Below are 57,671 nucleotides of genomic sequence, written 5' to 3'. Positions count from 1 at the left end.
GCCGACGCAAGGATCGTGACTCCGAGGAGAAGTAGCAGAACGAGAACGGGCTGCCAGATCGGCCCCTGCACCAGCCCACTCGGGTTGAACACGTACATCAGGCCAAACGCGGGTTGGCCGATCAGCGCCATGAGGATGGACTGCAGGAAGTAGAGCGCGACCGGAACGGTAAGTCCCAGGAGGATGCGGCCGGTCAGCAGGAGCGCGGCCTGGGCGAGCGCGCAGTAGAGCGCGCACTGCAGCGCCAGCAGCGCGCAGAAGAGCACACCAAACATCCCGGGCCCGAACACCATCATCTGCGAAAAGCTAAAACTTGTGCGTGCGTACCCGAGCACCTGATCCGCGCTCAGGCCGTAGCTTTCCGGGCTCAGCACTTCCGGCTGGATGTTCGGCCACAGGGCGAAGGCAAAAATGTAGAGCAGAAGGAAGGTCACAAAGAATACCGCCCAGACGCGTACCGCGGTGCCCAGCAGATGACGAACGAGCCAGGCCTTCATTGAGGTTCGCGTCCACAGCTGTGAGACGAAGCGTCGCGAGATGGCGGTGGCCGTGGGCAGCGCTCCGGCGAGCACCGGGACGAGGGGGAGGATCAGCATGAGGGGTGATCCCAGCGCCGAGGTGAAGAGGCCAAGCTCCGAATAGATCACGCTTCCCTGCCCCTGATCCAGGCCCCAGAAGATCATGATCGCCAGGCTCACCAGGGCAACGCCGATCGCGATCGGCCAGGAAAACCTCGTGGCGGTGATGGTGAAAACTGATCTCATGGGATTCCCCTCTCTACGCTCGTGCCTTCCTCTTCGGAGGAGCTGAGCCACATCCACCCAGTGAATACTGAGTATGCACTCACGTCGAGTGTAACGAATGAGGGGAGTGCCGAACGAACGTTTCCTCTCTGAGAGCGGTAACTCGCACCGAGATCCCCCGCCGAACCGCCGAATTTACAGGCATCAAGCACTCTCGTATCCCCCGCTCTGGGGGGGCACCCACCGCCGGAATGCACAAGACGGCACCACCCCGAGGGGTGATGCCGTCTTGTGTGTGCCGCTATCGGACCGCGGTGGTCACGCGGTCGCGCAGGGTGAAGTCCGGGAAGGTGGCCGGGGTGCGCCAGCCGTCGGAGGCGAGGATCGCGCGGATCGCCTCGCCCTGCAGCTCGCCGTGTTCGAGGATCAGCGTGCCACCGGAGCGCACGAGGTCGAGCCCGCGGCGGGAGATCACGCGCACGAGGTCGAGGCCGTCTTCCCCGCCAAAGAGCGCGGTGGGAGGGTCGTACTCGCGCACCTCGATATCGCGCGGAATGGCTCGGGCGGGAATGTACGGCGGGTTCGAGATGAGGACCGCGACGGTGCCGTGCAGCTCGGTGAAGGCCTCCGCCATGTCACCGTGCACGAGGGTCGCGTTGCTCGCCCCGATCTTTTCGAAGTTACGGGCGGCCCAGGCGTGCGCGGCGTCCATCTTTTCGAGGGCGAAGACGCGGGCGTTGGGCACCTCGGTGGCCATGGCCAGGGCGATTGCGCCAGACCCGGTGCCGAGATCGATCGCGATGGGTGCCTCATCGGGCAGTACCCGCAGCGCATCGATCGCGTACTGCACGACCTGCTCGGTCTCGGGCCGCGGCACAAAAACCCCGGGCCCAACAAACAGTTCCATCGCACGGAACGGTGCGGTGCCAAGAATGTGCTGCAGCGGCTCGCGTAACACTCGGCGCGCTACCAGGGGTTCGAGGGTGACGCGGTCATCCGCGCCGATCTCGCGATCCAGGATGATGGCGGTCTGTAGCTCGCCGCGGCCAAGACCCAGCACGTGGCCGATCAGCAGTTCCGCGTCAATCCGCGCATCGGCGATGCCCGCGGCGGCGAGGCGAGCCTCTACCCCATCACGGACGGCGCCCAGGGGCGCCGCCCCAGCACCCGAATCTGCGTCAATACTCTCGTGTGTCACGACGGCGTTTTCCCCTGCTCAGATCTGCGCTGCGCGAACACACAGCGTAATAAACCCTATCCGAATGACGGTGCCCTCGCGGTGGCCCGCTCCCCGCAATAGGCTAGAGCCGCATGCCTCCTCGCGCCCGCGGGCGCGAGGGTCACCGCACCGGCACGAGCCGCTGACCCCTAACGGTAAGGACACACACCCGTGAACGCATACATCCACGAGGACATCACCTCGACCTTTGGTAACACCCCCCTGGTTCGGATCAACCGCCTCGCCGCCGAGTCGGACGCCACGGTCCTCGCCAAGCTTGAGTTCTTCAACCCCGGTTCTTCGGTGAAGGACCGCCTCGCCATCGCCATCATCGACGCCGCCGAGGCCTCGGGTGCGCTGGAGCCCGGCGGTACCATCGTTGAGGGCACCTCCGGTAACACCGGCATCGGCCTGGCCCTCGTTGGTGCGGCCCGCGGCTACAAGGTCGTCCTCAGCATGCCCTCCTCGATGAGCGTCGAGCGCCGTGCCCTGCTGCGCGCCTTCGGTGCCGAGCTCGTCCTGACCGACCCGGCCGCCGGTATGCGCGGTGCCGTGGAGAAGGCCGCCGAGATCGTGGCTGAGACCCCGGGCGCAATCCTCGCCGAGCAGTTCGCCAACGCCGCCAACGTGCAGATCCACCGCGAGACCACCGCCGAGGAAATCTGGCGCGACACCGAGGGTGGCGTCGACATCTTCGTCGCCGGTGTCGGCACCGGTGGCACCGTGACCGGTGTGGGCCAGCGGCTCAAGGAGCTCAAGCCCGAGGTCAAGATCGTGGCCGTTGAGCCGATCGACTCCCCCATCCTGAACGGTGGCAAGCCGGGACCGCACAAGATCCAGGGCATCGGTGCCAACTTCGTCCCGCCGGTCCTCGACACCGAGGTGTACGACGAGGTCATCGATGTGTCCTTCGAGGACTCGCTGGAAACGGCTCGGGACCTCGCGGCGAAGGAGGGTATCCTGGCGGGTATCTCCTCGGGCGCGATCCTGTGGGCCGCTCTCGAGCTCGCTCGTCGCCCCGAGAACGCCGACAAGACCATCGTGGCCGTCGTTCCCGACACCGGTGAGCGCTACATCTCCACCGCGCTCTGGGCGGGCCTGGCCGAGTAAGGACCCATTATTCGCACCGTCTCCGGTCCCTTCGCGCGCCTGCGCGAGGACCTCCACACCGCGCGCACGCACGACCCTGCGGCCCGATCCTCGTTCGAGGTCGGTTTGCTGTACTCGGGCGTGCACGCGGTGTGGGGACACCGGGTCAGTAACGCCCTGTGGCGGCGCGGATTCAAGCTGCTCGCGCGGCTCAACTCGCAGATTGTGCGCTTCATGACCGGGATCGAAATCCACCCGGGTGCGCAGATCGGCCGCCGCTTCTTCATCGACCACGGCATGGGCGTCGTGATCGGTGAAACCGCCGTTGTCGGCGATGACGTCCTCATCTATCACGGCGTCACCCTCGGCGGGAAGTCTCTCGCGAAGGGCAAGCGCCACCCCACCATCGGCGACGGCGTGACCATCGGTGCAGGAGCCAAAATCCTCGGCCCCATTACCATCGGTCCGCGCAGCGCCGTCGGCGCCAATGCCGTGGTCACAAAGGACGCCCCCTCGGACTCCCTCCTCGTGGGTGTCCCCGCCAAGGTGCGCAAGATCGTCACCGATCCGGTGACCCCCGAATACTTCATCTAGCCCACGCACAAGCGGCCCCGGAATCGTGAGATTCCGGGGCCGCTATGCTGTGGGTGAGACTAGCCCTTGTCGCCGATCTCGGCCAGGCGAGCCTCCTCGTCAGCGGAGATCGCCGACTGAATGATGGGCTCCATGGCACCGTTCATGACGGCATCCAGGTTGTACGCCTTATAGCCGGTGCGGTGGTCAGCAACGCGGTTCTCCGGGAAGTTGTACGTACGGATGCGCTCCGAGCGGTCCATGGTGCGGATCTGGCTCTTACGGGCGTCCGAAGCCGCGGCGTCAAGCTGCTCCTGCTGGTGGGCCAGCAGGCGGGCACGCAGCACGCGCATACCGGCGTCACGGTTCTGCAGCTGCGACTTCTCGTTCTGCATGGCCACGGTGATACCGGTGGGCAGGTGGGTGATGCGCACGGCGGAGTCGGTGGTGTTCACCGACTGGCCGCCGGGGCCCGAGGAACGGTACACGTCGATCTTCAGGTCGTTCTGGTTGATCTCAACCTCTTCGGGCTCATCAACCTCGGGGAACACCAGCACACCGGTGGTCGAGGTGTGGATGCGGCCCTGCGACTCGGTGGCCGGCACGCGCTGAACGCGGTGCACGCCACCCTCGTACTTGAGGTGAGCCCACACGCCCTGCGAGGGGTCGGTGGCGTTCGACTTGATCGCCACCTGAACGTTCTTGTATCCGCCCAGGTCGCTGTGGTCGGCCTCGAGCATCTCGGTCTTCCAGCCCTTGGACTCCGCATAGTACGTGTACATGCGCAGCAGGTCGGCGGCGAACAGGGCCGATTCGGCCCCACCCTCGCCACCCTTGATCTCCATGATCACGTCGCGGGCGTCATCCGGGTCGCGCGGGATCAGCAGTCGACGCAGCTTCTCCTGGTTCTCGGCCAGACCCTCCTCGAGCGCGGGAACCTCGGCGGCGAACTCGTCGTCCTCCTTGGCCATCTCACGGGCGGCCTCCAGGTCTTCCTGAGACTGCAGCCAGCGGGTGTGCGCGGCAATGATCTTGCTCAGCTCGGCGTAGCGACGGTTGATCTTCTTCGAGCGAGCCGGGTCCTGATGGACGGCCGGATCCGCGAGCTGCTCCTGCAGATCGGCGTGCTCCTCGATCAGTGTCTGCACTGATTCAAACATGTGATTCCTTATCTCAAAACTGTTTTCGGGGAAAAAGCCCGAACCCGCTGCCCGCGGCAGTGACCTGCCGGCGAGAAACGGGTTCGAGGAAAACAGCTAGCGGTGGTCGTGACCGTTACCCGAGGTGGGTGCCGGCATCGACTTCTGCATCTGTACGAGGAACTCGACGTTGCTGGAGGTCTCCTTCAGCTTACCGAGTACAACCTCGAGGGCCTGCTGCGGGTCGAGGCCGGCGAGGGCACGACGCAGCTTCCAGGTGACCTTGACCTCGTCGTTTCCGAGCAGCATCTCCTCGCGGCGGGTCGAGGAGGCGTTGACGTCCACGGCCGGGAAGATGCGCTTATCGGCCAGCTGACGGCTGAGGCGTAGCTCGGAGTTTCCGGTGCCCTTGAACTCCTCGAAGATGACCTCATCGGCCTTCGAACCGGTCTCAACCAGCGCGGTGGCGAGAATGGTCAGCGAGCCACCGTTCTCGATGTTGCGGGCGGCACCGAAGAAGCGCTTCGGCGGGTACAGCGCCGCGGCGTCCACGCCACCGGAGAGCACGCGGCCCGAGGTGGGGGCGGCCAGGTTGTAGGCACGGCCGAGGCGGGTGATCGAGTCGAGCAGCACGACGACGTCGGTACCGAGCTCCACCAGACGCTTCGCGCGCTCGATGGCGAGCTCGGCAACGGTGATGTGGTCTTCCGCGGGGCGGTCGAACGTCGAGGCGATAACCTCGCCGCTCACCGTGCGCTGCATGTCGGTGACCTCCTCGGGACGCTCGTCCACGAGCACAACCATGAGGTGGGTCTCGGGGTTGTTGGTCGCGATGGCGTTGGCGATCTGCTGCAGCACGATGGTCTTACCGGCCTTCGGCGGGGCAACGATCAGGCCGCGCTGGCCCTTACCGATCGGGGCGACCAGGTCGATGATGCGCTGGGTCAGCTTGCCCTGCTCGGTCTCCATGCGCAGGCGCTCCTGCGGGTAGAGCGGGGTCAGCTCACCGAAGTCGACGCGGTTCGCGGCATCCTCAACGGACAGACCGTTGATCGAGTCAACCTTGACGATGGCGTTGTACTTCTGGCGGGCGTTCTGCTCGCCCTCGCGGGGCTGGCGGATGGAGCCGACCACGGCGTCACCCTTGCGCAGGTTGTACTTCTTTACCTGGCCGAGCGACACGTAGACGTCGTTGGTGCCGGGCAGGTAACCGGAGGTGCGCACGAAGGCGTAGTTGTCCAGGACATCGAGGATACCGGCGATGGGCAGCAGCACGTCGTCTTCGGCCAGCTCGATCTCGCCGTCCTCGCCCACGCCGCGACGCTTGCGGTCACGGTAGCGTCCGCGGCCGCGAGCGCCGTCGTCCTCGGTGTTCTGGGCGCGCTCGGCGGGGCCGTTGTTGCGATCGTTTCGAGCGCCATCGTTCTGTGCGCGATCGTTCTGTGCGCGATCGTTCTGACCGCGGGTGTTCTCGTTGCGGGCTCCGTCGTTCTGGCCGTTCTGGCCGTTCTGGCCGTTGTTACGGTCATTCTGACGAGCCTCGGGGGCGTCCTCGGTGCGGTTCTCGGCCTGCTCGGTACGCTCGGCGGCACCGCGTCCACGGCCGCGGCCACGGCCACGGGTGTTGGTGCGCGGCTGTTCAGCGGCGGGCTCGGCCGCCTCGGTGGTCTCGGCGGCGGGGGCCTCGGCGACCTGCTCGGCGGGTGCCTCGGTGGTCTCGGTGGCGTTTGTCTGACCGCGTCCACGGCCACGGCCACGGCCACGGCGGTTGCCGCGCGGAGCCTCGGTGCCGTCGATGTCGGCGGGTGCGTCGGCGGCGTTCTCGGCCTGCTCGGTCGGGGTGTTCGGGATCAGCGCGGCACCATCGTGGTTGACGTGTCCACGAGCGGATACCGGGGCAGCGGTTTCGGTGGCCTGGGCTTCGGCAGCGGGGGCTTCGGCAGCGGGCTGGGCGGTCACCGCGTCGGCGGTGACCGTGTTGGTGCTGACACGACGCGATCCACGCTTGCGGATTACGGGCTCGGCCGCGGCGGGCGCCACCGCTTCGGCCGGAACGGCCTCGGCGGCAGGGGCCTCTACTGCCGGTGCCTCTACTGCCGGTGCGTCGGCTGCCGGTGCCTCGACCGACGGCGACGTCGCCTCGGTCTCGGCGGGTGCCTCGACGGCGGATGCCACGGATCCGGCACCCGACTCGGCACGAGCGGCCACGATGGCTTCGACCAGGGCGCTCTTACGCAGCTTGGATGAACCCACGACGCCGTGCTCGGTGGCCAGGGCCTGCAGCTGGGCCACCTTCAGGGTGGACAGCGCGTCATTGGCGATTTCGTAGGTGGTTTCGGTGTTACTCACGGAGGGTTCCTTCCCCTATACCCGGGCATGTGGCACGGGCTGAATGCTCATCGCGGCATGGGAAACGCGGGATACGAGACCCGACCCGATCCGGAGACGTAATGCTCGGTACGGGGGCACAGAAGCGATGGCGTTGATGTGCAGAATTACCCGCCCGGCCAGATTTACCGCCGTGAAACTAACAGCGTTCGAGACGGTGTTGCCGTGTGGGATTATGCCCAGACTAGCACCTCGGCCGCCCCAAGCGCGAGAAAAACCCCGCACGCCACGCGGGCGTACGGGGTTGTTCACGGGTGTTTAGTCGCGGGAAGTCGCGGCGGATCTGCGCTTTGCGACCAGCGCACCGGATCCCAAGAGCAGAAGGATCAGCGCGAGGATGCCACCCGAAGTGGGTGGATTGTGGCCGGTCTCACCGAGGGTTCCTCCGGGCCCGATGGTTGGTCCCGGGGTTCCGGGCTCGGAGGGGTCCGGGGTAAGGGTGGCCGTCACCGTCGGGGTGGGCGAGATCGTTCCGGGATCGGTCGGCGACGGGGTCGACGTCGGCGAAACCGTCACGGTCGGCGCGGGGCTCGACGTCGGCGAAACGGTTACGGTGGGCGTGGGCGTCGGCGTGGGCGAAACCGTCACGCTGGGCGAGGGCGAGGGCGAAACCGTCGCATCCACCGACAGACGGTGGTCGGAGGGTTCAGCCTCGATCAGCTCGGTCGTGGCATTATCCGCCTCCGCGCGGGCGACGTTTTCCACCGCACCGTCCGCCGCCTCGGCCTCGGTAATGATCCACGGCTCGACGCTGACACACCGAATCGATTGCCCGACGTTCAGGGTGTTTGAGGGGCGGTCGATGGCGATGCCCGCCTCGGTCAGCTTGTCATCGATGACCCGAACCTCCTCCAGCCGGGTATCGCCGGTGTTGGTGACGGTGAAGGCGTACCAGACGCGATCGCCCGCGTCCACGCGCCCGTTGTCGTTTACGTCCTCGACGCCCGCGGGGATGTCTCCGCCGCCGGGGTGGGCCGCGTTGTCATCATCGAGGGACTTGACGATACTCAGCCCGGGCTCAACCCGTTCCACGTTCACGGTGGCGGCACTCTCGGCCGAGGTCAGACGGGCACCATTTGTGGGGATGCCACGCACGGTTGCGCTGTTGGTTACCGACCCGGCCTCCACATCCGCCGCCTGGATTTCATACCCGGCTTCGGTCACGCACGTGGTCGACTGTCCGGGGCGCAGACGCGTGGTTTCGCAGCGCACGCCCACCCCCTGCGCCTGGACGAGCGGATCAATCACCTGAATCTGTTCGATCGCGGTCGCACCACCGTTTGTGACGGTGAAGGCGAACGGCACGAGGTCACCCAGGCGGATGGAGCCGCTACCGTCGAGGTCTTCGTAGTCTCCGAGGAACGTCTTCTTGATCTCGAGGGAGGGCACAAAGTGCACGGTGCACCCCCGGTTTCCCTCGACGCAGACCGCGGGACGAGCCTCACCCGCACGCAGCAGGAAGTTCGCGATCACGCCGTCCCCGGTGCGGGCCCCCACGGTCACCGAGTAGGTCAGCTGAACGCTCTGGCCCGGTTCGAGCGTGCCAGTCAGTCCCATCCGATGGGTGTCGGCGTTCCAGGTTGGCACGAGGGTGGCATCCCCCGGAGTGATCGTCACCCGATCCACCGAAAAGTCATTGAGGTCCACGTCATCCGTGAGCCCATTCATATCGTCCACATGATTGATCGCTACGGGGTTTTGCCCGTTATTTGCAAACGAGAGCGTGTAGGTGATCTCCTCACCCGGCAGCACCGCCGTCTCCCGCAGCGGTGTACTCGACTTCTCGAACGAGAGGCCGTCCACGGGGTGCTCGGTCCATCCACAGGTTGCCAGGCTGCGGTTATCGAGCACCGGGCAGCCCTCGGGGAACGGTGGCGGGGTCTCCTCCAAATGGGCAAAGGCCACGTTGTACAGCGCACCATCGCCGCCCTGTTCGAGCGGCTTGACCACCGCGGAGTAGTTCACGGAGACGGCGGTTTCCACGGGGATGCCCGTGCCGGTCCACGTCCACTGCCTGTTGTCGTCGCGCGTCACGATTGTCGTCATCGCACCACCCAGCTCCTGTGCGGAGGGGGTCTGGGTGAGGGCGTCCAGATCGACGTCGGCGTCATCGGTCACGCCGGTGATGGTGTCGCTGAGGCGGCCGTTCCAAAAGTTCGCGGGCTGAGAGATCTGTTCCGGATGCGAATAGGGCACGGCACTCGCGGTGACCGTATAGTTGACGACCTCGCCCGGGGAGACCGAAACACCCGATGCCGGCACCGAGTCCTTCGTCACCGCAAACCCGGGGATATCCATGGTCACTACCGGGGCACCCGGCTCGTTGAGATCAAAGCGCTCATAGGCCCAGGTGTCGAGTGAGCGGTTGTTTCCCCAGGACCCACCGTTGGTGGTGCTGGATGCGCTCCCGTTCATGTCCTTACATCCGGTTGCGCTCCATCCACGCACTCCCCCGTTCGAGTCCACGCCCTCCTCCGGCGAGCGCAGCGGCGAGGGCAGGGTGCCACACTTGATGTTGGCCTGGCGATCCCATTCGCGCAGGGTCACCGGTTCATCGTTCCAGTGCACGATCGTGGATCCGCTGCTCTGCAGACCGTTCAGTCGGGTGACCTTCATACCTCCGGAGAGGATCTCCACGTCCCCCAGCAGGAAGTGGGTCTCACCGAGCTTTTCGATGCCCACGCGGAACGCAATCGGCGTACTGGTGGGAATCTCGGCCCCGGCGGCGTCGCGTCCATCAAAGCGGAACCGCCCCTGGCCACCGTAGATGGCCGACCGGGTCACGATGTCCTTCGGCCCGGCGAAGTCGCCATCCCCATCGGTATCAATTCGGATCTCGATGTTGCCCTCGAAGCCGCTCGCAACAAAGGTGAACAGCCCCGCTCGGGAACCCGGGAAATCGGGTGTGAACCGCTGTACCCTGAGTTCGGGTTTTTCGAGGGGAACGTTGAGCCAGGTGGTGGCACCGCCGGGCAGCGTGACAACGCGCGGGAGTCCGTCAAGGTTGGGTTTGCCGAAAAAGACCTTGTCCGGGGCGGCACCACACTGCGGCTTCCAGCTCACCGGACCAAAATCTGGCTTGGGGTTGTTCGCCCCCGATGCGAGTGAGTGATAGACCGATGCGCAGGTGGTTCCGTTGACGTTACCGAAGGCCGATGCCTGGAACGCCGAGGTAATACCGCGCAGGCCGCGATACTCGACCTCGTAGGTGTATCCGAACTCGGTCTGTACCCACATCGGGTAGGAGGGCACCGTCGCGCTGTCGGTGAGGTCGAAGCGTTCGCTCCAGGTGCGGCCCGGTACCGTTGAGTTCCCGCGCAGTGGGTTGATCTGCCAGGTCACGATGTTGCGCCCGTGGTTATTGGGGTGGGATCCGCGGGCGGGCTCGAGCGCGGCGACCCAGACGCCGGCCTCCGTCTGTACCGGGCCCTCCCAGTCGCAGCGTTTTCCGGCCCCGGTGGCCTGATTACACTCCCAGGCGACCTCACCATCGGGGGCATAGACCACCCACTTGGTTACCAGGTCACCGCCGTTTGCTCCGGTGTTGGTTCGAAAAGCCGAACGGACCTGGAACCTCTCTCCCGGGCTCACATAGCTGTACCAGCGCTGAGGGATCTGCACGCTCGTACCCTCGACGCCGGCCTCGGCGGAGGCGGGCGGAGCGGTCACCGCATCCAGCGCGAACCCGCCCGATGCAACGAGCACCAGTGCCAGCACCGCGGCGCACCATCTCCGTGGTCCATGTTGGGCCCCCGTCGTGCGTGCAGCCCGAGTACCGTGAACGCGCTTCATTGGCGACATACCCACCCATTCCCCTGTGTGTGTGGGCCACACTATCGGGGTCTCGGCGTCGAAATCCACGATTAAATGAGAACTGAAACCGATTGATATGAAATAGCTCAAAATCACGAAAAAACGGCCCCCGGGAGGGGGCCGTTTTCGCGCAAATCCTGGATCTAGGCGGTCTCGAGCTGGGCGACGCTCGCCCCCTGCACATCCACCGCGAGCGGGTGGACCTGCCAGGGCACGGTGGCCTCGGCGGCGACAAACTCGGCCGCCGCGCTCCGCTCGCCGGTGCCGTCGGCGAGCACCAGGATCGACGGGCCCGCGCCGGACACCACGGCGGGGAAACCCTTCTCCCGCAGCGCGGTCACGAGCTCGTGGGTCGCGGGCATGGCCGAGGCACGGTAGTTCTGGTGCAGACGGTCCTCGGTGGCATCCCACAGGAGGTCCGGGCTCTGGGTGAGCGCGGCGATGAGAAGTGCCGAGCGAGAGACGTTGAACACTGCGTCCTCGTGCGGTACCTGCGCGGGCTGGAGGCCACGCGCCACCTTGGTGGAGAGCGTGTGCTCGGGAACCAGCACGAGCGGCGAGACACCGCGGTTCACCTCGAGCTTTTTGTGCTTGGGTCCGGCAGCGGTCTCCCAGGCGATGGTGAGCCCGCCAAACAGTGCGGGGGCCACATTATCCGGGTGGCCCTCGATCTCGGTGGCGATGCGCAGCAGGTCGGTGTCCGAGAACTCGACGATCCCGGCCAGCAGACCCTTCGCCGCCATGATGCCCGCCACGACGGCGGCCCCCGAGGACCCCATACCCCGACCGTGCGGGATCGTGTTGTGCGCGATGATGTTGACACCCGGAACCGGCTGGTCCACGGCGGTAAACGCATAGGCCATCGAGGTCACCACGAGGTTGGTGTCGTCGGTGGGAACGGTGCCCTCGCCCACGCCGTGAATCTCGACGAACGCACCGGGCTCCGCGCGGACGCTCACCTCAATCTCGTCGTACACGCTGAGAGCCAGACCGAGGGTGTCGAACCCCGGGCCGAGGTTAGCGGAGGTTGCGGGGACGCGAACTCGAACGCCGCGTCCACTCAGGGTCGCGACGTTCCCGGGCATATCCGAGGGGCTCATTCCTTTACCAGTCCTTACACCGAGCGAGGCTCGGGGGTTTCGGCCACCGGGGCGGCCGGGTGAAGTGGGTGTCTCGTACAAAACCGCCGAGACCATACGGGGGCGGCGCGTGGGCCTCACTGGGTGGCCCACGCGCCGGTGATCAGTGTTACTCGCCCTCGAAGCGCAGCACGCTGATGACCGCGCGAACCGCCTCGTGCGAGCGCAGGGCGTTCACGGTGTTCTGAACGGCGTCCTCACGCGAGGTGTGGGTGCCGATCACGAGCATTGCGGCGTGCTCACCGGAGACCTCATCGGCCTCGGCCGCGGACTGCACCACGGTTTCGACCGAGACACCGGCCTCGGCGAGGATGCCGGCGATCTGCGCGAGCACTCCCGGGCGGTCGCTCACGCGCAGCGCGATCTGGTATCGCGCACTCACCTCGCCGATCGGGATCAGCGGCAGCTTCGCGGTCGCGCCCTCGGTGAGGCCGGGTCCACCGGCCACGTGACGACGCGCGGCCGACACCAGGTCGCCAAGCACGGCCGAGGCGGTCTGGACACCACCGGCACCCGCACCGTAGAACATCAGCGGACCGGCAGCAGCGGCCTCCACGAACACCGCGTTGTTACCGCCGTGTACCGAGGCAAGCGGGTGCTCCTTGGGGATGAGTGCCGGGTAAACGCGGGTAGAGATACCCTCGCCGTGCTCGCCGGTCACGCGCTCGGCGATGGCCAGAAGCTTGATGGTGGCCCCTGCGGCAGCGGCGTCACGAATCTGCTCGGCGGTGATGTCCGCGATGCCCTCGCGGTACACGGCCTCTGCCGGCACATCGGCGTGGAAGGCGAGGCGCGCGAGAATCGCGGCCTTCTGCGCGGCGTCATAGCCGTCGACATCGAGCGTCGGGTCGGCCTCGAGGAATCCCAGCTCAAACGCGGTCTTCTGCGCCTGCTCCATGGTGTCGCCGAAGCGGTCCATGCGGTCCAGGATGAAGTTGGTGGAGCCGTTGACGATCGCCAGGATGCGGTTGATCTTGTCGCCCGCGAGGCTCTCGCGCAGCGGGCGCAGGATCGGGATGGCACCGGCCACGGCGGCCTCATAGGAGATCAGCGCGCCCACGCGAGCCGCGGCATCAAACAGTTCGGGGCCGTGAGCGGCGATCAGCGCCTTGTTTCCCGTCACGACGTCTGCTCCGGCGGCCACGGCCTCCAGGATCAGGGTGCGGGCGGGCTCGATGCCGCCGATCAGCTCGATCACAACGTCGGCACGCTGCACCAGCGCGGTCGCGTCGGTGGTCAGCAGCTCGGCCGGGATATCCCAGTCGCGGGCGGAGTCCAGGCTGCGGACGGCCACGCCCACGAGGTCGAGCGTGATGCCGGCGCGAGCGGCCAGCTCGGCTCGATCCTCGATCAGGATTCGGGCCACCTGGGATCCCACGGATCCGGCACCCAGCAGCGCGACGCGCAGCGTACGAAGGTCACTCACTTTTTATCCAATCCGGCATCGCGAGCCAGGAGTTCGGTCTCGGTGTCGCCACGCACGAGGAGGCGAGCGGCACCGTCACGGACGGCGATCACGGCCGGGCGGCCGAGGAAGTTGTAGTTACTGGCCAGGGACCAGCAGTAGGCACCGGTCGCGGGGACGGCGATGCGGTCACCCGGGACGATGTCCGCGGGCAGGTATTCGTTGTACACCACGATGTCACCGGATTCGCAGTGCTTTCCAGCCACGCGGGAGAGCGCGGGGGCAGCGGTGGAGACGCGGTTGGTCATGCGGGCGGAATACTGTGCACCGTAGAGCGAGGGGCGAGCGTTGTCGCTCATGCCGCCGTCCACGGAGAGGTAGCGCCGGATCGCGGTGCCACCCCCGGAAAGCGCCACCGATACATCCTTGGTGGTGCCAACCTCGTACAGACTCATCGTAGTGGGTCCGGAGATGTAGCGGCCCGGCTCGAAGGCGAGCACGGGCACCGTGATACCGAGACGCGCGGCGGCGGCGGCCACGTGATCGGCGATATCGCGGGCAAGGTCCTCGATCGGGGCGGGGTCATCGACGCGGGTGTAGGCAATACCAAATCCGCCACCGAGGTTTAGCTCGGGGATGTCGCCACCAGCGAGCAGGTCGCGGTGCAGTTCAAGCATGCGGGCGGCGGACTCGGCGAATCCGGCCGAGCCAAAGATCTGCGAGCCAATGTGGCAGTGCAGGCCGAGAAAGCGCAGTTCGGCGCGGGCGCGAATCCGTGCCACTGCCTCGGGGGCGTCGGCCCGGGTAATGCCGAACTTCTGGTCCTCGTGGGAGGTGGCCAGGAAGTCGTGGGTGTCGGCGTGCACCCCGGAATTCACGCGCAGGCGTACGTTCTGCACCACGCCGTGACGGGCGGCGGCATCGGCCACGCGGTCGATCTCCTGCAGGCTATCGAGCACGATCGCCCCGATTCCCGCACCCACGGCGCGGTCGATCTCGGCGAGCGACTTGTTGTTACCGTGCAGGCCGAGGCGGGCGGCCGGCACACCGGCGGCGAGCGCTAGCGCAAACTCTCCCCCGCTGCAGACGTCCACGTAGAGGCCGGCCTCATCCACCCAGCGCACAACATCGGCACTGAGGAATGATTTCCCGGCGTAGTAGACCTTGGCGGTGGTGCCGATGCGTGCGGTCTCGGCGTCGAAGGCGGCGCGGGTGCGCAGGGCGCGGCCGCGGAAGTCTGCCTCATCGATCACGTAGAGCGGGCTGCCGTAGGTGGCGGCGAGCTCATCGACCGGAATACCGGCGAGGCTCAGACGGCCATCGGCATCGCGCGCGGTGTTCGCAGGCCAGAGGCCGGGCACCAGGTCGTTGGGGTCTGCGGGAATATCGAGCCAGGCGGGGGCAAGATCGGTGGCGGAGTCGGTGTGAGGAGCGGCCACGGCGGAACCAATCTGTGGGAGCGGGGACCGGAACGTGCCGGTCGACGGAGTGCGACCAGTCTAGCCGGGCGGCACCTGCCCATTTTCCCAGAATCCGTATGCCGATTCACGCACATGTCACGGATCGCGGCGGTCGTCTTCACGCGCTCGCTTCCGCGCGCGCGAGGCACGCAGATTGGCGATGTTTCCGCACACCTGTGCGTCGTGCCAGACCCCGCTCATATTTCGAGATCGATCATAGAAGGCCACACCACAGGTCGGGTTCTTGCACACCTTGAGGCGACGCCACGTTCCATCCTGCTGGGCACGATAGGCATGCAGGAGCATCTGAGAAACCACACCCTCCCATCCGTCCTCGGCACTCGCTGCGATCACGCTCCCATCAGCGGCGAGGCTCAGGGTGAGGGCTCCGCGGGCCCGCGGGAAATCCGGCCGCACATCCGACGGCGTCTCCGGAGCCTCCTCGGTGAGGGTGCGGCGCAGCGCATCCCGCAGCTCACGCAGCCGTGCGGGATCCCCTGTTCCCGCTGCCACCGGGGGATCCTCGACCCCGCGACTCTCCCACCAGTTTCGGGCTGTGTCGACGTCCGCCAGGACGTCCGGCTTCGTGATGCGTCCGCTGGAGAAGGTGTTGAGGAGGTCCTGAACCGCACCCGCGTCCCCGGGACCCCGGGTGACGCCGTATCGCTCACTCACTTTTTGCATGCCGCTAGCATACCGTGCGACAGAGGTGTATGCTCAACGATTATGTCAAACATGACATAATCAAAACACATACACCACTGTCAAAAGGATCTTTCTCATGGCCTCTTTTAAGGACAACCTCGCCGAAGATGTCACCCTCGAGGGCACCGTCATGAACGGCGTTCTCACCGGACGCGACGCCGTACTGGCCCAGCTCGCCGTCGTCAGCCAGTTCTACAGTGAGCGCGTTGATCGGTTCCGCTTTGAGCACGATGACTACCTGGTGGAGGAGTACCAGGCCGTCGTTGCCGGCCGCCCCATCACCGCCACCGCCACCATGCACCGCGATGCGAGCGGGCGCTTCGACCATGTCGTGGTCAGCCACCGCCCCCTCTCCGCCGCCCTCACGTTCTCCAGACTGATCGCAGAATCGACCCTCGGATCCGACACCACGAACCGCTTCTATCGACCCGAGGGACAGACGTATCAGGACCTCCTGGCCTACGCCGATGAGCAGCCACACGGAGGCATCCGCCTCTAACACTCGGGCGGGGCTCGGCTCGGCCTGCCCACCCGAGTAGGCTGGAAGCATCATCCCCTATTTCGAAGGCGAGTACCGTGACTGAGTCGAACTCCCCCCTGAGCACCGCCGAACTGGCGCGGTTCATTGACCACACCCTGCTGGCCCCCACCGCGACCACCGCGGACGTGGAGGCCACCATCGCTGAGGCCGCCCGCCTCGGTACCAAGGCCGTCTGCCTGTCACCCTCGGTTCTGCCCGTGCAGATTCCCGCCGATGCCGACCTCAGCCTCGCCGTGGTGTGCGGATTCCCCAGCGGTAAGCACCACTCCTCCATCAAGTCGGCCGAGGCCGCACTGGCCGCGAGCCAGGGCGTGGACGAGGTTGACATGGTGATCGACATCGGTGCCGCCATCGAGGGCCGCTACGCCGACGTGGAGGCGGACATTCGCGCCGTCCGCGAGGCCGCTCCGGCTCCGGTCCTGCTCAAGGTCATCATCGAGTCCGCCGCACTGTCGGATGAGGCGATCGTGGCCGTGTGTGAGGCCTCCGAGCGCGCCGGCGCCGACTTCGTGAAGACCTCCACCGGGTTCCACCCGGCCGGTGGCGCCTCGGTACACGCCGTTGCCCTGATGGCCAAGACCGTGGGCGGACGCCTGGGCGTCAAGGCCTCCGGTGGAGTGCGCACCCGCGAGCAGGCCGAGGCCATGATCGCCGCCGGCGCCACCCGCCTGGGTGTTTCGGGCAGCGCTGCGCTGCTGGCCGACTCGGCCACCGACGGCCCCGCGGGCTACTAGCACACCACGCAAAACGGCCCCGGTCTCGCGAGAGCGAGACCGGGGCCGTTTGCGTGTCCGAAAGCTAGCACTTCCCCCGGCTACTCAGCAGGTCACCGGTCAGCGCGATGTCTTTCACATCGATCACGATGGTCGCGTTCTGCGGGGTCACCGTCAACGCGTTCAGCTCGGCACCGGGCGGCAGACGATCGGCGAGGCACACCGGGATCGGATCCTTGCCGAGGATCGCCTTCACGATCGGGTCGACATTGAGGTTTCCCACCGGGGAGGTAATCTCGGCACCCACGGGTTTCAGGGTCAGCGTGGTGCCGGAGACCGCGGGACTCGCGGTAATCTGCGCACCCAGCTCGATACCGAACGGACCGGATATCTTCTCCAGGTATCCGAAGACCCCATCGCCGAGCGTCAGCGCGCCACCGGGGGTGGGTGCCTTGATGAAGTCGTTGAGACCGTCCTGGTCAACGACGAGGCTCATCTGTGCGGCGTCCGCCGGGCGTTTGGGATCGATCGGCACGCCCTGAGCGCGGATATCGAAGCTCAGTGGTACCCCACGAATCACCGCGTTCTGGGCGCTGATCTCGACGTCCGCGAACGAACCGGACAGGAACTGGAAGAGCGGCCAGTCACCCTTGATTTTGACGCCCACGGGCCCCTGGAAGGTCGCCCCGGCGGATTCCGCAAGCTGCTTCACCGTGTCCTCGGTGACGCCGCGCACCAGGTTGTTGGCGATCAGGACGCCACCACCCAGCACGCCCGCCAGGACCACGCTCAGCACGCCGCCGACGATCCACCGGCGTCCGGTTCGCTTGGGCTTCGGCGGCTCCGCCTCATGTTCAAGTCGGGCCGCGTTGAGCCGTTCGAACAGCTCCTGGTTTGCCGATACCTCGGGTTGATCCCGATCACTCACTCTGCACTCCCCGATTCGATTCCTCTACTCCGAGGATAACGCTCGATCGCCCTCGCTCCGACACCACGCAAAAACGCCCACCCGATTCACAATCGGGTGGGCGTTTCAGGCGGGGTTACATGCGCTCGGGGGCGTCGACGCCCACCAGCTCCAGTCCGTTACGCAGCACGGTACCGGTGGCGTCATTTAGCCACAGACGCGTGCGGTGCAGGTCACCGACCTCCTCGTCACCAAACGGCAGCACGCGGCAGGCGTCGTACCAGCGGTGGTAGAGCGAGGCGACCTCTTCGATGTAGCGGGCCACGCGGTGCGGCTCGCGCAGGGTCGCGGCCTGGGCCACGATCCGCGGGAACTCCTGCAGGGCGCCGAGCAGGGCCGACTCGCTCTCGTGAACCAGCAGTTCGGGAGCGAAGGTGGAGCGATCCACGCCGGACTCGGCGGCGTTGCGGGCGACCGCGCAGGTGCGGGCGTGGGCATACTGCACGTAGAACACCGGGTTGTCGTTGGTGCGCTTGCGCAGCAGCTCGGGGTCAAGCGAGATGGGCGAATCGGCGGGGTAGCGCGCGAGTGAGTAGCGCAGGGCGTCGGTCCCGATCCAGGCCTGCAGGTCGTTCAGCTCGATGATGTTGCCCGCTCGCTTGGACAGGCGGGCGCCGTTGACCGAGACCAGCTGTCCGATCAGCACCTCGATGTCGCGCTCGGGGTTGTCTCCGGCAGCACCGGCCACGGCCTTCAGGCGGTGAACGTAACCGTGGTGGTCGGCACCCAGCAGGTAGATCTTGTGCTGGAAGCCGCGGTCGCCCTTGTTGAGGTAGTAGGCGGCATCGGCGGCGAAGTAGGTGAACGCACCGTTGCCACGACGGATCACGCGGTCTTTGTCATCACCGAAATCTGTGGTGCGCACCCAGATAGCGTCGTCTTTGTCATACACGTGACCCTGCTCGCGCAGACGGTCGATCGAGGAGTCAATCGCGCTCGGCTCGCCATTGTCGCCCGCGGCGTGCAGGGTACGCTCGCTGAACCACACGTCGAAGTGCACGTTGAAGCGCTCCAATGACTCGCGAATCTCGGCGAGCTGTAGCTGGTAACCGGCCTCGCGCGCGAGGTCGAGAGCGGCCTGGTCGTCAAGCTCGGTAATCTCCGGGTGGGCGGCCAGCACGGCGGCACCCAGCTCGGCGATGTAGGCACCCGGATATCCGTTTTCCGGAGTTTCCTCGCCGCGGATGGACGCGAGGATCGAGGCCCCGAAGTTGTCCATCTGGTTGCCGGCATCGTTGATGTAGTACTCGTTGGCGACCTTCGCACCGGCGGCACGCAGCACGCGGCCGAGAGAGTCGCCCAGTGCGGCCCAGCGGGTGTGGCCGATGTGCAGCGGCCCGGTCGGGTTTGCCGACACGAACTCGAGATTGATCGACTCACCGGCCAGGCTCGAACCCTGACCGTAGGCGGGGCCAGCCTCGACGATGGTCTTCGCCAGGGCACCGGCAGCGGCGGCGTCCAGACGGATGTTAATGAAGCCCGGGCCGGCAACCTCGGCACCGGCTACGCCGTCAATCTCGCCGAGGGCGGCAACGACGCTGGTGGCCAGCTCGCGCGGGTTGATGCCCAGCTTCTTGCCGAACTTCATTGCCAGGTTCGAGGCCCAGTCACCGTGGTCGCGGTTCTTCGGACGCTCCAGCGTGATGTCCTCACGAGAAATCTCGTCTGAGGATCCGGCGCGGGCGGCTTCGGCCAGCGGCAGCACGATGTTGTACAGGGCAAGTGAAAGGTCATCTGGGGTCACCCGCCCAGTCTACAGGCGCGCGGATATCTCAGAGTACCCCGGAGATCCCGGCATCTCACGCCGTTTATTGCTAACGTCGAGGAGTTCGGTTTGAAAGGACCCCATCGTGAGCATGTCTCTTCCCCGCTCCGCGCGACGCGCGAGCCTGTTCGCCCTGGCCACCGCAGGCCTTCTGCTCGTGACCGCCTGTGCCCCCTCGGCCGGCTCCGATCCGAGCGCCCCCGCAAGCGCTCCGGCAAGCGCCTCGGCCGACGCCACACCGGACCGTCCCGACGCATCGGCCACTCCCGGTGGCGAGGCAAGCCCCGGCTCGAGCACGGCACCGAGTGGTTCGGCCACCCCGGATGCGCCCGAGCTGGAGAGCGGTGTCGTCCCGATTACCTGTGCGCAGCTGCTCACCCCGGAGACCGTATACGCATACAACCCCAACGTCAGTGCCACCTCGGGCGCACCCGCCGCCGGCGGCACGGCCGAGCGCATCACCAACATCGGCGGCATCCACTGCCAGCTGACCAATAACTCCAGCAACACCGTCATCGACGTCGCCGTTGCCTCGCTGGATGCGGCCACGATCGAGGACCTCAAGAATGAGGCGGCCGAAACCAGCCAGCAGGTTCCGACCTACACGGCCCTGCCCGACGAGGGCTATTTCGGGCCGAAGCTGCTGAAGAACGGTAAGCGCGTGAACGAGGCTCAGATTTTCGTGGGCAACTACTGGATCGTGTTCGCCTCCGAGGAGTTCACCGAACCGGGTGCGATCGAGATGCTGAGCACCCCGGCGATTGCCGCACTGAAGGCCGCAAAGCTCTAACCCCGCCGCCCGATACCGCCACGGCGTGTCGCATTCCCGACGCGCCGTGGCGGTTCAAGCACCCTCATAAAGAGTGCTAATGTAGCACTCGTGCGCCTCCGTAGCTCAGGGGATAGAGCGTCGGTTTCCGGTACCGCAGGTCGGGGGTTCGAATCCCTCCGGGGGCACAAATGCAAACTGCGACAGGGTTTTCCCTGTCGCAGTTTTTCTTTTAAGTCGCGACCTCAGGATCACTGACGATCCCTCACCCCGCGCCGCTGCGCCGGGGACGTTCACACCCGCGTATCCGCTGCGCGTCTCCCGTGCCTGACCCGGGCCTTCCCGCTCATCGCGATGTTCGCGCTTGCGCGGGTATCCCGCGCGTGCAACAATATATCCCGCGCCTGCAACTAATGCGGGCGCGGGATATTTCCGTGGGACGACGTCGATAGCGCGCCCCCGCGACCAAGGAGACACGTCATGCCCCTCGCCCTCTATGCCCTCGCCATCGGCGGATTCGGCATCGGACTCACCGAGTTCGGAATCCTGGGCCTCCTCCCCGAGGTCTCCCGCGACCTCGGGGTCAGCGAAACCGCCGCCGGATACCTTATTTCCGGATACGCACTGAGCGTTGCCGTGGGTGCCGTATTCCTCACCGCCGCGCTCCTCCGCTTCGACCAGAAGCGCGCCCTGCTCGGGCTGATGATCCTCTTCATCGCCGGCAACCTGGTTTCGGCGCTCTCGACCGACTACTCCATGATGATGATCGGCCGCATCCTCGCCGCCCTCTGCCACGGTGCCTTCTTCGGCATCGGCACCGTCGTCGCCACCGGGCTCGTGAGTGCAGAGCGAAAGGCCGCGGCCATCGCCACGATGTTTGCCGGGCTCACCATCGCAAACGTCGCCGGGGTTCCGCTCGGCACGCTGCTCGGCCAGGCGGCCGGCTGGCGCTCAACGTTCTGGGCCATCACCATCATCGGCATCGTCTCGTTTGTCAGCATCGTGATCCTCGTGCCGAGTACGTCCAACGCACGCCAGAAGCCGGTGCCCGGCGTGCTGCGCCGCGAAATCGCCGCATTCCGTAACCCCCAGGTGTGGTACTCCATTGTGCTCACCATCCTGGGCTTCGGCGGGATGTTCGGTGCGTTTACGTACATCGCATTTACCCTGACCGAGGTATCCGGATTTGCAACCGCCGCCGTGCCCTGGCTCCTCATCGTCTTCGGCGCCGGCATGTTCACCGGCAACATCGTCTCGGGCAAGCTCACCGACCGCTTCCCCGCCCGCACCCTCGTCATCGCCTTTGCCGGGTTGACCGTCGTACTCGCGATCTTCGCCGCGGCCGCACAGAACCCGATCGTCACCATCGTGGCGCTGCTCCTGATGGGCGGATTCGGTTTCGGCACCGTCCCGCCCCTGCAGATGCGCATCATGTCTCATGCGGAGGCCGCCCCAACCCTTGCCTCCGGCGCCAACGTGGCCGCATTCAACATCGGCAACGCGCTCGGTGCCTGGCTCGGCGGGCTCACCATCGCCGCCGGACTCGGCTACACCTCTCCGCTCTGGGTGGGTGCCGCAATGACCCTCGGCGCGCTGCTCGTACTGATGGTCGCGGGCCGGCTGCGCGGCGGCGAGTTCGCCCGGGCACGCGCCGCGGCCGCACCGGTCACCCCGGCCGAGGTCTAGGCCGGAAGTATCTCGCGCGAGGAAACGACGACATCACGCTCACTCCTCGGGCATTCTCACCGCGGTCGGCCGGTTTTCGGTCGGCCGCGGTGTCGCTATTCGGGCTCGCCCGTCACGAAGTCAATCAGCTCCTCGACCCGACCGAGCAGAGCCGGTTCAAGGTCGGTGTAGGTGCGCACCCGGCCGAGGATGGTCTGCCAGGCGCGGGCGATATCCGCCTGATCGTCGTAGGGCCAACCAAAGGCTCGACAGATACCCTTCTTCCACTCGATCGACCGCGGAATGGTGGGCCACTCCTGAATACCGAGGCGGGAGGGCAGCACGGCTTGCCAGACATCAATGTAGGGGTGGCCAACGATAAGCACCGAATCGCCGTACTTCCCGGCGCGTACTTTCTCGGCGATGCGACTCTCCTTGGAACCGGGGATGAGATGATCAACCAGCACACCGATCCGCTTGCCCGGGCCGGGCTGATAGGTCGCGATCAGGGCATCCAGGTCGTCGATACCGCCGAGATACTCGACCACGACGCCCTCGATGCGCAGGTCATCGCCCCACACCTTTTCGACCAGCTCGGCATCGTGTCGGCCCTCCACGAGGATGCGACTGGCACGCGCCACCCGGGCCGGGGCATCCGCCACCGCAAACGACCCGGAGGCCGTCTTTTTACGCACCGGTGCCTGGGTTCGGCTGGGCACCACGAGGGACACCGGCTGGCCATCGACCAGGAAACCCGGGCCGAGCGGAAAAACCCGCACCTTGCCGAAACGATCCTCGAGCTTCACCATTCGGGTTTCGATACCCACGACCGCGCCCACCCAGCCGCTCTGTACCTCCTCGACAACGAGGCCGTTGTCGGCGGGGATCTCGGTGGAGGTCTTGGTGCCGCGGGTACGCCAGTTACCGGAGAGTACGTCTTCGCCGTATTGATCAAAGTCCACGAGCCCAACCTATCCTGAGCTGCCGAGCCGTCTCAAAACCGTGCCGACACGGGATCGCCGAAGCGACGAAGATGAGTCCTAGGCGGCGACAAGCTCGCGCGAGCGCGCGGACAGCTGGGCGGCAAGACCGCCGAGCAGGGCATCGAGCTGTTCCACGGGTGCCGCCGGGGCCTCCGGGTGCCACTGCACACCGGTGATCGGGAGGCTCGTGTGCTCGACCGCCTCGGGCAGGCCGTCGTGGGCCCAGCCGACAACCTTCAGGCCCTCACCCGGGGTCTCGATCACCTGGTGGTGTGCGCTCTGGCCGAGGATGTACTCGCCACCCAGGGTCTCGGCGAGGCCGGAGTCGGGGGCAAGCGAAACGGGGTGCTCGGTGAGGAGGTACTCGATCGGCAGAAACTCGTTGCGGTGACCGGGGTGCTCGATGTGCTCAACGAGCGAGCCGCCGAAGGCCACGTTGATGATCTGGTGGCCGCGGCAGATGCCGAGCAGGGGCGTACCGACGGTGGCGGCGCGCTGAACCACGGCGATCTGAGCCGCATCGGCCGTAGGGTAGTGCTTTCCACGACCCTCGTAAACCTCGCTCCCGCCGTAGAAGCGGGGGTCGATGTCTTCTCCGCCGCACACCACGATGGCGTCGGCGTCGCGCGTGGCGGCGAGCAGGCGATCGGTGCCGAGGTCTTCCGCGCAGACGCGGGTAACCGACCAACCGGCGAGCTCTGCACGGGCCACAAGCCCGTCGATCATGGCCCGGGTGTACCGTTCGTAGGCCCGCGCATGCGGACGCTGGGAGACTACCTCGATCACGGCGAGTTCGCGTTCGTTCGACATGTTCGGGGCTCCTTTCACGAAATCGGTGGCGGACACTTTCTCTATTCTGCGTGTAAAACGCTCAAGATGCGAGCTTCGGGCGTCATCTTCGGTCATATGACCCCGGTGCCGTCCCCCAAATTGATGCCAAACGTTTGTGGACGGCATGCGTTATCCCGCTCTAGACTCGCCGTAACGTACGCCGAAAGCCAAGGGGAGGGTGGGTGCGCATGCGCCGACGGAGGTATCCACGATCGGGAGGTGTCGCCCCATCGCGCGCCCGAACCGGGCTCGCCCTGACCACCCTGTTCCTACTCGGCGGGCTCGCCACAGCGAGCGGCGCCAGCGCGACGGTACCCCAAGTGACGGCACCCCAGGCACAGGTGCTCACGACGCAGCTGATCTCGGCTGGGGAACCCGTCAGCGCGCGGGCACCGGGCGTGCTCCCGGCCCAGACCCCGATTGATCTGGGTAGCACCCGCATCGCGGACCGCTCGGGCGTGCTCTCCGCCGCGGATGTGGCGAAGGTCGAGCAGGCCATCGCCTCCCTCTCGAACTCCTCCGGGCTGGACCTCTGGGTTGCGTACGTCGATCGTTTCGAAAGCCCCGAGGATGCCCAGGGCTGGGCCGATGCCGTGGCGATCAAGAACGGTCTCGGTGCCAAGCAGTACCTCCTGGCGATCGCCACCGAGGGCCGCACCTACTTCCTCTCGGCACCGCAGAACGGCCCGATCAGCGATGAGCGTCTCACCCAGATCGAGCAGGACCTCATTCGGCCGCAGCTCTCCGCAAACAACTACGCGGGAGCCGCACTCGCCGCGGTAGACGGTCTCGCGGGCAAGAACACCGGTTCGGCCGGAGGCAAGGACGGAACGGGCAGCGACTGGGGTATCCTCCTGGTGCTCCTGGTGATCGCGATCATCGCATTCGTCATCTTCATCGTTCTCCGTCGCCGTCGCCGCGCAGCGACCCCCGGCGGCCCTGCCGGCACGAACGCCCGGCCCATCGCCGAGCTGGAGCGTGAGGCGGGCAGCGCGCTGATCGCCGCCGACGACGCGGTCAAGACGGCCGAACAGGAGCTGGGATTCGCCATCGCGCAGTACGGCGAGGCCTCCACCGTTGAGTTCGGCACCGCGCTGGATACCGCCCGGGCGCACCTCGCCGAAGCATTTACGCTCAAGCAGAAGCTCACCGATGATGTTCCGGATACCGAGCAGGAAACCCGCGACTGGAACACGCGCATCATCGAGCTGTGCACCGAGTCCATCACCGCCCTGGAAAACGAGGCGGCGGCGTTCGAGCAGCTGCGCAAGATCGAAACCGATGCGCCCCGACTCATCCAGGCCGTGCACGCGGAAACCGACGCGGCCGAGGCCTCGATCGAGCCCGCCCGCATCGCGTACTCGGCCCTCGGCGAGCGCTACGCCGCATCGGCGCTGGCCCCCATCGCCGACAACGTGCAGCAGGCCACCGAGCGGGTCACGTTTGCGCGCGACGCCCTGCGCGTGGCCGAGGAGAAGCTCGCATCGGAGGAGCGCTCCCCCGCCGCCGTGGCCATTCATGCCGCCCAGGAATCGGCGGCCCAGGCCTCGGCGCTCACCGCCGCCATCGGCCGGCACGGCGATGAACTCGCATCCGCGGCCACGCAGGTGACCGCGCAGATCGCCGATCTCGAACACGACCTCGCCGCGATCCGCGGGCTCCCGGGTGCGGCCGGCCGCTACGACGCGGTAGTCGATGCCGCCGCTCAATCGGTGAGCGTCGCACGGAGCGATAGCGACCCGATCCGGGCCCTGGAAAAGCTCCACGACACCGATCAGGCGCTCACCCGGGTACTCGAGGAGGCGCGCGGCATTCAGGTCACCGCCGAGCGGCAGAGCGCCTCGCTGCAGTCCACCCTGGTGTCCGCACAGTCTCAGCTCTCCGCGGCGGAGGACTACATCGTCTCCCGGCGCGGCGCCATCGGTGCCGACGCCCGTACGGCCCTGGCCGAGGGCGGACGCTCGTTCGTACAGGCACGCGAACTCGCCGCCACCGACCCGCAGACCGCGCTCACCCATGCTCAGCGCGCCGACTCCCTCGGCCGGCAGGCCCTGGCCCTCGCCCAGCGCGATGTCGGCGGATTCTCCGGGGGCGACGGCGGCATGTTTGGCGGCGGAGGCGGAAACAACTCCGGCGGCGGTCTCGGCGGGGCAATCCTCGGCGGCATCATCATCAACTCCCTCCTCGGCGGCGGTCGCGGAAGCGGCGGCTTCGGCGGTGGAGGCGGGTTTGGTGGGGGCGGCGGCTTCGGCGACGGAGGGGGCGGCAGCCGTGGCCGTGGAGGCGGCGGGGGCGGCAGCGCACCCTCCGGTGGTCGCGGGCGCTCCGGCGGCGGAGGCGGACGCTTCTAGCCGGCAGTCAGACGCCCACGGACACAAATTTCACTCGCGGTTCCAGTTTCACTCGTCACTGTCAGTTTCATCATCGAAAGGAAGCACACCATGGCAAAGCAGTCGATTTTCGGTCGCATCGCGACCCTCGCCAAAGCCAATATCAATGCCCTGCTCGATTCGGCCGAGGACCCGCAGAAGATCCTCGACCAGCTGGTGCGGGACTACACCGGATCAATCTCGGACGCGGAGGGTGCCATCGCCGAAACCATCGGCAACCTGCGCCTGCTCGAGGACGACCACCGCGAGGATCTCCAGGCCGCGGAGGACTGGGGACGCAAGGCTCTCGCCGCGAGTTCCAAGGCGGACGAGTTCCGTGCGGCCGGCAACGCCGCCGACGCCGATAAGTTCGACAACCTCGCCAAGGTTGCGCTGCAGCGCCAAATCGGCGCCGAAAACGAGGCCCGCGCCGCGGAACCGCAGATCGCCGCGCAGACCGAGGTGGTCGACAAGCTCAAGGCCGGCCTGACCGGCATGAAGCAGAAGCTCGAGGAGCTGAAGTCGAAGCGCAGCGAGCTGGTGGCCCGGGCAAAGTCGGCCGAGGCACAGTCGAAGGTGGCCGATGCCGTCAAGAGCATCGATATTCTCGACCCCACCAGCGAGGTGTCGCGCTTCGAAGACAAGATTCGGCGCGAAGAGGCAAAGGTGCGCGGCCAGGCCGAGCTCGCCTCCTCGAGCCTCGATGCGCAGTTTGAATCGCTCGACGACCTCGGCGAGCTCACCGAGGTGGATGCCCGCCTCGCCGCACTGAAGGCGGGCAAGGCCCCGGCCAGCATCGAGGGCGGCGGATACTCGGCGCTCGAGTAGCCCGACCATCAGCGGGCCCGGGACGCGTCGTCCCGGGCCCGCTGCGCATCCCCCGGTCACGTCGCCCGCGACGCATGGCCCGCGGTGGTAGCGTTACCGGCAGCACCCGTTCCCCGGAGAAAGCCGCTCATGAACCCGTTTCTTGATTCCTGGATTAGCCGTCTCGGCTACCTTTACGCCACCGCCGTGGGCTGTGTCTGGGGCGCGCTGTGGTCCACCGGCAGGATTCGCCGAGAGGCCGGCCTCATCGTGTTCACCGGCCTCCCCAACTGGGCGTTCGGGCGCGGCGGCGTCTGCGTGGGCGGCTGCTATCTCACCTCGAATAATGACTCCCCCACGGTGCTCCGCCACGAGGCCATTCACAAGCGCCAGTGGCAGCGCTATGGCATGCTCATGCCGCTGCTCTATGCCCTGGCCGGACGCAACCCGCTGAAGAACCGCTTCGAGATCGAAGCCGGGCTCGAAGACGGTGGGTACCTGCCGCGAGGTTAGCGGTTCAGCCCGAAACGTACCGGCGTCTGTACGGCGGAAGCCGGCAGGGCGAGCGTTTCGGTGAGGTAGTCGAAGCAGTCGGCAACCGCATCAAACGGGCCACCCAGCCAGACCTGAGCCGCGGCGTCACGCTGGGCATCGACACGGGGCTGTTCGGCGGCCTGATCGGCACTCACGCTCTCGGTACACAGCATCTCGGCTGACCAGCCCTGCACGGCACGCGAAAGCGCCTGACCGGGAGCACACGCGCGGCCCGACCCGGGAGCACCGGTGCGCTCGGCACGGACGAGCCAGGAAACCACCATGCGGCTCGGGGCGCTCAGCACGCTCACCTGGTCCGCGGTGTCCACCTCGATAAAGACGCGACCCGTGGCACACATCGGCAGGGTTGCCAGCAGGGCCTCAATCTCGGGGAGATCCGCAAGCGTGCCGGCCACCAGGTGGGTAACACGATGCGCGTGACCAGCGGGAGAGTGCGGGGCGCGGCGGATGCGGGTGGGTGCGTCTGTGGAGATCATTTCACTTCAGTATAGGCTTACCTAACCCTGAGCACCAGGGGTGATTTTTCCCGGCGGATTCGTTCCCGTGTCGATTTCGTCACAAATTGCCCAACCCGCCCGGGCGGACGATAATTCGGTGAATAGTGAGTGAAAATAGGGAGGGCTAACCCGGCCCACCCGACGCTTTGAAAGGCATCCCCAATGCGCACCCCTCGTTCCCGGCTTGCCCTGGCAGCCGGCCTGGCCACCGTTCTGGCCCTCAGTGGCTGCGCTGCCCCGTCTCCGGATAAAACAGACGGCAGCGATGCCCACGTCACGGTCGGGCTCGTGCTCGAACCGACCGATCTCAACATCCGCAAGACCTCCGGCGTCGCCCTCGATCAGGTACTGCTCGACAACGTCTACGAGGGTCTCGTTCGGCGCGAAGCCGACGGCTCGGTGGCGGACTCCCTCGCGAAGTCGCACACCGTCTCGCCGGATGGCCTGACCTACACGTTCACGCTGAATGAGAACGTCCACTTCCACTCGGGAAACGCGCTCACCGCGCAGGATGTCGTGTGGTCGCTCACCCAGGTACTCGATGACGCGAGCGTCAAGGATCACGCCACCATCGCCGCCATTCGCACGGTAACGAGCCCCGACCCGCAGACGGTGGTACTGACCCTGTCGAATCCGGACAGCAACCTGCTCTGGAACCTCGGCGGACGCGCGGGCCAGATCCTCGAGGAGAAGGCCACCAACGACCTCGCGACCTCCGCGAACGGCACCGGGCCCTTCCTGCTGAAGAAGGGCGCCTGGAAGCAGGGCGACAGCCTGACCCTGGATCGCAATGACGACTATTACGGTGCCAAGGCGAAGGTCAGCGAGATTACCTTCCGCTACATTCAGGATCCCACGGCCGCAATCAATGCGACCCTCACCGGCGATCTCGACGTCCAGACCGGCGTGGACGCCAACCTGCGCCCGCAGCTCGCGCGCGACGCCGATGTGAAGGTGACCGAGGGCCGCACCACCGATAAGTACACGCTCGTGTTCAACCCGAAGGTTCCGGCCCTGGCCGACCCGAAGGTGCGCGAGGCGCTGCGCACCGGCATCGATCATCAGGCGATCATCGACTCGATCGGTGGCGCGGGTGTGCCCCAGGGCGGCCCGATCCCCGAGCTCGATCCCGGCTATCAGGATCTCACCAAGGAGATCACGTTCGACCCGGCAAAGGCCAAGTCGCTGCTCGCCGAGGCGGGTCAGAGCAACCTCACGCTGACCCTCACCGTGGCCAACCACTACCCCACCGTGATCTCCAACGTCCTCACCTCGCAGTTCAAGAACATCGGTGTCACGCTGAAGGTCAACCGGGTGGAGTTCCCCACCTGGCTGAACGACGTGTACACCAACCACGATTTTGATCTGTCGCTGGTGAACCACGCGGAGTCCCGCGACTTCTCCAACTGGACGAACCCGGACTACTACTTCGGTTACAACAACCCCACGGTACAGGCGCTCTACGCCGAGTCGGTGGCCGCCACCGATCCGAAGGTCGTTGATGAAAAGCTCGCCGAGGCCGCACGCCTGGTGGCCGCGGACAATCCCGCCGACTGGCTGTTCACCGGGAAATCCCTCACCGCCGTGCGTTCGGGCGTGACCGGCTTCCCGACGGACTCCACCACCTCCCGCCTGTACCTCGCCAATCTGACCGTCACCCGATAACACACCTTCGTGACCCGTTTCCTGCTTTCCCGCGGGCTCCTGCTTGTGCTGGGGCTCGCGGTGGCGAGCGTGCTCATTTTCTTGGCGCTGCGTTTTCTGCCCGGGGATGTGGCGCAGGTCATTGCGGGGACGGACGCCACCCCGGCCCGGATCGCGGCGATTCGAGAGAGCCTGGGGCTTGATCGCCCCCTTCCGGTGCAGTACTTCGAGTGGGTGGGTGGCCTGCTGCGCGGCGACCTCGGCAACTCGGTGGTGACCGGGACCCCGGTGGCGAGCGAGATTGCCGAGAAGGCGCAGGTTACGCTGCCACTCGCGCTGCTGTCGATGCTGATCGGGCTGGCCATTGCCGGGCCGCTGGGTGTCGCGGCGGCCCTGCGTCGCGGTCGCCCGGCCGGGTTTGTGCTGAGCGGTTCGGCCCAGGCGCTGGCCGCGGTGCCGGTGATCTGGGCGGGCATGCTGCTCGTGATTGTGTTTTCGCTCTGGCTGGGCTGGCTGCCCGCGCAGGGCTTCCCTCGGGCGGGGTGGTCCGATCCCGGAGCCGCGCTGCGTTCGCTCCTGCTGCCGGCGATCACGATCGGCATTATCGAGGGTGCCGCGCTGCTGCGCTTTGTCCGCTCGGCGACGCTCGGCGTCATGGGGCAGGACTTCATCCGTACCGCCGCGGCCGCCGGTCGTACCCGCACCGGAGCCCTGCTCACCCACGGGCTACCGAGCGTCGCGCTGTCGATCGTCTCGGTACTGGGCATCCAGGTGGCCGGGCTGCTCGTGGGCACGGTGCTGGTCGAAAACCTCTTCACCCTGCCCGGCATCGGGCGAATGCTGGTGGCCGATGTGGGTAACCGCGACCTCACGAAGGTGCAGAGCGAGGTTCTCGTGCTGACCGCGATCGTGCTGATCATTGGCACCCTCGTCGACGTCATTCACCGCCTGGTGGATCCCCGAGCCCGGGAGGTCACCGCATGAGTGGGTTCTCACGTCTGCTGCGCCATCCGGCGGGCCTGTTCGGCCTGATCGTCGTGGCGGTACTCCTGGTTGCCGCGGGGGTTTCCCTGGTGTGGACCCCGCACGACCCGGTGTTTACCGACTCCACCCGGCGCTGGCTCGCGCCCACCTGGGAGTATCCGTTTGGCACCGATAATTCCGGCCGGGATATCTTCAGCCTCATCCTCGCGGGCTCCCGCGTCACCGTCCTCGTCGCCGTGGGTTCGGCCCTCGGCGCGGGAATCGTCGGGTTGTTGCTTGCCGCGTTCGGGGCGCTCACCCGGCGCTGGGTTCGCGAGAGCGTCGCGGTGCTCATCGACGTCCTGATCGCGTTCCCGACCCTGCTCATCGCGATGCTGCTGGCGGCCGCTTGGGGTGGCTCGCTGCTCGTGGTGATCGTGGCCGTGTCGATCAGTTTCGGGGTGAATATCGCCCGGGTCACCCGCCCGGAAATTCGTACGGTGCTCGCCGCCGACTACGTGCTCGCTGCCCGTGCCTCGGGAATCGGGAGCTGGGGCATCCTGCGACACCACGTGCTCCCCAACATCGCCCCCATCGTGATCGTGCAGCTCTCCTGGGGCATGGCACTGGCGGTGCTCGCCGAGGCCGGGCTGAGCTATCTCGGATACGGTGCGCCGGCGGATACGCCCTCCTGGGGCCGGCTGCTCTCCGAGCTGCAGACCTACATCGGCATCCAGCCACTCTCGGTGTTCTGGCCCGGTGCCGTGATCACCGTGACCGTACTCGGCCTCAATCTGCTGGGCGACGGCCTGCGCGATGTGACCGACCCCACCCTGTCCGAGCCGGCTACATCCGCGGGAGGCAACGCATGAGCCTGATCGTCGATAATCTACGCATCGCGTTTGGCGAGCGCGTCGTGGTGCACGAGGTGAGTTTCGAGGTGGCCCCCGGCGCACGGCTCGGCCTGATCGGGGAATCCGGCTCGGGGAAGTCGCTGACCGCACTCGCGATCCTCGGGCTCCTCCCCGAGGGCGCGCACGCCTCGGGCAGTATCCGGCTGGATGGCGAGGAACTCCTCGGGCGCTCCGACCGTGAGCTCGCACGCATTCGCGGTGCCCGGGTCGCGATGGTCTTCCAGGAACCGCGGACGGCGCTCAACCCGCTGCGCCGCATCGGCGCGCAGATCGCCGAGCCCGCCCGCATTCATGAGGGGCTGACGCGGGCCCAGACCCGCGAGCGGGGCACGGAGCTCGCGCGGCGGGTGGGGCTGCCCGAGCCCACCGAGATCCTGCGTCGCTACCCGCATGAGCTCTCCGGTGGCCAGCGGCAGCGGGTCAGCATCGCCGCCGCGCTGTCCGCCCATCCGCGCTACCTGCTGGCCGATGAACCAACCACCGCGCTGGATGTCACCGTGCAGTCTGAGATCCTGGCCACCTTTGACGAGCTGGTGCGTGGCAGCGGCAGCGGCCTGCTGTTCATCACCCACGACCTCGCGGTGCTTTCACGCATTGCCGATCATGCGGTGGTGATGTCCGAGGGGCGGATGGTGGAATCGGCCCCGGTGCCGCAGCTACTCACCGCCCCCGTATCCGAGCTCGGTCAGCGGCTGCTCGCCGCCGCCCGCCGTACCGCGTTCCGTCCGGGAGGCACAGAATGACCGTGCAGAACCCCGATACCGCCTGGTTCCCCGGCCCGCCCCTGCTGCAGGCCGTGGGGCTGGGCCGCAGCTATCACGCGCCGCGCGGGGCGGCGAACGGCCGCGCCCGCACCGCGCTCTCCCCCACCGATCTCGTGATGCACGATGGCGATAGCCTCGGCATCGTGGGCGAGTCCGGCTCGGGCAAGACCACGCTCGTGCGCCTGCTCACCGCGCTGGATGCCCCGAGCAGCGGCCGGGTCGACTTCCACGGCCAGACGATCGTGAGTGCCGAGGGCTCGGTGCGCAAGCAGATCCGCGGAAAGACCCTCAACTGGTTCCGTCAGCACACCGGCGTGGTCTTCCAGGATCCCTACGCCTCCCTTGACCCGCGCATGAGCGTGGGCCGCATCATCGCCGAACCCCTCATCGGATTGGGCGTCGCCGGGGACCGCCGAGCGCGCGTGCGCGAGGTCCTGGTGCAGGTCGGGCTGCCCGCAGACTTTTCCGAGCGCTACCCGCACCAGCTCTCCGGCGGCCAGCGGCAGCGTGTGGCCATTGCACGGGCGATCGTGCATCGACCCACCCTCCTGGTCGGAGACGAGCCCCTGAGCGCCCTGGACGTCACCGTGCGGGCACAGATTCTCGAACTCCTGGTCTCGCTGCGCGCAGAACTCGGGCTGAGCCTGATCATGGTCTCGCACGACCTCGGCGTGGTGCAGGAGCTGTGCGACACCGTCGCCGTCATGCACGAGGGGCAGATCGTTGAGCACGGGCCCACCGCCCGGGTCTTTGCGACCCCCGAGCACCCCTACACTTCGCGGCTGCTCGCCTCGGCACTCCCCCTGCCCGGAGCCTGACTCCCCGGTTAAACGCGGCCGCGGCCGCCCGGAAAACCGGATGGCCGCGGCGGCGTCTCGCGACTACTTCTTGGTGCGGTCGCGCTTTTCGCGCACACGCATGTTGACCTGAATCGGCGAACCCTCGAAGCCGTACACCTCGCGCAGGCGGCGGGTGATGAATCGACGGTAACCCGGGTCCAGGAAGCCCGTGGTGAACAGCACGAATGTGGGCGGACGGCTGATCGCCTGGGTACCGAACAGGATGCGCGGCTGCTTGCCACCACGCAGCGGGTGCGGGTGCTCGGCAACGAGCTCGGTGAGGAAGGCGTTGAACTTACCGGTGGGGATGCGGGTGTCCCACGACTCGAGCGCGAGCTCGAGGGCCGGGACCAGCTTCTCCAGGTGACGACCGGTGCGGGCCGAGATGTTCACTCGCGGGGCCCAGGCCACGTGGGCGAGGTCCTGCTCGATTTCACGCTCGAGGTAGCGACGGCGGTCATCGTCCAGCATGTCCCACTTGTTGAAGGCGAGGACCAGGGCACGACCGGATTCCAGCACCAGGTCGATGATGCGCACGTCCTGCTCGGAGATGGGCTGGGTCACATCCAGCAGCACCACGGCAACCTCGGCCTTTTCCAGGGCCGCGGAGGTACGCAGCGAGGCGTAGAAGTCGGCACCCTGAGCGAGGTGCACCCGGCGGCGAATACCGGCGGTGTCCACAAAGCGCCAGACCTTTCCGGCCAGGGTGATCTGCTCATCCACCGGGTCACGGGTGGTTCCCGCGAGGTCGTTCACGACCACGCGCTCCTCACCGGCGGCCTTGTTCAGCAGGCTGGACTTACCAACGTTCGGACGACCGAGCAGCGCGACGCGGCGGGGTCCGCCAACCTCCTGCTTCGCCACGGCCGAGATCTCGGGCAGCTTCTCCATGATGGCGTCAAGCAGGTCCGCGACACCGCGACCGTGCAGGGCCGAAACCGGCCACGGCTCGCCGAGGCCCAGCGACCACAGCGAGGCGGCGTTGGGCTCCTGGCGCACGTCGTCCACCTTGTTGGCCACGAGGAATACGGGCTTGTTGATCTTGCGCAGCAGCTTCACGACGTGCTCGTCGGTGCTGGTGGGGCCCACGTTGGAGTCCACCACAAACATCACGACGTCGGAGAGCTCGATCGCGACTTCGGCCTGAGCGGCCACGGAGGCGTCGATACCGCGAGCGTCGGGCTCCCAACCACCGGTGTCGACGAGGGAGAACTTGCGCTCATTCCACTCGGCCTTGTAGGTGACGCGGTCACGGGTCACGCCGGGGGTGTCCTCCACGACGGCCTCGCGGCGACCGAGGATGCGGTTGACCAGCGCGGACTTACCCACGTTCGGGCGGCCCACGATCGCAACCACCGGCAGGGCCGGCAGGTAGCGGATGGCGTTGGGGTCATCGGTGACACCGGCAAGAACGTCAAAGTCGTCCTCATCCAGGTCGTATTCTTCAAGGCCCAGGCGCAGCGCGCTGGCGCGCTGGCTGACGAGCTCGTCATCGAGGCCTTCGAGGCGCTCGGCGAAGTCTTCGTCCGCGGGCAGGTCTTCGTAGTTGTCAGGTGACATCTGCGGTGTTCTCTTTCTGGTGAGAGCCCAGGTGTTGCGGGCTCGATGGTGATCGCGGGGCGATCGTACCGCCGGGGTCGGTGGACACCTGCGGGTCTATTCGGTTGTGATGACGGCTCAGATGTTGCGAGCCCGGTTTACCCGCTCGACAACCGCGGCAATGGTGGCCGGGAAGTCGAGGTGGGTGGAATCGAGGGTGTCTACTCCCTCGGCGGCGGTCATGAACTCGGTCACGGCGGAATCGGCACGATCCCGCTTGGCGAGCGCGGCGGCCGCGGTCTTGGCGGCATCGCCGCTGAGCTCGGCTCCACGGCGTGCGGCGCGCACCTCTTCCGAGGCGGTGAGCAGAATCCGAACGGGAGCGTCCGGAGCCACCACGGTTGTGATGTCGCGTCCCTCCACCACAATACCCGGCTTTTCGCTCGAGGCAATAATGGTGCGGAAGAGGTTATTGACGAAGGTGCGTACCTCGGGAACCCGGGCCACCTGACTCACCAGGGCGGAAATCCGCGGTTCGCGGATGGCCTCGGTGACCTCGGTGGATCCCACCAGCACGAAGTACTCGTCCGGATCGGTGCCGATGCGGTACTCGAATGCCGGCAGCGAGGCGATCACCAGGGCGGTGTCCGAGCCATCGACCCCGGCGTCATCCAGGTACCAGGCCAGGGCGCGATAGGCGGCACCGGTGTCCAGGTAGGCGAAACCGAGCTGCTTGGCCGCAGCTTTCGAGACCGAGGACTTTCCGCTGCCGGCCGGGCCATCAATGGCCACCACAAATACGTTTGACATCTATACGCTCGCGATTCTCCAGCCGCGCGCCCCGAGATCCTCGATGGTGCGCTGCTTAACCTCGGGAAGGACCGCGATCTCGGCCAGGCCGATCTGGGCACCGGGTGAGTGCTCCAGGCGGAGGTCCTCCATGTTGACATTGATCTCACCCAGTTCGGTGAGGAGCCGGCCCAGCTGGCCGGGAGTATCGTCCACCATCACTACGATGGTGGCAAAACGCTGCGACTGCCCGTGCTTGCCCGGGATGCGGGCAACACCGGAGTTACCGGCGGCCATGGCATCGGCCACCGCGCGGCGGGCACCGGGAGCATCCGGGTCGCGCAGGGCGTCGGTCACGGCGCTCAGGCGGGCGATCATGCCCTCGAGCGCCTCGACCACGGGGCCGGAGTTTGCGGCGAGGATCTGCAGCCACAGTTCCGGCGCGCTCGAAGCGAGCCGGGTGGTGTCGCGCAGGCCCTGCCCGGCGAGCTGGATCGCCGCATCCGGGGCATCCGACAGACCGGCGGCGAGCAGGCTCGACACCAGCTGCGGCAGGTGCGAGACGAGGCCCACCGAGGCGTCGTGTTCCTCGGGGGTCATCTCGATCAGGACGCCGCCCACGTCGAGCGCCACGGCCTCGATCAGCGCCAGGTCCTCGCGACGGGTTTCCTCATCGCGGCAAATCACCCAGGGGCGACCAAAGAACAGGTCGGCCCGCGCGGAGATCGCTCCCCCACGTTCACGCCCGGCCATCGGGTGCGAACCGATGTAGCGGGTGAGATCGGTACCCCGCGCCTCGAGTGCGCGCAGCGGGGCCAGCTTCACGCTCGCCACATCGGTCACCACGGCATCCGGGTAATCGAGCAGCGCGCGCTCCACCGCATCGGCTACGACGTCGGGCGGTACGCACACGATCACGAGCGCGGGTGCGTCACCCTCGACGGGCAGACGCCCCGCGCCATAGTCAACGGCGAGGCGAAGATTACTCGGTGAGGCATCGTCAAGGATGACCTCGACGCCCTTTTCGCGCAGCGCAAGACCGAGGCTCGCGCCCAGCAGGCCGGCACCCACGATGCGTACCGGACCGCGGGTGCGGGTCGCGACGGATTTCTGTTCTAGCATCGTTCCTGTTTATCTCAGATCGGGCGTGCTCACAAACCCCGTTTGGGTTAGAAGCGGTTGCGGTCGTCCCGGCCGAAACGCTCGCCACCACCGCGCGGGCCGCCATCACGACGATCGCCGCGGTTCGGCTGCTTCGGGCCGGCGCTCTTCGGGCCCGAGCTCTTTGGCCCAGCTGCACGGTAGTCATCGCGTCGTTCGCCACCGGATCGGCCGCCGCGGTCTCCCGCTCCGGCATTCCTAGGTCCCGCCGTGCGGTAGTCATCGCGTCGTTCGCCACCGGATCGGCCGCCGCGGTCTCCCGCTCCGGCACCACGGGCACGGTAGTCGCCGCGCTCGGGGCGACCGGCACGGTCTCCGTGGCCCGAACGCTCGGGACGGCCGCCGCGGTCCTCCCGGTTGTAGCCGCCACGCTCCGGGCGTCCGCCACGGTCATCCCGGCTGTAGCCGCCCTCGCGCGGAGCGCGATCGTCACGGTTGTAGCCGCCCTCACGGGGAGCACGCTCATAACCACCCTCGCGCGAACCGCGCTCGCTGCGACGCTCGTCGCGGCCAGTGCGCTTGGGGCCACGCTCGGTGGGCACGTAGTTGCGGTCGCCGCCGCCACGCTGGGCGCGGTAACCACCGTTGCGCTTGGCCTCGCGGTCCTCTCGCTCACGGTCGGCCAGGCGACGCTCGGCGTTGTCGATCCGGATCTCCTCGGCGGGCTGGGCACTGGCCTTGCGGGCCAGGGTCAGGACGCGGCCACGCTCGGCAGCGGTGAGCTCACGGTAGCGGCCCTGCGGCAGGGTGCCGAGGTGCAGCGGCCCGAATGAGCGGCGCACGAGCGAGATGACGGGGTGGCCCACGTGCGCGAGCATGCGACGCACGATGCGGTGCTTGCCCGAGTGCAGGGTGATCTCGATCATCGAGGTCTTGGAGGACTCGTCCATCAGGCGTGCGCGATCGGCACGGATGGGGCCGTCGTCGAGCTCGATGCCGCGCAGCAGGCGGGTGATCGTGGCCTGGGTGATGGTGCCGGATACCTGGGCGATATAGGTCTTGGTCACACCGAAGGAGGGGTGTGCAAGCACGTTGGCGAGCTCACCATCGTTGGTGAGGATCAGCAGACCCGAGGTTTCCTGGTCGAGGCGGCCCACGTTGTAGACGCGCTCCTCGAACTCGGAGGTGTAGGCCGAGAGGTCCGGGCGGCCATTCTCATCGGCGAGCGAGGAGACCACGCCCACGGGCTTGTTCAGCATCACGTAGCGCTTGGTTTCGTCGAGCTGGACGGCCTGGCCGTCTACCGAAACGAGGTCGACCTCGGGGTCGATGCGGCGACCGAGCTCGGTCACGACCTTGCCGTTGACCTCGATGCGGCCGGCGGTGATCATGTCTTCACACACGCGGCGCGAGGCAACACCGCGCTGGGCGAGTACCTTCTGCAGGCGTACGCCGTCGTGCTGGTTATTGGGGGTGAGCGGGGAAGCGGGCATCCGCGAGGTTTCCTATTCTGTGGTCAGGCAGGGCGCAGGTCGGAGTCGAATCCGTCCGCACCATCGGGCAGCAGCGGTGAGATCGGCGGGAGCTCGTCCAGGGAGTTGATTCCCAACTGGGTGAGCAGCAGATCGGTGGTGCCGTAGTGTATGGCGCCGGTCTCGGAATCGGTGAATACCTCGGTGATGAGGCCACGGCCGGCGAGTGTGCGCACCACCGAGTCTACGTTGACTGCACGGATGGCGGCTACCGCACCGCGGGTGATCGGCTGCTTATAGGCGATTACGGCGAGGGTTTCGAGGGCCGCGGGCGAAAGCCGGGCGGGATTTTGGGTGTGAACGTAGTCGGTCACAACCTCGTCATAGTCGGTGCGCACATAGATTCGCCAGCCGCCGCCCACCTCGCGCAGCTCGAATCCGCGACGCACTCCCCCGGTCAGGCCGTCAAAGTCGGCCACGAGGTTCGCGATCGCCGCGCTCACCTCGCGCAGCGGGGCACCCACGGCCGCCGCGAGGTCGGTGAGGGGCTGGGGCTCATCGGCCACGATCAGCAGGGCCTCGAGCGCGCGTTCGAGCGGAAGATCCGCGGCCGCGTGCGGGGCGAGCGGCGCATCGGCCTCGTCGGCACCATCAGCGGCGGGGCGGTCGGTGATATCGATCGGGGTCTCAGTTGTCATAGTCGGCTCCGAGGTTCGCGAGGTTTTCGGCATTCCAGTCGGCGGCGCTCCAGGTCACGGTGAGCTCCCCGAGCGGTTCGATCTGTTCAAAGCTCACGGCCGCATGGCGGTACAGCTCGAGCAGCGCGAGGAAGCGTGCCACCACGATGCCGCGCTCGGTGACCCCCGAGATCAGGCGGCGGAAACTCATCGGTTCTCCCCCGCGCAGCATCGCCACCAGGTGTGCGGCCTGCTCGCGAATACTCACGAGCGGCGCGTGCAGGTGGTCGAGACCCACGGTGGGAATCTCGCGCGGGGTCAGCGCCACCAGGGCGAGTGCCGCGAAGTCCTGTACCCCGAGGGTCCAGTGCAGCTCGGGGGTGCTCTCACGGAATTTTTCTTCAAGGCGCACGGAGCGTGGGTGCCGCTCGGACTCGACGCGGAGCCGATCCTCAAACCAGCGGGCCGCCTCCTTGAACGCGCGATACTGCAGCAGCCGAGCGAACAGGAGGTCGCGTGCCTCGAGGAGCGCGACGTCCTCGGCATCGACCAGCTCACCCTGGGGCAGCAGCCCGGCGATCTTCAGGTCGAGCAGGGTCGCGGCGACCACGATGAACTCCGAGGCGCGATCCATCTCCTCGGCCGCGTCGAGCCCGCGCAGATACTCGAGAAACTCGTCGGTGACCGCCGAGAGGGCGATCTCGGTGATGTCGAGCTCGCGCTTTCCGATCAGGGTCAGCAGGAGGTCAAACGGACCGTCGAAGTTTGACAGCGCAACCCGAAAAACCCCGGAGTCCGGGGTGTCGAGAACCGGATCAGGCGACGGCACCACGCGCAACCAACTCGCGCGCCAGCTGGCGGTAGGCCTTGGCGGCCTGGTGCTCGGGCGCGAAATCGGTGATCGGGACGCCGGCGACGCTGGCATCGGGGAACTTCACGGTGCGGCCGATCACGGTCTCCAGCACGGAGTCTCCGAAGGCCTCCACCACGCGCTCCAGCACCTCACGGGAGTGCAGGGTGCGGGAGTCGTACATGGTCGCGAGGATGCCGTCGAGCTTGATCGCCGGGTTCAGGCGGTCGCGCACCTTGTCGATGGTCTCGATCAGCAGGGCGACTCCGCGCAGAGCGAAAAACTCGCATTCCAGCGGGATCAGCACGCCGTGCGAGGCGGTGAGGGCGTTGACGGTGAGCAGGCCGAGCGAGGGCTGGCAGTCCACCAGGATGACGTCGTACTCCGAGCTGACCTTGCGCAGCACGCTCGCCAGGATCTGTTCGCGCGCCACCTCGCCGACGAGGTGCACCTCGGCGGCGGAGAGGTCGATGTTGGCGGGGATCAGATCGAGACCGGCGACCTTGGTCGATACGATCGCGTCGTGCGGATCCTTGGTGTGACCGAGCAGCAGATCGTAAATCGTGGGGGTGTCGTGGGCGACCACGCCGAGGCCCGCGGTGAGCGCACCCTGGGGGTCGAAATCGACGGCAAGAACGCGGCGGCCATAGGCGGCGAGCGCGGCACCCATGCTGATGGTGGTGGTGGTCTTCCCCACGCCACCCTTCTGGTTGCACAGCGAAATGATGCGGGCGGGGCCGTGCTCGGACAGCGCAGGGGGCTCGGGGAACTCGGTCTGGATTCGGCCGGTCGGGCCGAAGTCGATGCCCTCAAGCGGTGTGTTCTGTCCTGCTCTTGCCACTGCGTGTCCCAACGTTCGGCGAAAATCTACGGGTGCCCCCTAGATTCTACCGATCACCACCCATAACGCCCGAGAGGGCGCGCCAAACCGCTGTTTCCGTCCGCGCGGCCGGGTGAGTACGTCGGACCGTGCGGCGCTTCCCCCTGCCCCAATAACGTGTCCCTACTTTTCGCCGGGTACCTGAGCGCCCTAGACTCCCCACAGCGGCACTTCGCCCGTACCCCGCGAGAGGAAAAACATGAGCACCACCACTACCCCCGGCCTCGGCCTGGCGGCCAATCCGGTGGCCGGCGTCATCCGGATCGCGTTTGCCGCGCTCTCACTCGCGGCCGTCATCGGTTCGTTTACTCACTCCGCGGCCTCGGGGCCGGTGAACCCGTTCAACTTCTTTGGCTATTTCACGATCCAAAACAACCTGCTGATGGCGGTGGTGCTCGCCATCGTGGCGCTGCGTAGCCTGCGTGGCCGCGCGCCCTCGCTGGGTTGGAGCCTCGCCCGCGGCTTCGCGGTGTCCTATATCGCCGTGGTGGGTCTGGTGTACAACACGCTGCTGGTGGGTGTCGATGGCGGAGCCTCGCTCCCCTGGACAAACTTCGTGATGCACGTGCTGTTCCCGATCATCGGTGTGCTCGACTGGATCATCTTCACCGACCGCGTAACGCTGCCCTGGCGCACCTTCTGGTGGGTACTCATCTACCCCGCGGTGTGGACCATCGTGATCCTCATTCGCGGCGCGACCGACGGCTGGGTGCCCTATCCGTTCCTCAACCCCGCGAACGGCTACGGCGTGGTCGCGCTGTACTGCCTCGGGGTGGTCGTCGCGTTCCTCGCCTCGGCGGCAATGATCTACTGGATCTCCCGCATTCGCCCGGGTATCGACCAGCGCTAGCTGTACAGGCAAATGGCCCGGAACCTCGCGGTTCCGGGCCATTTTTGTGCCGTCAGTGTGCCGTGACGTCCTCAGGTGGTTACGGCACAACCACCGCGCGGCCAACGATGGTGCCCTCGTGCAGGCGAGCGTAGGCGGTGGGGGCATCAGCGATGTCGAAGCGCTCCACGCTCACCGACAGCTGGCCGGTGCGGGCGAGGCCGAGCACCTCCATCAGCTCGTCACGGCTGCCCCAGTACGGTGCGCGGACGCTCACGCCGAACGGGGTCGAACCGAAGCCGGTGGGCACGGTGCCGCCACCGATGCCAACCACCTCAATTGCGCCATCCACGCGGACCGATGCGCGCGCGGTTTCCAGGGTCGGGGTGGCCCCCACGAAGTCGAAGACGACGTCCGCACCGATGCCTCCGGTCAGCTCGCGAATCGCCGCCGGGGCTTCCGAGTTTGAGAGCACCGTGTGGTGGGCACCCACCGAGCGTGCGTGCTCCAGCTTCTCCTCGGTGACATCCAGTGCGATGACGGTGGCGGAGGTCAGCGCGCGCAGAATTTGAATGCCCACGTGGCCGAGCCCACCGGTGCCGATGACCACCGCGGTCGAACCGCCGGGCAGCTTATCGATCACGTTCTTGATCGCGTGGTACGGCGTGAGACCGGCATCGGTCAGGGCCACCGCGGCCACCGGATCGAGGCCCTGCAGCGGCACCAGGTGGCGTGCGTTATCAACGATCAGGTACTCGGCCATGCCGCCCGGCGAACCGAGCCCGGGCGGGTGAATGCCCAGCTTGGCCGCGTTCGGGCAGTAGTTCTCGCGCCCCCGAGCACACTCGGCACAGGCACCGCACCCCCAGGGGCCATAGACGGCCACGTCATCGCCCACCGCAAACTCGGTGACGCCCTCGCCGAGCTTGTCGACGACACCAACGGCCTCGTGCCCCAGCGTGAGCGGCAGCGGATAGGAGTAGGCCTCCGCAGGCAACCCCATAATGAACCAGTCCGAATGGCAGAGCCCGGCGGCCAGAACTCGCAGGCGAATCTGGCCCGGCTTGGGCTCGGGAACGGGGATCTCACGCACCTCGGGGGCGGAGCCCACCTCGACGTATTGGACGGCCTTCATGGTCATGGAGCATTCCTCTCGTCTGCGAGATGCGGTTCATCCCGCACCTCCACGCTACTCTCTTCGCCGAGGCCCCGCGGCCCTCCTTCGGGAAGTGCACCCGCGCGATTACCCGGAGTACACCAATCGGAAACGCTCGCAGAGGATGGGCATCTGCGGCTCAAATCCGCGCGGATTCTCCGAGTGCTCACGCCAGTACTGTTCGTGGGCTGCACGCCAGTATTCGAGGGTGCGATCGCCCTCCCCCTCAGCACGGGCATGCTCAGCATCCACGCGGTCAAACGCCACGGTACTCACCGCGGTGGTCTCGATCACCGCGCGGGGAAGGCCTGCGCCGTCAAGAATGATGCTGAATTCTCCCGGTTCGGGAAAAGCCTCATCGACGTGCTCGTAATCCCAGACGGCCGAGGCCGTTCCGGTTTTGAACCCGGCCAGCACCAGGCCCAACAGATCATCGGCGTGCTCGGGCGTCGCCCCAAACGGCCAGGCTTCGGGCACCTCGACGGGCAACCCCGAAACCGCGGCGCGTGCGCGCAACCAAAAATCGTCAATAACACCCGGCTCAGTCATGGATTCAGGCTATCGAACCCTGAGCTCAGCGGCCCGGCGATGGCTACGTGAGTTCGAGGACCCGCTCGTCAGCGGGCGCGGAGTTCAGACCGTTTTCGTCGTGCCGGCGGTCATCCTGAATGGAGTATTCAATGACGACGCCAATGGCGTTCGCATAGTTACGAATCGTGGACATCCGAGGATCATTGTCGTAGCGTTCAAACTTCGATACGCCCTGCTGGGTGATCCCCATGCGCTCGGCGACATCCGCCTGAGATAGCCCCTGTTCCCGCCGCACGGCGATGAGAGCGTCAACAAACTCCCGATCCACACGAGCAAGATAGTGTGCTCGCGTGAACTCCGCCGAGTTTCGCGCCTCGTGAATCATTTCTGCGAGCGTGGTCATGATCCAACCCTAACAGTACAACTAAAAAGTTGTGCAGTTTTCTCGGTCTAGGAATCTGGCTAGGGGCGGTATCTGGCTACCGCAACGTCAATCTCGGCTTGCTGTGCCCTCTGATCGGTCTTGATGTGCTCGTGGAGCCTGACGAGAACATGCGGATACCGCGGCCCGAACTAGCGGGCGCGGGGGTGTGCCTGCACGAACATCTCGCGCAGCGAATCGGCGCTCACCCGCGTGTAGATCTGCGTGGTCGCAACCGAGGAGTGGCCGAGGAGTTCCTGAACAACGCGCACATCGGCACCGCCCTGCATGAGGTGGGTGGCAAACGAGTGCCGCAGCGAGTGCGGGGATACCTCGCTGGCGATGTCGGCGTGCTCGGCGGCGCGGCGGATAATCAGCCAGGCGTTCTGCCGAGACACCCGCGATCCGCGCGCCCCAAGGAATAGCGCGGGCGTTGCAAAGCCACGTGCCGAAAAAATCGGGCGGGCACGCACCAGATAGGCGTCGAGGGCCGCACGCGCATACGAGCCCACCGGCACGATGCGCTCCTTATTGCCCTTGCCGCGCAGGCGCAGAATGTCGCCGTCAATGACGTCGTCCACGTTGAGGTCCACGGCCTCACTCACACGGGCGCCGGTTGCGTAGAGAAGCTCCAGCAGCGCGCGGTCGCGCAGCGACTGCGGATCGTCTCCGGACACCGCGGCCAGCAGCGCCTCGACCTCGTCGATGCGCAGGGCCTTGGGCAGTCGGGACGGCAGTTTGGGCGGCAGCACCTCGCGCGCAATATCGCGATCCAGGTCGCCCTCCTCGAGGAGGAAGCGATGCCAGCCGCGCACGGCCGACAGGATGCGTGCCACACTCGCGGCCGCGAGCCCGGATTCGCTGAGCGAGCGCCCAAAATGCGCGATGTCTTCGGCGCTGAGCGTCGCCAGATCGGTGACCTCACGCTCGTCCAGCCAGGCCAGATAGCGGGTCAGATCACGACGATACGCGAGCAGGGTGTTCGTCGAACGCCCCCGCTCGATGGTCAGGTGGCGCAGGTAGTTCTCCAGCTGCCGCACACGATCGGCGGCCATGTTCTAAGCCTCGGGGGCGAACTTCGGGTGACGCACCCAGGGTTCGGTGGGATCGCCCAGGCTCGACCAGCCGCGACGCCGTGCGGCCTCGGCGGCCAGCACACCCACGATGAGCAGGGAGTTCTGAACGCGGCGGTCCAGAACGGCCTCCACGGCCTCCTCCAGCGGCACCCACCGCTTTTCGATATCGGCCTCCTCGGCCTCGCGCTCGAAGGCGGGCAGATCGCGGATACCGCGGGCCAGGTAGATACGAATAACCTCATCGCTGCCGCCGGGGCTGGTGGCAAACTCCGAGAGCAGGTGCCACTCGCTGGCGGCCAGGTCAGCCTCCTCGGCGAGCTCACGCTGGGCACCGATCAGGGGGACCTCCCCCACGATGTCGAGGAGCCCCGCGGGGAGCTCCCAGTCGCGGGTGCGGATCGGGTGCCGGTACTGACGAATCAGCAGCACACGCTCCTGATCGTCAAGCACCAGCACCGCGACCGCACCGGTGTGATCCATGTACTCGCGGGTGATATCACCGCCGGGGTACCGAATCACATCGCGACGAATGCCCCAGACCGCTCCCTCAAACACCGCCTCGCTGGACGCGATGGGCGGGTGTGAGGGAACGTCCCGGAGCTCGTCGGACATGCTAGTTAGCGTCCGTGTTCTCGCCACCGTTTGCGAACAGCTTGGTGGCGTTGTGACGCTCGAGCGCCGCGGCGACCAGGCCGCGGAACAGCGGGTGAGCGCGGTTCGGACGCGAACGCAGCTCGGGGTGAGCCTGCGTTGCGATGTAGTACGGGTGCACCTCGCGCGGCAGCTCCACGAACTCCACCAGGTCACCGTTCGGGCTGGTGCCCGAGAAGACCAGGCCGGCCTCCGCAATCTGGTCGCGGTAGCGGTTGTTGACCTCGTAGCGGTGACGGTGACGCTCGGTGATGAGCTCCGAACCGTACACCTCGGCGGCGAGCGACCCCGGGGCCAGCGCGGCCTCGTACTCACCCAGACGCATGGTGCCACCCAGGTCGCCCGAGGCGATGATGTCAACCTGCTCGGCCATCGTCGCGATCACGGGGAACTCGGTATTCTCATCGAACTCGGTGGAGGAGGCACCGGCCAGGCCGGCCTCGTTCCGCGCGTACTCGATGACCATGGTCTGAAGGCCCAGGCACAGACCCAGGGTGGGGATCTTGTTCTCGCGGGCGAACTTCAGTGCGCCCAGCTTGCCCTCGATACCGCGGATGCCGAAGCCTCCGGGCACGCAGATACCGTCGAGACCGGCGAGCGCCTTCGCGGCACCCTCGGGGGTCTCGCAGTCATCCGAGGGGATCCAGCTCAGGTTAACCTTCGCCTGGTTCGCGAAACCACCGGCGCGCAGCGCCTCGGTGACCGAGAGGTAGGCGTCGGGCAGGTCGATGTACTTACCGACCAGGCCAATGTTGACCTCGTGCTTGGGCTCCGCAACGGCGTCCAGCAGGGTATTCCAGCCGGATTCGCCGGACCAGTCGACCTCGCCGGCCTCGAGGCCCAGCTGGTCGATGATGTAGGAGTCGAGGCCCTGGTTGTTGAGCATCGAGGGGATCAGGTAGATCGAGGGCACGTCGACGGTGTTGATCACGCCGGCTTCCTCAACGTCACACATCAGCGCGATCTTGCGCTTGTTAGCCTCGGTGACCGGGCGGTCCGAGCGCAGCACGAGCGCGTCGGGCTGGATACCGATGGAGCGCAGGGTCGCAACGGAGTGCTGGGTCGGCTTGGTCTTCTGCTCGCCCGAGGCACCCATGAAGGGCACCAGGGAGACGTGTACGAAGAACACGTTGCGACGGCCGAGCTCGTGGCGCAGCTGACGCGCGGCCTCGATGAACGGCTGGGATTCGATGTCACCAACGGTGCCACCCACCTCGGTGATGATCACGTCGGGACGGGGTTCCTCGGTGGCCTGCAGACGCATGCGACGCTTGATCTCGTCGGTGATGTGCGGGATGACCTGCACGGTGTCGCCGAGGTATTCGCCGCGACGCTCCTTGGCGATGACCTCGGAGTAGATCTGTCCGGTCGTGACGTTGGCCGCCTGGGACAGGTTGATGTCGAGGAAGCGCTCGTAGTGACCGATGTCAAGATCGGTCTCGGCGCCGTCGTCGGTCACGAAGACCTCGCCGTGCTGGAACGGGTTCATCGTTCCGGGATCGACGTTCAGGTACGGGTCAAGCTTCTGCATGACCACGTGCAGACCGCGGGCGGTCAGCAGGTTGCCCAGGCTCGCGGCGGTGAGCCCCTTGCCCAACGAAGAAACGACACCACCGGTCACAAAAATATGCTTGGTTGTGTCGTTCTGAGATACCGCGTTTGATTTATTCACCACGGGCTTTGATCCTATCAGCAATATCGGAACTCGGCTAGCGCCGAGGTTCCCGGGAGGAGGAGACCGCCGTGATGGCGGGGGAAAGTGCCGCGGCGGGGGCCGCGGCACTCGGTGAGTCGTGTGGAGCGAGGAAAATCACGGTGCCGCGTTTTCCGAGGCGGCCAGCGCGAGCAGTTCGCCCGCGTGGGCCAGGGCGTTGTCTGAATCGGCGAGGCCGGAGAGCAGACGCGCCATTTCGGCGAGGCGTTCGTCTTCGCGCAGCTGACGGACGCTCGATGCGGTGACCCGGCCGTCGTCGTCCTTGACCACCGCGAGGTGGTTTCCGGCGAAGGCCGCGACCTGTGCAAGGTGCGTCACCACGATCACCTGGGCGCTGCGGGCCAGCTGCGCGAGCCGGCGACCGATCTCGATGGCCGCCGCGCCACCCACCCCCGCATCCACCTCGTCGAAGACAAACGTGGGCAGGGGCTCGTTCGTGGCGATGACCACCTCGAGCGCGAGCATGACCCGGGAGAGCTCACCACCGGAGGCCCCCTTCGCCACCGGGCGCGGCTCGGCACCGTTGTGCGGGGCGAGCAGGAAGGTGACCTGATCGGCACCGTGGCTGCCGGGCTCGGGGAGCGGTTCGACCGCCACCGTAACCTTCGCCTGGGCCATCGCCAGCGCGGTGAGCTCGGTGGACACCGCCGCGGACATCCGCGAGGCCGCCGCGGTGCGCACCGCGGTCAGCGCGGCCGCGGCGGCCAGGACGGCGGCGTGCTCGGTATCCACCCGGGCACCGAGCTCGTCGATGCGATCCTCATCGGAGTCGAGTTCCAGCAGACGCTGGGACCCCACCGCGCGCAGCTCGAGGACATCCTCATAGCGGGGGCCGTACTTACGCACGAGGTTTGAGAGCAGCGAGCGGCGCTCCTGGATCTGCTCCAGCTCGTGGGCACCGTCGGAGTCGAGGGTCGCGAGATAGGTCGAGAGTTCACCGGTGAGCTCCGCCACCTGATAACCCAGCCCGGTGAGCTGCTCCACGATCGGGGCGAGCGTGGCGTCAAAGGCCACCGCACGCTCCAGCTGACGTCGGGCGTGATCGAGCAGTGCCGAAACATCTGCCCCGCCCTCGATCTCCTCGGCGGAGAGCGCCTCCCGGGCACTCGCCGCGGCCAGGCGCAGATCTTCAACGTTTGTTAGACGCTCGGCGAGCGCGGTGAGTTCGTCCTCTTCCCCGGGCTGCGGGTCGGCGGTTTCGATCTCCTCGAGGGCGATGCGCAGGCGCTCGGCCTCGGCCAGCCGGAGGTCGCGCTGCTCAATGAGCATCGCCAGGGTCTCACGGGTGGTTTTCCAACCCTCGAATGCCCCGGTGTAGGTGGTCAGGGCGCGACGCAGTTTCTTGCCCGCAAAGCGGTCCAGGGCGTCGCGCTGAGCCGAAGCGGTGCGCAGCCGCATCTGATCGGACTGACCGTGCAACACCACGAGCTTCTCGCCGAGCTCGCCGAGCACACCGATCGGGGCCGACCGGCCACCCACCTGTGCCCGGCTGCGACCCTCGGCCGAGACCGAGCGCCCCAGGGTGAGCTCCATCCGGCGCTCCCCCGCGGCGTTCACCTCGATCTCGTCGAGCAGGCCGCCCGCATCGCGGACACGCTCGGCCACACCGCTCGCGTCATCGATGTTCCAGCGGCCATCAACGCTGGCCTGGTTCGCCCCGCGGCGCACCGCGGCGGCATCGGCTCGCCCGCCGAGGAGCAGACCGAGCGCGGTGACCACCATGGTCTTGCCCGCGCCTGTCTCTCCGGTGATCGCAGTGAATCCCGGTCCGAGCGGCAGCGAGGCCTGAGCGATCACGCCGAGGTCGCGAATGTCGATGCTCTCAATCATGCGTGTCCTCCAGGGAGTCGAATGCTCTGAATCACTACTTACCGTCTCCGCGCCAGCCGGTTACCGGGAGTCGGAACTTCTGCACGAGACGATCGGTAAACGGGCCCTGGTGCAGACGCGCGAGCCGCACCGGCACGCTTGAACGGCGCACCGAAACCTGCGCACCCTGGCCGAGCTCAAACGCGCGTCGACCATCGCACCACAGCACGCCGGTACCCACGTTGCGCTCGAGCAGGCGAATGCCGATGGAGGAGGCCGGAGACACCACGAGCGGCCGGGCAAACAGCGCGTGGGCGCTCAGCGGTACCAGCATGATGGCCTCGACCGTGGGCCAGATCACCGGGCCACCGGCGGAGAAGCCGTAGGCGGTGGAGCCGGTCGGGGTGGAAACCACCACGCCGTCGCACCCGAAGGAGGACAGCGGGCGATCATCTACCTCGAGCAACACCTCGAGCATGCGCTCGCGGCTCGCCTTTTCGACCGTGGCCTCGTTCAGCGCCCAGTTTTCGTAGACGACCTCGCCGTCCTGCTCAACGGAGACCGCGAGCGTCAGGCGCTCCTCGACGATGTACTCGCCGCTGATCGCGCGTCGCACCGCCTCATCGAGATCATCACGCTCGCTCTCGGCGAGGAAGCCGACGTGACCGAGGTTGATGCCCAGCAGCGGTGCCGGATGGCGACGAACGAGCTCAGCGGCGCGCAGGATCGTGCCGTCACCCCCGAGGACGATAACGATTTCGAGCTCGGCGGCCGAGACATCCTCATCGAGCAGCAGTACCGGGCCGGTTTCGACACCCGACGCGCAGATGTCATCGCGTTCACTGCGTTCCAGGACCGGGTTTGCTCCCGCCACCCGAAGCTGATTGATCACGTGGATCGCGGCCTCAATCGAGTCGTCTCGCCCGGTGTGCGACACCACAAGAATGGGACGCAGGTGTGCGGTGGTCATGCCGTGGACTTCCCCTCCGCGGCGAGCCTGTTCACCGTCGATTCCCATTCTGACGGATTCCCGCTGTTTGCGGCAGGGTCTGCGTCGTGATTCTTTCGATCCCGGAACCACACCAGGTACTCGAGGTTGCCCGATCCGCCGGTAATCGGGCTCGGCAGCAGGCCCGCGGTGGCGAGCCCGAGATCCCAGGCATGCCACAGCACGGTCGAAATCGCGTGGGCGCGGAGGTCAGGCTTGCGCACGATGCCCTCCTTGATGCCCGACTTGCCCACCTCAAACTGCGGCTTAATCAGCAGCAGGAAGTCGGCGCCGGGTTCTGCGGCATCGCGCAGGGCGCCGAGGACGAGCGTCAGCGAGATGAACGAGAGGTCGCCCACCACGAGGCTTGGCAGGCTGTCTGTTTCACTCACGTGTCGCAGGTGCTGGCCCTGCAGCTCACGCACGTTGAGGCCCTCGAAGACCCGCACACCGGGATCGGCACGCACCGAGGCGGCGAGCTGATCGTGGCCCACGTCGACCGCAAACACCTCGCGGGCACCGCGCTCACGCAGCACCTGGGTGAAGCCACCGGTGGAGGCGCCGGCATCCAGCGCGACGCGGCCGGTGGGGTCTACCGGGAAGTTGTCGAGGGCGCTGAGTAGCTTGTGTGCCGCGCGGCTCACGTAGTGTGAGTCGCCGTCGATGCTGAGCACGTTGTTCTCCCCCACCTTGGTGGAGGCCTTCAACGTGGTGGCACCGTCGACACGGACCCGGGCCTCGGCGATCAGCGCGGCGGCGGCGGAACGCGACCGGGCCAGCCCTCGCTCGGCAAGGGCGGCATCTAGGCGAATCATCGGGTCTCCTCGGAGTTATGGGGTGAAGCGGGAGGCAGGGAGACCTCCGGACGTGGGGCGGCGGCAATACCGTGTGTGAGTTCTGCCGCGGGGTTCAGGGTGATGCGATCGGACTGCTCGAGCCGCTCGGTCAGCTGCCCCACGATCTCGCCCAGCGCCGCGGCGCGCTCGGCCAGGGGCAACGACTCGGCGCGTGCGGCGGCGGCCGCGTGGCCGGTGGGCTCGGAATCGGATAAATCACTCACCATCCCAGACTAGCGTGCGCCACCGATGCTGCCCGTGGACGCGGCAGGAACCAACGCCAAGCGGGCCAGCCCCCATCACGGTGGATGAGGCCTGGCCCGCTATTGAGGTGCCGCTAGGCTATGCGGCTATGCCTGCTGCTCGCGGCGACGGCGCAGAATCACGCCGAGGCCCAGGAGCAGGAACACGGATCCCGCGATGACGATGCCGGCGACGTCCGCACCGGTGTGGGAGAGCTCGCTACCCGGGGTCGCGGTGGCGGGGGTCTCCGCACCCGGGGTGACGGCGGCGCCCGTCACGGTCAGCGGGATCTCGCCGCGGGCGGTGCGTCCCTCCAACACCAGCGTGTGCTGGCCGGCGGGAACGCCCTCGGGGATGACCACTGTGATATCGATGCGGCCGTTGGCATCCGCCTGCGCGGAACCGAGGTGCACCGGAGTCGAGTGCAGCCAGATTTCGACGCGCTCATCGGCGGTAAAGCCGCCCGCGGTGATGTGGACGCTGCCGCCCACCGCCACCGTGGTGGCGTCGGTGGTGACCGGAACGCTCGGGCGGGTGCTGGGTTCCACCGGAGGGATGCTGGGTTCCGTCGGCGGCGTACTGGGTTCAACGGGAGGCGTGCTCGGCTCCACCGGAGGTTTCGACGGCTCCACCGGAGGCTTACTCGGCTCCACCGGAGGCTTACTCGGCTCCACCGGAGGGGTGCTCGGCTCCACCGGAGGCTTACTCGGCTCCACCGGAGGCTTACTCGGCTCCACCGGAGGCTTCGACGGCTCCACCGGAGGCTTCGACGGCTCGGTCACGACCGGGGTTACCGTGGTGCTCAGCGACAGCGGAGACATCGCGGTGCCGGCGGCGTAGGTGTCACCGAACAGGGCACGGCCGGTTTCGGCCAGCACGGTCGGGGCGTTGGTGATGGTCACCGCGCCGGAGGCATCGGTCTTCAGGACACCGCCGGACAGGTTGGCCGTAGCTAGCAGTACGGGCGCACCCAGCGGGGTTTCGGATCCACCCATCGACTTCGCGGCGATCCGGGCGTAGATCTTCGCGGTGTCGCCATCAATCTCGACCCGGGGCGTGCTCAGCACGCTGCGCAGCTGCCACACATCGCCGGCCTTGTGACCAAGGTAGGTTGCGGTGCCCGAGAAGGCGAAGGCGTCGCGGGGAGCCTTCGTGGCGGGTGCCAGCGGGAAAGTCAGCACTCCAGCGTCCGTGGCGTTTGCGCCCTCGGTTCCGGTGATACTGCCCTTGGCGTTCGGGCCGAGGATGTACGAGCGGAATGTGTCGTGGACACCCCAGGTGAGCGATCCGGTTACCGTCACGGGCACGTTCGGGTCGACCGGGGGCCTGCTCGGCTCCACCGGCGGCTTTGAGGGCTCGACCGGCGGCTTGCTCGGCTCTACGGGAGGCTTCGAGGGCTCGACCGGCGGGGTCGACGGGTTGGTCGGGGTAGCGGTCTCGCCGCCGTCCACGGCGGGACCAGAGGCGCTCGAGGGCGTCGTGGTCGCGGTGAACGATCCGGAGATCGGGTTGGGGATCTTGCGGGCGTTACCGTCGGCGGAGGCCGAGGTGGTCATCCACCAGCCCCGCAGCGCCGGATCCATGAAGTCGATGAACGACTTCGGGAATGAGTTCGGCGAGGTGACGGTGCTGCTACCGGGCTCGGTGTAGGCGCGGCCGGCGAAAACGGGAGTACCCGAGATCGGGATCGAGCCATCCGCCTGCACGTCGAGCTTCAGGTTCGTGAAGGTGGCGGCGGTGACCCGCTTGTATCCCGTCGAGACGTTGGTCTTGGTTTCGCCCCAGGCCACGTCGAAGCTCAGCGCGGCGGTGCCGTCGGCGGAGCGTGCAAGGTAGGGGTTTGCCAGGGTGATGAAGACGTCCGGGGCGAGGCCCGGGTAGGGACGATACTCGATCGCGTCGGTCCAGCCGAACTGGGCGGCACCGGTCTTCGGATCGCTCCAGCCGTGTCCGCCGGAGAAGGTGAAGCGGTTGTTCTTGTCGAGGGCGACGGCACCGTAGGGGTGGGCCTGCCAGTCGAGGGCGTAGGCCGAGACGTCCCAGCTCAGGACGTTGTTCGTGGTGTCGACGGCACCGGCCGGTGCGGCCGCCAGGGCGGGTGCCTTCGGCCCGGTAAAGACGGGGTTTTCCACCGGCGGGGTACTCGGTTCTCCACCGTCCTGGCCGGGGGCCGGCTCAAGGGTGGAGACGGTGGGCAGCGCGCCACCCACCGCGATGCGAGACACCGCGCTGAGGGTCGTGCTCAGCGGGGTCTTGTTGTACGGGTGGGAGACAAATACCGAACCGGTGGTGGGGTCGGCAACAACCGACCACAGGTTTGCGTCCCCGGCGCCGTACGACTTGACGATGCCAAGCTTGGTGAAGTCGGCAACAACCTCGGTCTGCCAGGTGTCGGGGTGCAGCACGCGCAGGGCCGAATCCGCGCTGCTGGTGACGTACACCTCGTGGCTGCGCGAATCCACGGCCATGCCGCGGATGGTGTCGCCGAGCTCGGTCGGGCTCCCCAGGAACTTCCCGGTCTCGGTGTCCACAACAATGAGCTTACCGTTGGGGTCATCCCCCAGGAAGTCTCCGTCGATGGCCACGTACAGGTGGTGCAGGGCGGGGTCCAGAGCAATGGCCGACAGCTGAACGAAGTCGTTGTCAGTGGGGAACGCAAAGTCGATGACGGGCTTCTCGGTGCCGGGGAGCCAGGTGTTGGTGGAGAGATCCACCGCGGTGATCACACCGTTGGCCGGGTCCCCGACCCACAGGCGCTTGGCCGCGGCGTCGATCACGATGTTTGACAGCGAGCTATTGCGCGCGCTGGACACTGTGATCGCTGCGCCCACGGTGCCGGTCTCAATACTCACCGGCGTGATGGTTTTGCCCGCGGCCATGTAGAGCGTGCCGGTGGCCGGGTAGTAGGCGATCGAACCGGGCGAGGTGGGGGTGCCGGTGATCGTCTTGATCACGGCACCGGTACCGAGGTTGATCACATCGAGCGTGCCCTGCCGGCCGCTGTTGTCATTTGCTCCGACGCGGGCGCGCGGGATGAACCCGGTGTTTGTGGCGGAATCCACCACGATCCTGTCGATACCGCTGCTGAACGGAATCGAGGAGGCGGCGACGCTAAAGTCGCGCGTGTCCACCCGGGTCAGGCTTCCGGTTTTTGCGGTGATGTCGTCGCCGGGAACGTAGAGCGCGCTGTTGCGTTCGTCCAGTGCGAAGTAGCGCGCCTGCTGGCCAACGGCGACGGAGGAGGCATAGGTGTAGGAGCGGGGGTTGTCTCCGGCGGCGTGCGCGGGGGCGGCACCCAGCAGGGGTGCCAGCGCGAGCGCGCCGATCAGCGGGGCAACACCAAGCGCTCGTTTCAGAGTGTTCACGGGAACTCTTTCCGAGTGTGGGTGGGGGAAGTAGCTACCGAAACCGCGCGCTTCGCGTCAGTCAGGCTAGCCTTACCTATCTTAGGTTAGGAGAGCCTTATTAACCTATTCGGGGACAAAAAATAACCCACCATCCCAAGTGGATGGTGGGTTATCTTCGAAACCGTCGGTTATTCGCCGGTGCTCACATCATCGAGGTAGAGGCTCTCGGGAACCTCGAAGCCCCAGACCGCACGCTCCGACTTCCAGATGACGGCGGCGGCGGCACGCAGGCGGTTCAGCGCGCTGGTGCCCTCCTTCACGATCACGATGTCGTTGCCGCGGATCGCGATGCTGGCGTCCTCGACCGTGGCGGTCAGGCCGTCCTTGCTGAACACCGTCTCCGGGTAGGGCTCGTGCAGCTGACGCAGATCGCTGAGAATGTAGGTCGGCTGGGAGTCCCGCGGAGCGGCGAGGACGTGCTTCGGCCGGTCGATACCGGTGAGGACCAGTACCGAGTCGATTCCCGCACGGTTCGCCCCGAGGATGTCGGTGTCCAAGCGGTCACCGATCATGATCGGGTTGGTCACGCCGAAGCGGTTTTTCGCCTCGACGAAGATCGGCACCTCGGGCTTGCCCGCAACGGTTGCCAGGCGGCCCACCGCGGTGTGCACGGCGGACACCAGGGTGCCGTTACCCGGGGCGATGCCTCGAGCCTGCGGAATGGTCCAGTCGGTGTTGGTGGCGATCCAGGGCAGCTCGTCCTCCCCCTCGCGGGGTGCGAGGGTGAAGGCGGCCTCGGCCAGGTGCGTCCAGGCAACATCCGGGGCGAAGCCCTGCACCACGGCGACGGGGTTGTCCGCCGCAGTCCGAGTCACGACATAGCCGGCCTTGGTGAGCTCGTCGACCAGGCCGTCTCCGCCCACCACGAGGATCGTGGAGCCGGGGGCCACGAGGGTCCCAAGCAGGGTCATTGCGGCCTGCGGGCTGGTGACAACGTCACTCGGCTGCACGCTCAGACCGAGATCGGTCAGGTGGGCAGCCACCGTGGCATCGGTGCGCGAGGCGTTGTTGGTGATGTACCCCACGCGCATGTGCTCTGCCGCACGGTTGAGCGACTCAACCGCGTGCGGAATCGGACCGGGACCGGCGTACACGACGCCGTCGAGGTCCGCGAAGACCGCGTCCCTACCGGTCAGCGGGGTTGTCATCGGCTGCTTCCGGCGCAGAAACGGTACCACCATCGGTGCTCTCCTCCTCGGTCTCAGCGGCGGGGGCGGATGCCTCATCCGCGGCCGCCGAGGTGTTGTCCACCTCCGAGGTTACCGCGTCGGCACCCTCGGTGTCCGCCACGGTCTCCTCCGAGACGGCCGACTCGTCGTGGGCGGCGGACTCGTCCGTCGGCGCCGCCGCTGCGTCAGCAGCGTCCTCAGAGTCAGCCGCGTCCTCAGCGATTTCTTCGGCTTCGGTCAGCACCTCGGCTTCGGCTTCGCCCTCAACGATGGCTTCCGCGTCCGCGATGGCTGCGGCATCCGCTGCATTCTCAGCATCGGCAGCGTTGTCCGCAAGACCTTCGGCCTCGGCGACGACCTCTGCTTCTGCTTCTACTTCTGCTTCTGCGTCCGCTTCATCAACGTCAGCATCGATCTCCACGCCGTCCTCGTTGAGGTCGGTTGCATAGTCCTCGTAGATGGTGGTGATGTCGATGGTCTCGGCGGCGCTGAGGTTGTAGCGCTCGTCGATGGCCTCGGCTGCGATACGGGCACGCTTGCGCCAGGTAGCGGCTTCCTTGTCTCGGTCGAGGTCACCCAAGACCTCGGCGTAGGCGGAGAAGAGGTCCGGGCTCCAGTCGAATGCGCGGTTGGGGTCGAGTTCCGGGATCTGCAGTTCGGCCAGGGCCAGCTCGGGCTTGTTCTGGTCGAGACGGGCACCGGACATCGCGATGGCGAGTGCCACCCGAGCCTCGGGGGCGAGGGTTGACGGGTCAACGGTACGGCCCTCTTCGAGTGCCCGGTCGGGACGCTCGAGCGCACGCTCGCAGTCGACCATGAGCGCGATGTTCTCGTTCGAACCGGTGATGCGACGGAACGTACGCAGCTCGCGCAATGCCAGCTGGTAGTCACCAGTGCTGTACGCGGTTACGGCGAGGGTCTCACGAACCACACCGATCCGACCGGCACGACGCGCGGCGGAGGTTGCGTGCTGGTGAGCCAGCTCAGGATCGTGCTCCAGGAGGCCGGCTGCCATGATCAGGTGCCGGGCAACCCACTCGGCGTTCTCCTTGGTCAGGGTCTTGAGCTCGTTGCGGGAGTGACGGTCCAGCTGATCCTCGGTGATGCCCTCGGGGATCTCCGGGTCTTCGTGCTTGGTACGAACCGACTTCAGTTCGCGCGCAAGCAGCTGCTGCTCGGTGAGCTCCTCCTCGTAGCGGTTCGCGTCACGATCGCCACGGGCCGGGGCACCGTCACGTGTCCACAGGCGGTTCTCTCCGCCGTTACGGCCCGCTCCCCCACGCTGGGGACGATCACCGTAGGAGCGGTTTCCGTCACGCTGGGGACGGTCACCCTGAGGGCGGTCGCCGAAGGAACGCTGGGGACGATCACCATAGGAGCGGTTTCCGTCACGCTGCGGACGGTCACCCTGAGGGCGGTCACCGAAGGAACGCTGGGGACGATCGCCCTGCGGACGCTGGGGGCGGTCACCGTAGGAGCGGTTTCCGTCACGCTGCGGACGGTCACCCTGGGGACGGTCGCCGAAGGAACGCTGCGGACGATCACCATAAGAACGGTTACCATCACGCTGCGGACGGTCACCCTGGGGACGGTCGCCGAAGGAACGCTGGGGACGATCCCCCTGCGGACGCTGGGGGCGGTCACCATAGGAGCGGTTTCCGTCACGCTGCGGACGGTCACCCTGGGGACGGTCGCCGAAGGAACGCTGGGGACGATCCCCCTGCGGACGCTGGGGGCGGTCACCATAGGAGCGGTTTCCGTCACGCTGCGGACGGTCACCATACGAGCGGTTACCATCACGCTGCGGGCGATCGCCCTGGGGGCGGTCACCGTAAGAGCGCTGGGGACGGTCACCGTAGGAGCGCTGTCCGTCACGCTGGGGGCGTGCATCGCGGTTTCCGCCGCTGGGTGCACCGCCCTCACGCTGAGCCTTGTAACGAGCCGCACGCTCTGCTGAGCGGGCTGCGTCCTTGTCGTCGCGTGCGCGCGGTCGACGGTCGGAAGACGAGTCGCCGGAGCCACCTTCGGGGCGTGTGTACTTATCCGGACCTGATTCAGACATCTATCTTCCTTCGCTATTTTGTTCGCGCGTTTCTACCATGTTAAAGCAAAAGGGCCGCCTCTAAGAGGCGGCCCTTGCTTTCTAAAAAGAAGTCCGGCGGTGACTTACTCTCCCACAGGGTCCCCCCTGCAGTACCATCAGCGCAAAGAGCCTTAGCTTCCGGGTTCGGAATGTAACCGGGCGTTTCCCTCTTGCTATAACCACCGAAACAC

At 66.9% G+C, this 57,671-nt stretch carries 48 protein-coding genes, 1 tRNA gene, 1 rRNA gene and 1 pseudogene (1 of these 51 running past the window's edge); 16 read left to right on the top strand and 35 right to left on the bottom strand.

The features are described from left to right. Both D9V32_RS14710 and prmC read right to left on the bottom strand, forming a co-directional pair. On the bottom strand, positions 1–764 hold the 5' portion of the coding sequence (locus tag D9V32_RS14710) for a hypothetical protein (RefSeq protein ID WP_121649672.1). 43 nt of this gene lie to the left of the window's left edge; the window shows 764 of its 807 coding nt (coding positions 1–764); the start codon lies at positions 762–764; its stop codon lies beyond the left edge, outside the window. Positions 765–1,044: 280 nt separating this feature from the next. Next, entirely contained in the window at positions 1,045–1,941 is an 897-nt protein-coding gene (gene prmC, locus D9V32_RS14705) for a peptide chain release factor N(5)-glutamine methyltransferase (RefSeq protein ID WP_425462012.1), read from the bottom strand. Between the two features lie 192 nt (positions 1,942–2,133). Here prmC and cysK point away from each other — a divergent pair, with 192 nt between their 5' ends. Both cysK and epsC read left to right on the top strand, forming a co-directional pair. Then, on the top strand, positions 2,134–3,072 hold the full coding sequence (gene cysK, locus D9V32_RS14700; protein WP_121649671.1) for a cysteine synthase A: 939 nt from the start codon (positions 2,134–2,136) through the stop codon (positions 3,070–3,072). A 9-nt stretch (positions 3,073–3,081) separates the two neighbouring features. Beyond that, a complete protein-coding gene (gene epsC / locus D9V32_RS14695; RefSeq protein WP_220700721.1) occupies positions 3,082–3,645 on the top strand; it encodes a serine O-acetyltransferase EpsC in 564 nt (187 codons plus the stop codon). A gap of 59 nt (positions 3,646–3,704) precedes the next feature. On the opposite strand, the gene prfA is transcribed toward epsC, so the two are convergent. The 7 genes from prfA to D9V32_RS14660 form a co-directional block, all read right to left on the bottom strand. Then, on the bottom strand, positions 3,705–4,784 hold the full coding sequence (gene prfA, locus D9V32_RS14690) for a peptide chain release factor 1 (RefSeq protein WP_121649669.1): 1,080 nt from the start codon (positions 4,782–4,784) through the stop codon (positions 3,705–3,707). Between the two features lie 96 nt (positions 4,785–4,880). Then, a complete protein-coding gene (gene rho, locus D9V32_RS14685; protein WP_121649668.1) occupies positions 4,881–7,112 on the bottom strand; it encodes a transcription termination factor Rho in 2,232 nt (743 codons plus the stop codon). A gap of 297 nt (positions 7,113–7,409) precedes the next feature. Continuing rightward, complete coding sequence (locus D9V32_RS14680; protein ID WP_121649667.1) at positions 7,410–10,868, bottom strand: DUF7927 domain-containing protein; 3,459 nt, start codon at positions 10,866–10,868, stop codon at positions 7,410–7,412. Between the two features lie 239 nt (positions 10,869–11,107). Beyond that, positions 11,108–12,064 (bottom strand): homoserine kinase, encoded by a 957-nt coding sequence (thrB, locus tag D9V32_RS14675; RefSeq protein WP_245982349.1) that lies wholly within the window; start codon positions 12,062–12,064, stop codon positions 11,108–11,110. 148 nt (positions 12,065–12,212) lie between these two features. Then, complete coding sequence (locus tag D9V32_RS14670) at positions 12,213–13,529, bottom strand: homoserine dehydrogenase (RefSeq protein ID WP_121649665.1); 1,317 nt, start codon at positions 13,527–13,529, stop codon at positions 12,213–12,215. Next, positions 13,526–14,947: a diaminopimelate decarboxylase gene (gene lysA / locus D9V32_RS14665; RefSeq protein ID WP_121649664.1), complete on the bottom strand. Its 1,422-nt coding sequence runs from the start codon at positions 14,945–14,947 to the stop codon at positions 13,526–13,528. The genes D9V32_RS14670 and lysA overlap by 4 nt, the downstream gene beginning before the upstream one ends. Before the next feature lie 117 nt (positions 14,948–15,064). Beyond that, the gene (locus D9V32_RS14660; RefSeq protein ID WP_121649663.1) at positions 15,065–15,652 is read right to left on the bottom strand and encodes a CGNR zinc finger domain-containing protein; all 588 of its coding nucleotides are present in this window, start codon (positions 15,650–15,652) and stop codon (positions 15,065–15,067) included. A 97-nt stretch (positions 15,653–15,749) separates the two neighbouring features. Here D9V32_RS14660 and D9V32_RS14655 point away from each other — a divergent pair, with 97 nt between their 5' ends. Together D9V32_RS14655 and deoC are read left to right on the top strand one after the other, a co-directional pair. After that, positions 15,750–16,172 carry a hypothetical protein gene (locus tag D9V32_RS14655; RefSeq protein WP_121649662.1) on the top strand — a complete coding sequence of 141 codons (423 nt, stop codon included), beginning with the start codon at positions 15,750–15,752 and terminating at the stop codon, positions 16,170–16,172. Between the two features lie 77 nt (positions 16,173–16,249). Then, positions 16,250–16,948, top strand: a complete 699-nt coding sequence (deoC, locus tag D9V32_RS14650; protein ID WP_220700720.1) for a deoxyribose-phosphate aldolase — start codon at positions 16,250–16,252, stop codon at positions 16,946–16,948. 64 nt (positions 16,949–17,012) lie between these two features. Here the strand turns inward: deoC and D9V32_RS14645 are convergent, their stop codons facing one another. Together D9V32_RS14645 and argS are read right to left on the bottom strand one after the other, a co-directional pair. Next, positions 17,013–17,855, bottom strand: a complete 843-nt coding sequence (locus tag D9V32_RS14645; RefSeq protein WP_183086339.1) for an LmeA family phospholipid-binding protein — start codon at positions 17,853–17,855, stop codon at positions 17,013–17,015. Between the two features lie 115 nt (positions 17,856–17,970). Then, positions 17,971–19,638 carry an arginine--tRNA ligase gene (gene argS / locus D9V32_RS14640; protein WP_121649660.1) on the bottom strand — a complete coding sequence of 556 codons (1,668 nt, stop codon included), beginning with the start codon at positions 19,636–19,638 and terminating at the stop codon, positions 17,971–17,973. A 106-nt stretch (positions 19,639–19,744) separates the two neighbouring features. Here argS and D9V32_RS14635 point away from each other — a divergent pair, with 106 nt between their 5' ends. From D9V32_RS14635 to D9V32_RS14625, 3 genes are all read left to right on the top strand, one after another. Continuing rightward, positions 19,745–20,449 (top strand): hypothetical protein, encoded by a 705-nt coding sequence (locus D9V32_RS14635; protein WP_183086338.1) that lies wholly within the window; start codon positions 19,745–19,747, stop codon positions 20,447–20,449. Positions 20,450–20,543: 94 nt separating this feature from the next. After that, positions 20,544–20,616, top strand: a tRNA-Arg gene (locus tag D9V32_RS14630). Between the two features lie 292 nt (positions 20,617–20,908). Beyond that, positions 20,909–22,114, top strand: a complete 1,206-nt coding sequence (locus D9V32_RS14625) for an MFS transporter (RefSeq protein WP_121649658.1) — start codon at positions 20,909–20,911, stop codon at positions 22,112–22,114. A gap of 95 nt (positions 22,115–22,209) precedes the next feature. On the opposite strand, the gene D9V32_RS14620 is transcribed toward D9V32_RS14625, so the two are convergent. Together D9V32_RS14620 and D9V32_RS14615 are read right to left on the bottom strand one after the other, a co-directional pair. Next, positions 22,210–23,055, bottom strand: a complete 846-nt coding sequence (locus D9V32_RS14620) for a DUF3097 domain-containing protein (RefSeq protein WP_121649657.1) — start codon at positions 23,053–23,055, stop codon at positions 22,210–22,212. Between the two features lie 78 nt (positions 23,056–23,133). Beyond that, entirely contained in the window at positions 23,134–23,886 is a 753-nt protein-coding gene (locus tag D9V32_RS14615) for a gamma-glutamyl-gamma-aminobutyrate hydrolase family protein (RefSeq protein WP_121649656.1), read from the bottom strand. A gap of 341 nt (positions 23,887–24,227) precedes the next feature. Here D9V32_RS14615 and D9V32_RS16590 point away from each other — a divergent pair, with 341 nt between their 5' ends. The 3 genes from D9V32_RS16590 to D9V32_RS14600 all read left to right on the top strand — a co-directional run bounded on the left by D9V32_RS16590 (position 24,228) and on the right by D9V32_RS14600 (position 27,596). After that, entirely contained in the window at positions 24,228–26,258 is a 2,031-nt protein-coding gene (locus D9V32_RS16590) for a TPM domain-containing protein (RefSeq protein WP_183086337.1), read from the top strand. Positions 26,259–26,348: 90 nt separating this feature from the next. Beyond that, entirely contained in the window at positions 26,349–27,104 is a 756-nt protein-coding gene (locus tag D9V32_RS14605; protein ID WP_121649654.1) for a PspA/IM30 family protein, read from the top strand. A gap of 129 nt (positions 27,105–27,233) precedes the next feature. Beyond that, positions 27,234–27,596, top strand: a complete 363-nt coding sequence (locus D9V32_RS14600) for a Fe-S oxidoreductase (protein WP_121649653.1) — start codon at positions 27,234–27,236, stop codon at positions 27,594–27,596. Here the strand turns inward: D9V32_RS14600 and D9V32_RS14595 are convergent. Next, the gene (locus D9V32_RS14595; RefSeq protein ID WP_121649652.1) at positions 27,593–28,114 is read right to left on the bottom strand and encodes an SIP domain-containing protein; all 522 of its coding nucleotides are present in this window, start codon (positions 28,112–28,114) and stop codon (positions 27,593–27,595) included. The genes D9V32_RS14600 and D9V32_RS14595 overlap by 4 nt on opposite strands. A gap of 183 nt (positions 28,115–28,297) precedes the next feature. Between D9V32_RS14595 and D9V32_RS14590 the strand changes: the two genes are divergently transcribed. Genes D9V32_RS14590 through D9V32_RS14570 form a run of 5 tightly spaced genes read left to right on the top strand, consistent with a single transcriptional unit; the run spans position 28,298 to position 33,238 of the window. Then, a complete protein-coding gene (locus tag D9V32_RS14590) occupies positions 28,298–29,800 on the top strand; it encodes an ABC transporter substrate-binding protein (protein WP_121649651.1) in 1,503 nt (500 codons plus the stop codon). 9 nt (positions 29,801–29,809) lie between these two features. Then, positions 29,810–30,763, top strand: a complete 954-nt coding sequence (locus D9V32_RS14585; RefSeq protein ID WP_121649650.1) for an ABC transporter permease — start codon at positions 29,810–29,812, stop codon at positions 30,761–30,763. Next, positions 30,760–31,614 carry an ABC transporter permease gene (locus tag D9V32_RS14580; RefSeq protein WP_121649649.1) on the top strand — a complete coding sequence of 285 codons (855 nt, stop codon included), beginning with the start codon at positions 30,760–30,762 and terminating at the stop codon, positions 31,612–31,614. The genes D9V32_RS14585 and D9V32_RS14580 overlap by 4 nt, the downstream gene beginning before the upstream one ends. Continuing rightward, positions 31,611–32,399, top strand: a complete 789-nt coding sequence (locus D9V32_RS14575; protein WP_121649648.1) for an ATP-binding cassette domain-containing protein — start codon at positions 31,611–31,613, stop codon at positions 32,397–32,399. Before D9V32_RS14580 ends, D9V32_RS14575 begins: the two co-directional genes overlap by 4 nt. Beyond that, positions 32,396–33,238: an ABC transporter ATP-binding protein gene (locus tag D9V32_RS14570; RefSeq protein ID WP_121649647.1), complete on the top strand. Its 843-nt coding sequence runs from the start codon at positions 32,396–32,398 to the stop codon at positions 33,236–33,238. Before D9V32_RS14575 ends, D9V32_RS14570 begins: the two co-directional genes overlap by 4 nt. 63 nt (positions 33,239–33,301) lie before the next feature. On the opposite strand, the gene der is transcribed toward D9V32_RS14570, so the two are convergent. The 7 genes and pseudogenes from der to D9V32_RS14535 form a co-directional block, all read right to left on the bottom strand. Then, positions 33,302–34,819: a ribosome biogenesis GTPase Der gene (der, locus tag D9V32_RS14565; protein WP_121649646.1), complete on the bottom strand. Its 1,518-nt coding sequence runs from the start codon at positions 34,817–34,819 to the stop codon at positions 33,302–33,304. A gap of 117 nt (positions 34,820–34,936) precedes the next feature. Continuing rightward, the gene (gene cmk / locus D9V32_RS14560) at positions 34,937–35,608 is read right to left on the bottom strand and encodes a (d)CMP kinase (protein WP_121649645.1); all 672 of its coding nucleotides are present in this window, start codon (positions 35,606–35,608) and stop codon (positions 34,937–34,939) included. Continuing rightward, complete coding sequence (locus D9V32_RS14555) at positions 35,609–36,709, bottom strand: prephenate dehydrogenase (protein ID WP_121649644.1); 1,101 nt, start codon at positions 36,707–36,709, stop codon at positions 35,609–35,611. 701 nt (positions 36,710–37,410) lie between these two features. Then, positions 37,411–38,181: pseudogene (locus D9V32_RS16510) on the bottom strand (pseudouridine synthase); the annotation flags it as partial. A gap of 23 nt (positions 38,182–38,204) precedes the next feature. Beyond that, positions 38,205–38,858: an SMC-Scp complex subunit ScpB gene (gene scpB, locus D9V32_RS14545; protein WP_121649642.1), complete on the bottom strand. Its 654-nt coding sequence runs from the start codon at positions 38,856–38,858 to the stop codon at positions 38,205–38,207. Next, entirely contained in the window at positions 38,848–39,669 is an 822-nt protein-coding gene (locus D9V32_RS14540; RefSeq protein ID WP_245982348.1) for a segregation and condensation protein A, read from the bottom strand. The genes scpB and D9V32_RS14540 overlap by 11 nt, the downstream gene beginning before the upstream one ends. Further along, positions 39,653–40,528 (bottom strand): ParA family protein, encoded by an 876-nt coding sequence (locus tag D9V32_RS14535; RefSeq protein ID WP_121649640.1) that lies wholly within the window; start codon positions 40,526–40,528, stop codon positions 39,653–39,655. Before D9V32_RS14535 ends, D9V32_RS14540 begins: the two co-directional genes overlap by 17 nt. Positions 40,529–40,766: 238 nt before the next feature. On the opposite strand from D9V32_RS14535, the gene D9V32_RS14530 reads away from it, so the two are divergent. Beyond that, positions 40,767–41,417 (top strand): Pr6Pr family membrane protein, encoded by a 651-nt coding sequence (locus D9V32_RS14530; RefSeq protein WP_121649639.1) that lies wholly within the window; start codon positions 40,767–40,769, stop codon positions 41,415–41,417. Between the two features lie 79 nt (positions 41,418–41,496). Here D9V32_RS14530 and D9V32_RS14525 read toward each other — a convergent pair whose 3' ends face one another. The 14 genes from D9V32_RS14525 to rrf form a co-directional block, all read right to left on the bottom strand. After that, a complete protein-coding gene (locus tag D9V32_RS14525; RefSeq protein WP_121649680.1) occupies positions 41,497–42,531 on the bottom strand; it encodes an NAD(P)-dependent alcohol dehydrogenase in 1,035 nt (344 codons plus the stop codon). 108 nt (positions 42,532–42,639) lie between these two features. Further along, positions 42,640–43,101 (bottom strand): ASCH domain-containing protein, encoded by a 462-nt coding sequence (locus tag D9V32_RS14520; protein WP_121649638.1) that lies wholly within the window; start codon positions 43,099–43,101, stop codon positions 42,640–42,642. Between the two features lie 43 nt (positions 43,102–43,144). Continuing rightward, positions 43,145–43,486 carry a helix-turn-helix domain-containing protein gene (locus D9V32_RS14515; RefSeq protein ID WP_121649637.1) on the bottom strand — a complete coding sequence of 114 codons (342 nt, stop codon included), beginning with the start codon at positions 43,484–43,486 and terminating at the stop codon, positions 43,145–43,147. A 170-nt stretch (positions 43,487–43,656) separates the two neighbouring features. Beyond that, complete coding sequence (gene xerD / locus D9V32_RS14510; protein ID WP_121649636.1) at positions 43,657–44,559, bottom strand: site-specific tyrosine recombinase XerD; 903 nt, start codon at positions 44,557–44,559, stop codon at positions 43,657–43,659. 3 nt (positions 44,560–44,562) lie between these two features. Continuing rightward, positions 44,563–45,192 (bottom strand): NUDIX domain-containing protein, encoded by a 630-nt coding sequence (locus tag D9V32_RS14505; protein ID WP_121649635.1) that lies wholly within the window; start codon positions 45,190–45,192, stop codon positions 44,563–44,565. Position 45,193: 1 nt separating this feature from the next. Then, positions 45,194–46,903: a CTP synthase gene (locus tag D9V32_RS14500; RefSeq protein ID WP_121649679.1), complete on the bottom strand. Its 1,710-nt coding sequence runs from the start codon at positions 46,901–46,903 to the stop codon at positions 45,194–45,196. Between the two features lie 138 nt (positions 46,904–47,041). Further along, the gene (recN, locus tag D9V32_RS14495; protein WP_121649634.1) at positions 47,042–48,775 is read right to left on the bottom strand and encodes a DNA repair protein RecN; all 1,734 of its coding nucleotides are present in this window, start codon (positions 48,773–48,775) and stop codon (positions 47,042–47,044) included. 34 nt (positions 48,776–48,809) lie between these two features. After that, positions 48,810–49,724, bottom strand: coding sequence for an NAD kinase (locus D9V32_RS14490; RefSeq protein ID WP_121649633.1), 915 nt, complete (start codon positions 49,722–49,724; stop codon positions 48,810–48,812). After that, positions 49,721–50,557: a TlyA family RNA methyltransferase gene (locus D9V32_RS14485; RefSeq protein WP_121649632.1), complete on the bottom strand. Its 837-nt coding sequence runs from the start codon at positions 50,555–50,557 to the stop codon at positions 49,721–49,723. Before D9V32_RS14485 ends, D9V32_RS14490 begins: the two co-directional genes overlap by 4 nt. After that, the gene (locus D9V32_RS14480) at positions 50,554–50,802 is read right to left on the bottom strand and encodes a hypothetical protein (protein ID WP_147440499.1); all 249 of its coding nucleotides are present in this window, start codon (positions 50,800–50,802) and stop codon (positions 50,554–50,556) included. The genes D9V32_RS14485 and D9V32_RS14480 overlap by 4 nt, the downstream gene beginning before the upstream one ends. A 126-nt stretch (positions 50,803–50,928) precedes the next feature. Further along, a complete protein-coding gene (locus tag D9V32_RS14475; protein WP_121649630.1) occupies positions 50,929–54,186 on the bottom strand; it encodes an HtaA domain-containing protein in 3,258 nt (1,085 codons plus the stop codon). Positions 54,187–54,356: 170 nt separating this feature from the next. Beyond that, on the bottom strand, positions 54,357–55,409 hold the full coding sequence (locus D9V32_RS14470) for an HAD-IIA family hydrolase (RefSeq protein ID WP_121649629.1): 1,053 nt from the start codon (positions 55,407–55,409) through the stop codon (positions 54,357–54,359). After that, positions 55,354–57,459: a hypothetical protein gene (locus D9V32_RS16285; protein WP_183086336.1), complete on the bottom strand. Its 2,106-nt coding sequence runs from the start codon at positions 57,457–57,459 to the stop codon at positions 55,354–55,356. Before D9V32_RS16285 ends, D9V32_RS14470 begins: the two co-directional genes overlap by 56 nt. A gap of 91 nt (positions 57,460–57,550) precedes the next feature. Continuing rightward, positions 57,551–57,667, bottom strand: a 5S ribosomal RNA gene (rrf, locus tag D9V32_RS14455). Positions 57,668–57,671 lie beyond the last annotated feature (4 nt).

It is taken from the genome of Mycetocola tolaasinivorans (assembly GCF_003667565.1).
Taxonomy (GTDB): domain Bacteria; phylum Actinomycetota; class Actinomycetes; order Actinomycetales; family Microbacteriaceae; genus Mycetocola; species Mycetocola tolaasinivorans.
Note: the sequence above shows the minus strand (reverse complement) of the source record. Positions and strands in the feature narration are given on the sequence as shown.

What these genes read in the sequence shown, in the direction of transcription:
- prfA (WP_121649669.1), bottom strand. Translation starts at nt 4,784, where the DNA reads ATGTTTGAATCAGTGCAGACACTGATCGAGGAGCACGCCGATCTGCAG.
- thrB (WP_245982349.1), bottom strand. Translation starts at nt 12,064, where the DNA reads ATGAGCCCCTCGGATATGCCCGGGAACGTCGCGACCCTGAGTGGACGC.
- D9V32_RS14660 (WP_121649663.1), bottom strand. Translation starts at nt 15,652, where the DNA reads ATGCAAAAAGTGAGTGAGCGATACGGCGTCACCCGGGGTCCCGGGGAC.
- D9V32_RS14655 (WP_121649662.1), top strand. Translation starts at nt 15,750, where the DNA reads ATGGCCTCTTTTAAGGACAACCTCGCCGAAGATGTCACCCTCGAGGGC.
- D9V32_RS14625 (WP_121649658.1), top strand. Translation starts at nt 20,909, where the DNA reads ATGCCCCTCGCCCTCTATGCCCTCGCCATCGGCGGATTCGGCATCGGA.
- D9V32_RS14615 (WP_121649656.1), bottom strand. Translation starts at nt 23,886, where the DNA reads ATGTCGAACGAACGCGAACTCGCCGTGATCGAGGTAGTCTCCCAGCGT.
- D9V32_RS14605 (WP_121649654.1), top strand. Translation starts at nt 26,349, where the DNA reads ATGGCAAAGCAGTCGATTTTCGGTCGCATCGCGACCCTCGCCAAAGCC.
- D9V32_RS14600 (WP_121649653.1), top strand. Translation starts at nt 27,234, where the DNA reads ATGAACCCGTTTCTTGATTCCTGGATTAGCCGTCTCGGCTACCTTTAC.
- D9V32_RS14595 (WP_121649652.1), bottom strand. Translation starts at nt 28,114, where the DNA reads ATGATCTCCACAGACGCACCCACCCGCATCCGCCGCGCCCCGCACTCT.
- D9V32_RS14590 (WP_121649651.1), top strand. Translation starts at nt 28,298, where the DNA reads ATGCGCACCCCTCGTTCCCGGCTTGCCCTGGCAGCCGGCCTGGCCACC.
- D9V32_RS14580 (WP_121649649.1), top strand. Translation starts at nt 30,760, where the DNA reads ATGAGTGGGTTCTCACGTCTGCTGCGCCATCCGGCGGGCCTGTTCGGC.
- D9V32_RS14575 (WP_121649648.1), top strand. Translation starts at nt 31,611, where the DNA reads ATGAGCCTGATCGTCGATAATCTACGCATCGCGTTTGGCGAGCGCGTC.
- D9V32_RS14570 (WP_121649647.1), top strand. Translation starts at nt 32,396, where the DNA reads ATGACCGTGCAGAACCCCGATACCGCCTGGTTCCCCGGCCCGCCCCTG.
- der (WP_121649646.1), bottom strand. Translation starts at nt 34,819, where the DNA reads ATGTCACCTGACAACTACGAAGACCTGCCCGCGGACGAAGACTTCGCC.
- cmk (WP_121649645.1), bottom strand. Translation starts at nt 35,608, where the DNA reads ATGTCAAACGTATTTGTGGTGGCCATTGATGGCCCGGCCGGCAGCGGA.
- D9V32_RS14555 (WP_121649644.1), bottom strand. Translation starts at nt 36,709, where the DNA reads ATGCTAGAACAGAAATCCGTCGCGACCCGCACCCGCGGTCCGGTACGC.
- scpB (WP_121649642.1), bottom strand. Translation starts at nt 38,858, where the DNA reads ATGACAACTGAGACCCCGATCGATATCACCGACCGCCCCGCCGCTGAT.
- D9V32_RS14530 (WP_121649639.1), top strand. Translation starts at nt 40,767, where the DNA reads ATGAGCACCACCACTACCCCCGGCCTCGGCCTGGCGGCCAATCCGGTG.
- D9V32_RS14525 (WP_121649680.1), bottom strand. Translation starts at nt 42,531, where the DNA reads ATGAAGGCCGTCCAATACGTCGAGGTGGGCTCCGCCCCCGAGGTGCGT.
- D9V32_RS14520 (WP_121649638.1), bottom strand. Translation starts at nt 43,101, where the DNA reads ATGACTGAGCCGGGTGTTATTGACGATTTTTGGTTGCGCGCACGCGCC.
- D9V32_RS14515 (WP_121649637.1), bottom strand. Translation starts at nt 43,486, where the DNA reads ATGACCACGCTCGCAGAAATGATTCACGAGGCGCGAAACTCGGCGGAG.
- xerD (WP_121649636.1), bottom strand. Translation starts at nt 44,559, where the DNA reads ATGGCCGCCGATCGTGTGCGGCAGCTGGAGAACTACCTGCGCCACCTG.
- D9V32_RS14505 (WP_121649635.1), bottom strand. Translation starts at nt 45,192, where the DNA reads ATGTCCGACGAGCTCCGGGACGTTCCCTCACACCCGCCCATCGCGTCC.
- recN (WP_121649634.1), bottom strand. Translation starts at nt 48,775, where the DNA reads ATGATTGAGAGCATCGACATTCGCGACCTCGGCGTGATCGCTCAGGCC.
- D9V32_RS14490 (WP_121649633.1), bottom strand. Translation starts at nt 49,724, where the DNA reads ATGACCACCGCACACCTGCGTCCCATTCTTGTGGTGTCGCACACCGGG.
- D9V32_RS14485 (WP_121649632.1), bottom strand. Translation starts at nt 50,557, where the DNA reads ATGATTCGCCTAGATGCCGCCCTTGCCGAGCGAGGGCTGGCCCGGTCG.
- D9V32_RS14470 (WP_121649629.1), bottom strand. Translation starts at nt 55,409, where the DNA reads ATGGTGGTACCGTTTCTGCGCCGGAAGCAGCCGATGACAACCCCGCTG.
- D9V32_RS16285 (WP_183086336.1), bottom strand. Translation starts at nt 57,459, where the DNA reads ATGTCTGAATCAGGTCCGGATAAGTACACACGCCCCGAAGGTGGCTCC.